At 64.6% G+C, this 56,714-nt stretch carries 50 protein-coding genes and 3 pseudogenes (1 of these 53 running past the window's edge); 26 read left to right on the forward strand and 27 right to left on the reverse strand.

All coding sequences use genetic code 11. The features are described 5' to 3' along the window. The coding region (locus RKE40_RS17990) for a D-alanyl-D-alanine carboxypeptidase family protein (protein WP_316019610.1) at positions 1–941 on the reverse strand (941 nt) is incomplete at its 3' end. A 327-nt stretch (positions 942–1,268) separates the two neighbouring features. Between RKE40_RS17990 and RKE40_RS17995 the strand changes: the two genes are divergently transcribed. From RKE40_RS17995 to rpiB, 8 genes are all read left to right on the forward strand, one after another. Beyond that, entirely contained in the window at positions 1,269–1,613 is a 345-nt protein-coding gene (locus RKE40_RS17995) for a phasin family protein (RefSeq protein ID WP_066470002.1), read from the forward strand. 201 nt (positions 1,614–1,814) lie between these two features. Beyond that, positions 1,815–2,900 (forward strand): aromatic ring-hydroxylating dioxygenase subunit alpha, encoded by a 1,086-nt coding sequence (locus RKE40_RS18000; protein ID WP_316019611.1) that lies wholly within the window; start codon positions 1,815–1,817, stop codon positions 2,898–2,900. Between the two features lie 262 nt (positions 2,901–3,162). Continuing rightward, entirely contained in the window at positions 3,163–3,549 is a 387-nt protein-coding gene (gene clpS, locus RKE40_RS18005) for an ATP-dependent Clp protease adapter ClpS (protein WP_066470246.1), read from the forward strand. Positions 3,550–3,595: 46 nt separating this feature from the next. Further along, a complete protein-coding gene (clpA, locus tag RKE40_RS18010; RefSeq protein WP_316019612.1) occupies positions 3,596–6,121 on the forward strand; it encodes an ATP-dependent Clp protease ATP-binding subunit ClpA in 2,526 nt (841 codons plus the stop codon). Between the two features lie 4 nt (positions 6,122–6,125). Continuing rightward, on the forward strand, positions 6,126–6,404 hold the full coding sequence (locus RKE40_RS18015; protein ID WP_316019613.1) for a hypothetical protein: 279 nt from the start codon (positions 6,126–6,128) through the stop codon (positions 6,402–6,404). A gap of 208 nt (positions 6,405–6,612) precedes the next feature. Next, positions 6,613–7,347 (forward strand): AzlC family ABC transporter permease, encoded by a 735-nt coding sequence (locus RKE40_RS18020; RefSeq protein WP_316019614.1) that lies wholly within the window; start codon positions 6,613–6,615, stop codon positions 7,345–7,347. Next, a complete protein-coding gene (locus RKE40_RS18025; RefSeq protein ID WP_316019615.1) occupies positions 7,344–7,700 on the forward strand; it encodes an AzlD domain-containing protein in 357 nt (118 codons plus the stop codon). The genes RKE40_RS18020 and RKE40_RS18025 overlap by 4 nt, the downstream gene beginning before the upstream one ends. 112 nt (positions 7,701–7,812) lie before the next feature. Continuing rightward, positions 7,813–8,262 (forward strand): ribose 5-phosphate isomerase B, encoded by a 450-nt coding sequence (gene rpiB / locus RKE40_RS18030; protein ID WP_316019616.1) that lies wholly within the window; start codon positions 7,813–7,815, stop codon positions 8,260–8,262. A 49-nt stretch (positions 8,263–8,311) separates the two neighbouring features. Here rpiB and RKE40_RS18035 read toward each other — a convergent pair whose 3' ends face one another. The 9 genes from RKE40_RS18035 to RKE40_RS18075 form a co-directional block, all read right to left on the reverse strand. Beyond that, the gene (locus RKE40_RS18035) at positions 8,312–9,202 is read right to left on the reverse strand and encodes a sigma-70 family RNA polymerase sigma factor (protein ID WP_316019617.1); all 891 of its coding nucleotides are present in this window, start codon (positions 9,200–9,202) and stop codon (positions 8,312–8,314) included. A gap of 14 nt (positions 9,203–9,216) precedes the next feature. Next, positions 9,217–9,687 (reverse strand): carboxymuconolactone decarboxylase family protein, encoded by a 471-nt coding sequence (locus RKE40_RS18040; RefSeq protein WP_316019618.1) that lies wholly within the window; start codon positions 9,685–9,687, stop codon positions 9,217–9,219. Between the two features lie 72 nt (positions 9,688–9,759). After that, complete coding sequence (locus RKE40_RS18045) at positions 9,760–10,227, reverse strand: carboxymuconolactone decarboxylase family protein (protein ID WP_316019619.1); 468 nt, start codon at positions 10,225–10,227, stop codon at positions 9,760–9,762. 81 nt (positions 10,228–10,308) lie between these two features. Further along, a complete protein-coding gene (locus tag RKE40_RS18050) occupies positions 10,309–10,737 on the reverse strand; it encodes an HIT family protein (RefSeq protein ID WP_316019620.1) in 429 nt (142 codons plus the stop codon). Between the two features lie 54 nt (positions 10,738–10,791). Further along, positions 10,792–11,547: a 2'-5' RNA ligase family protein gene (locus RKE40_RS18055; RefSeq protein ID WP_316019621.1), complete on the reverse strand. Its 756-nt coding sequence runs from the start codon at positions 11,545–11,547 to the stop codon at positions 10,792–10,794. Beyond that, entirely contained in the window at positions 11,537–12,778 is a 1,242-nt protein-coding gene (locus RKE40_RS18060; protein ID WP_316019622.1) for a GNAT family N-acetyltransferase, read from the reverse strand. Before RKE40_RS18060 ends, RKE40_RS18055 begins: the two co-directional genes overlap by 11 nt. Continuing rightward, on the reverse strand, positions 12,775–13,527 hold the full coding sequence (locus RKE40_RS18065) for a glycerophosphodiester phosphodiesterase family protein (protein WP_316019623.1): 753 nt from the start codon (positions 13,525–13,527) through the stop codon (positions 12,775–12,777). Before RKE40_RS18065 ends, RKE40_RS18060 begins: the two co-directional genes overlap by 4 nt. Further along, the gene (locus tag RKE40_RS18070) at positions 13,527–14,000 is read right to left on the reverse strand and encodes a RidA family protein (protein WP_316019624.1); all 474 of its coding nucleotides are present in this window, start codon (positions 13,998–14,000) and stop codon (positions 13,527–13,529) included. Before RKE40_RS18070 ends, RKE40_RS18065 begins: the two co-directional genes overlap by 1 nt. 108 nt (positions 14,001–14,108) lie before the next feature. Further along, the gene (locus tag RKE40_RS18075; protein ID WP_316019625.1) at positions 14,109–14,921 is read right to left on the reverse strand and encodes an SDR family NAD(P)-dependent oxidoreductase; all 813 of its coding nucleotides are present in this window, start codon (positions 14,919–14,921) and stop codon (positions 14,109–14,111) included. Positions 14,922–15,041: 120 nt separating this feature from the next. Between RKE40_RS18075 and RKE40_RS18080 the strand changes: the two genes are divergently transcribed. Then, on the forward strand, positions 15,042–15,623 hold the full coding sequence (locus RKE40_RS18080; RefSeq protein WP_316019626.1) for a TetR/AcrR family transcriptional regulator: 582 nt from the start codon (positions 15,042–15,044) through the stop codon (positions 15,621–15,623). Between the two features lie 105 nt (positions 15,624–15,728). After that, positions 15,729–16,550, forward strand: a complete 822-nt coding sequence (locus tag RKE40_RS18085) for a cell envelope integrity EipB family protein (protein ID WP_316019627.1) — start codon at positions 15,729–15,731, stop codon at positions 16,548–16,550. On the opposite strand, the gene RKE40_RS18090 is transcribed toward RKE40_RS18085, so the two are convergent. Next, positions 16,507–17,280 carry a DinB/UmuC family translesion DNA polymerase gene (locus RKE40_RS18090; protein WP_316019628.1) on the reverse strand — a complete coding sequence of 258 codons (774 nt, stop codon included), beginning with the start codon at positions 17,278–17,280 and terminating at the stop codon, positions 16,507–16,509. The genes RKE40_RS18085 and RKE40_RS18090 overlap by 44 nt on opposite strands. Before the next feature lie 930 nt (positions 17,281–18,210). Here RKE40_RS18090 and xth point away from each other — a divergent pair. Continuing rightward, the gene (gene xth / locus RKE40_RS18095; protein WP_316019662.1) at positions 18,211–18,978 is read left to right on the forward strand and encodes an exodeoxyribonuclease III; all 768 of its coding nucleotides are present in this window, start codon (positions 18,211–18,213) and stop codon (positions 18,976–18,978) included. A 103-nt stretch (positions 18,979–19,081) separates the two neighbouring features. Here the strand turns inward: xth and RKE40_RS18100 are convergent, their stop codons facing one another. The 3 genes from RKE40_RS18100 to RKE40_RS18110 are packed head-to-tail and all read right to left on the reverse strand — an operon-like array spanning position 19,082 to position 20,929. Continuing rightward, the gene (locus RKE40_RS18100) at positions 19,082–19,975 is read right to left on the reverse strand and encodes a hypothetical protein (RefSeq protein WP_316019629.1); all 894 of its coding nucleotides are present in this window, start codon (positions 19,973–19,975) and stop codon (positions 19,082–19,084) included. Between the two features lie 52 nt (positions 19,976–20,027). Next, positions 20,028–20,696 (reverse strand): dienelactone hydrolase family protein, encoded by a 669-nt coding sequence (locus RKE40_RS18105; RefSeq protein ID WP_316019630.1) that lies wholly within the window; start codon positions 20,694–20,696, stop codon positions 20,028–20,030. Beyond that, a complete protein-coding gene (locus RKE40_RS18110; RefSeq protein WP_316019631.1) occupies positions 20,693–20,929 on the reverse strand; it encodes a DUF2171 domain-containing protein in 237 nt (78 codons plus the stop codon). Before RKE40_RS18110 ends, RKE40_RS18105 begins: the two co-directional genes overlap by 4 nt. Positions 20,930–21,101: 172 nt before the next feature. Here RKE40_RS18110 and ligD point away from each other — a divergent pair, with 172 nt between their 5' ends. Continuing rightward, entirely contained in the window at positions 21,102–23,729 is a 2,628-nt protein-coding gene (gene ligD / locus RKE40_RS18115) for a DNA ligase D (RefSeq protein ID WP_316019632.1), read from the forward strand. 54 nt (positions 23,730–23,783) lie between these two features. After that, entirely contained in the window at positions 23,784–24,572 is a 789-nt protein-coding gene (gene ku, locus RKE40_RS18120) for a non-homologous end joining protein Ku (protein WP_316019633.1), read from the forward strand. Here the strand turns inward: ku (RKE40_RS18120) and ku (RKE40_RS18125) are convergent, their stop codons facing one another. Beyond that, positions 24,573–25,448, reverse strand: a complete 876-nt coding sequence (gene ku / locus RKE40_RS18125) for a non-homologous end joining protein Ku (RefSeq protein WP_316019634.1) — start codon at positions 25,446–25,448, stop codon at positions 24,573–24,575. A 33-nt stretch (positions 25,449–25,481) separates the two neighbouring features. Here ku (RKE40_RS18125) and RKE40_RS18130 point away from each other — a divergent pair, with 33 nt between their 5' ends. From RKE40_RS18130 to RKE40_RS18140, 3 genes are all read left to right on the forward strand, one after another. Next, positions 25,482–25,817: a hypothetical protein gene (locus RKE40_RS18130; protein WP_316019635.1), complete on the forward strand. Its 336-nt coding sequence runs from the start codon at positions 25,482–25,484 to the stop codon at positions 25,815–25,817. Between the two features lie 725 nt (positions 25,818–26,542). Then, positions 26,543–27,715, forward strand: a complete 1,173-nt coding sequence (locus RKE40_RS18135) for a zinc-dependent alcohol dehydrogenase (RefSeq protein WP_316019663.1) — start codon at positions 26,543–26,545, stop codon at positions 27,713–27,715. 14 nt (positions 27,716–27,729) lie between these two features. Beyond that, the gene (locus RKE40_RS18140) at positions 27,730–28,527 is read left to right on the forward strand and encodes an SDR family NAD(P)-dependent oxidoreductase (RefSeq protein ID WP_316019636.1); all 798 of its coding nucleotides are present in this window, start codon (positions 27,730–27,732) and stop codon (positions 28,525–28,527) included. Positions 28,528–28,576: 49 nt separating this feature from the next. On the opposite strand, the gene RKE40_RS18145 is transcribed toward RKE40_RS18140, so the two are convergent. Beyond that, the gene (locus tag RKE40_RS18145; RefSeq protein WP_066478213.1) at positions 28,577–28,954 is read right to left on the reverse strand and encodes a hypothetical protein; all 378 of its coding nucleotides are present in this window, start codon (positions 28,952–28,954) and stop codon (positions 28,577–28,579) included. A 452-nt stretch (positions 28,955–29,406) separates the two neighbouring features. Further along, a pseudogene (locus RKE40_RS18150) lies at positions 29,407–29,604 on the reverse strand (manganese catalase family protein); the annotation flags it as partial. A gap of 141 nt (positions 29,605–29,745) precedes the next feature. Between RKE40_RS18150 and RKE40_RS18155 the strand changes: the two are divergent. Beyond that, on the forward strand, positions 29,746–30,012 hold the full coding sequence (locus tag RKE40_RS18155) for a DksA/TraR family C4-type zinc finger protein (protein ID WP_316019637.1): 267 nt from the start codon (positions 29,746–29,748) through the stop codon (positions 30,010–30,012). Positions 30,013–30,118: 106 nt separating this feature from the next. Here RKE40_RS18155 and RKE40_RS18160 read toward each other — a convergent pair whose 3' ends face one another. Next, the gene (locus tag RKE40_RS18160; protein WP_316019638.1) at positions 30,119–31,033 is read right to left on the reverse strand and encodes a LysR family transcriptional regulator; all 915 of its coding nucleotides are present in this window, start codon (positions 31,031–31,033) and stop codon (positions 30,119–30,121) included. 157 nt (positions 31,034–31,190) lie between these two features. On the opposite strand from RKE40_RS18160, the gene RKE40_RS18165 reads away from it, so the two are divergent. Together RKE40_RS18165 and RKE40_RS18170 are read left to right on the forward strand one after the other, a co-directional pair. Further along, positions 31,191–31,520: a nuclear transport factor 2 family protein gene (locus RKE40_RS18165; protein WP_316019639.1), complete on the forward strand. Its 330-nt coding sequence runs from the start codon at positions 31,191–31,193 to the stop codon at positions 31,518–31,520. Then, the gene (locus tag RKE40_RS18170; protein WP_316019640.1) at positions 31,517–32,296 is read left to right on the forward strand and encodes an SDR family oxidoreductase; all 780 of its coding nucleotides are present in this window, start codon (positions 31,517–31,519) and stop codon (positions 32,294–32,296) included. Before RKE40_RS18165 ends, RKE40_RS18170 begins: the two co-directional genes overlap by 4 nt. A 19-nt stretch (positions 32,297–32,315) precedes the next feature. Here the strand turns inward: RKE40_RS18170 and RKE40_RS18175 are convergent, their stop codons facing one another. After that, positions 32,316–32,813, reverse strand: coding sequence for a MarR family winged helix-turn-helix transcriptional regulator (locus RKE40_RS18175; RefSeq protein WP_316019641.1), 498 nt, complete (start codon positions 32,811–32,813; stop codon positions 32,316–32,318). Positions 32,814–32,958: 145 nt separating this feature from the next. On the opposite strand from RKE40_RS18175, the gene RKE40_RS18180 reads away from it, so the two are divergent. Both RKE40_RS18180 and RKE40_RS18185 read left to right on the forward strand, forming a co-directional pair. Then, the gene (locus tag RKE40_RS18180; RefSeq protein ID WP_316019642.1) at positions 32,959–33,744 is read left to right on the forward strand and encodes an alpha/beta fold hydrolase; all 786 of its coding nucleotides are present in this window, start codon (positions 32,959–32,961) and stop codon (positions 33,742–33,744) included. A 60-nt stretch (positions 33,745–33,804) separates the two neighbouring features. Then, complete coding sequence (locus RKE40_RS18185; RefSeq protein WP_316019643.1) at positions 33,805–35,421, forward strand: GMC family oxidoreductase; 1,617 nt, start codon at positions 33,805–33,807, stop codon at positions 35,419–35,421. 384 nt (positions 35,422–35,805) lie between these two features. Here RKE40_RS18185 and RKE40_RS18190 read toward each other — a convergent pair whose 3' ends face one another. Beyond that, a complete protein-coding gene (locus tag RKE40_RS18190; RefSeq protein ID WP_316019644.1) occupies positions 35,806–36,978 on the reverse strand; it encodes an acyl-CoA dehydrogenase family protein in 1,173 nt (390 codons plus the stop codon). Between the two features lie 174 nt (positions 36,979–37,152). On the opposite strand from RKE40_RS18190, the gene RKE40_RS18195 reads away from it, so the two are divergent. Both RKE40_RS18195 and RKE40_RS18200 read left to right on the forward strand, forming a co-directional pair. Further along, positions 37,153–37,803, forward strand: coding sequence for a winged helix-turn-helix transcriptional regulator (locus RKE40_RS18195; RefSeq protein ID WP_316019645.1), 651 nt, complete (start codon positions 37,153–37,155; stop codon positions 37,801–37,803). A gap of 318 nt (positions 37,804–38,121) precedes the next feature. Beyond that, positions 38,122–39,234, forward strand: coding sequence for a sensor histidine kinase (locus RKE40_RS18200; RefSeq protein WP_316019646.1), 1,113 nt, complete (start codon positions 38,122–38,124; stop codon positions 39,232–39,234). 236 nt (positions 39,235–39,470) lie between these two features. Here the strand turns inward: RKE40_RS18200 and RKE40_RS18205 are convergent. The 4 genes and pseudogenes from RKE40_RS18205 to RKE40_RS18220 form a co-directional block, all read right to left on the reverse strand. Further along, positions 39,471–39,844 (reverse strand): annotated as a pseudogene (locus RKE40_RS18205) (VOC family protein). 168 nt (positions 39,845–40,012) lie between these two features. Beyond that, positions 40,013–44,500, reverse strand: coding sequence for an autotransporter domain-containing protein (locus tag RKE40_RS18210; protein ID WP_316019647.1), 4,488 nt, complete (start codon positions 44,498–44,500; stop codon positions 40,013–40,015). Between the two features lie 346 nt (positions 44,501–44,846). Continuing rightward, complete coding sequence (locus RKE40_RS18215) at positions 44,847–45,731, reverse strand: AraC family transcriptional regulator (protein ID WP_316019648.1); 885 nt, start codon at positions 45,729–45,731, stop codon at positions 44,847–44,849. A 262-nt stretch (positions 45,732–45,993) separates the two neighbouring features. Then, positions 45,994–46,890 carry a MarR family transcriptional regulator gene (locus RKE40_RS18220; protein WP_316019649.1) on the reverse strand — a complete coding sequence of 299 codons (897 nt, stop codon included), beginning with the start codon at positions 46,888–46,890 and terminating at the stop codon, positions 45,994–45,996. Between the two features lie 156 nt (positions 46,891–47,046). Between RKE40_RS18220 and RKE40_RS18225 the strand changes: the two genes are divergently transcribed. After that, positions 47,047–47,760, forward strand: coding sequence for a carbonic anhydrase (locus RKE40_RS18225; protein ID WP_316019650.1), 714 nt, complete (start codon positions 47,047–47,049; stop codon positions 47,758–47,760). A gap of 505 nt (positions 47,761–48,265) precedes the next feature. On the opposite strand, the gene RKE40_RS18230 is transcribed toward RKE40_RS18225, so the two are convergent. Further along, positions 48,266–49,489, reverse strand: a complete 1,224-nt coding sequence (locus RKE40_RS18230) for a benzoate/H(+) symporter BenE family transporter (protein ID WP_316019651.1) — start codon at positions 49,487–49,489, stop codon at positions 48,266–48,268. A 173-nt stretch (positions 49,490–49,662) separates the two neighbouring features. On the opposite strand from RKE40_RS18230, the pseudogene pdxR reads away from it, so the two are divergent. Both pdxR and RKE40_RS18240 read left to right on the forward strand, forming a co-directional pair. Beyond that, positions 49,663–51,159, forward strand: a pseudogene (pdxR, locus tag RKE40_RS18235) (MocR-like pyridoxine biosynthesis transcription factor PdxR). 370 nt (positions 51,160–51,529) lie between these two features. After that, positions 51,530–53,773, forward strand: a complete 2,244-nt coding sequence (locus RKE40_RS18240) for an AAA family ATPase (protein ID WP_316019652.1) — start codon at positions 51,530–51,532, stop codon at positions 53,771–53,773. A gap of 160 nt (positions 53,774–53,933) precedes the next feature. Here RKE40_RS18240 and RKE40_RS18245 read toward each other — a convergent pair whose 3' ends face one another. Next, a complete protein-coding gene (locus RKE40_RS18245) occupies positions 53,934–55,115 on the reverse strand; it encodes a hypothetical protein (RefSeq protein ID WP_316019653.1) in 1,182 nt (393 codons plus the stop codon). 927 nt (positions 55,116–56,042) lie between these two features. Further along, a protein-coding gene (locus tag RKE40_RS18250; protein WP_316019654.1) for an NAD(P)/FAD-dependent oxidoreductase crosses the window boundary here: on the reverse strand, positions 56,043–56,714 show its 3' portion. 240 nt of this gene lie beyond the right edge of the window; the window shows 672 of its 912 coding nt (coding positions 241–912); its start codon lies off the right edge, out of view; it ends in the stop codon at positions 56,043–56,045.

Here is a 56,714-nt window from a genome sequence, read left to right on the forward strand (position 1 = left end):
ATGCGGGCGCGCTCCGGCTGCGGCTCGGGAGCCTCGGCGACCATCGGGGCGCTGCGGCCGCCGCTGGTGGCGCGGGGCAGGGCGGCGACCACGAGGTCGGCCATGACCTTGTCGCGGGAAGCGCCGGAACGACCGCCGAGCACGACGGAGACGACGTGACGGCCATCGGCCTTGGCCGAGGTCATCAGGTTGAAGCCGGAGGCGCGGGTATAGCCGGTCTTGATGCCGTCGACGCCCTCGATGCGGCCGAGCAGCTTGTTGTGGTTGCGATAGGCGCCGCCGGCATAGTTGAACACGCGCGTGCCGAACATCGGATAGTAGCGCGGGAAGCGATCCTGGATGGCGCGGGCGAGAATGGTCAGGTCGCGCGCCGTCGTCAGGTTCGGCGGATCATGCGGCAGGCCATGGGCGTTGTAGAAGGTGGTGCGGCTCATGCCGAGCGAGCGCGCTCTGGCGGTCATCATCCGCGCGAACTCGTCCTCGGAGCCACCGACGTTCTCGGCGACGGTGGTCGCGACGTCATTGGCCGATTTGGTGATCAGGGCGAGGATCGCGTCCCGGACGGCGATCGTCTCGCCCGGCTCGAAGCCGATCTTCGACGGCGCCTCGCGGGCGGCGTTGGCCGACACCCGGAGCGGAGAGTCCATGCCCAGCCGGCCGCGCTCGAGCTGCTCGAACAGCAGATAAAGCGTCATCACCTTGGTGATCGAGGCGGGGATGCGCGGCGCATCCTCGTTGACCGCGTGCAGCGTGCGGCCGCTCTTGGCGTCGACGACCATCGCGGCATAGGGCGGGGCATAGCCGCCACTGACTTGGCGCCGCTTCTTGCGGGCCGCCTCAGCGGGGGAGGCCGTCGCGACCAGGGTCACGGCAGCGACACTCACCAGCCCGATGAACGCGAACCAGCGTCCGCGCCCGGTACCAACGCAACCAGAAGCCATGCAACTCGCCTCAACTCGACACTTGCCGCCCAACCTGCGCCCGATCTTCGGCGTGGCTGGAAGGACACACTGAGAGAGGTTAGAGCGATGCGGTTACGGAGGTGTTAAGCCTGACGATAACCGCTCTGTATCGCTGCGAACCATTCCCTCGACAGGCCGGACGGCTTTGCATTTGATGCATTGCAACGTGTCCTTGACTTTTATGTTGCGCTGCACAATATAGAGGCGGTCCCCGGTGATGAGCGTTTCATCCGACCTTGGGGCGAGGAACCTGGGCCGCAAGGCTCGCCAGCAAGAGGCGGCGCCCCCCGAGGCGCTGTGGGAAAAATGATCCAGCAGTTCGAGACCATCCAGAAGGCCTCCAAAGAGAACGTCGACGCTGCCCTGAAGTCGTTCGGCGCCACCTCGAAGGGCGTCCAGACGCTCGCCGTCGAGGCCACCGACTATGCCAAGAAGTCGTTCGAGGCCGGCACGGCCACGATCGAGAAGCTTGCCGGCGTCAAGACGCTCGACAAGGCCATCGAGATCCAGAGCGACTACGTCAAGACCGCTTTCGAGGGCTATGTCGCCCAGGTCACCAAGATGGGCGAGCTCTTCTCGGCCATCGCCAAGGACGCCTACAAGCCGTTCGAAGGCATCGTCGCCAAGTCGGTCCCGACCCCGGCCAAGTGATTTAGCAAGCGGTCGGTGCTGGCACTGACCGCAGCCTGATCCGACGAATTTGAGAAGCCCGGCCTCCTGGCCGGGCTTCTTTGCGTTCTGGCTGCCCCATGCGGGCCGGAAGCCGTTGTTCTGCAATGTTCCTGCAACTGGCGAGCGGCTGGTTGCGGTCCGCGCGGCGCTCAGCAAGCCGCGGCCGGAGCTTGAGCCGCAATGACCAGTTCGACGACGATAGCCGGCACGGCCAGTGCGGCGGAAGCGCCCGCCGCCAGCGAGTTCCGCGAGCCGCCGCGCGAGGCCTGGTACTGCGTCAAGAGCACCGGCAGCCTCGCGCCGGGCGCGATGACGAGCATCACCGTCCTCGGCGAGCAGATCGTGCTCGGCCGCATGAAGACGGGCCGCCTCTTCGCGCTGCGCGACCGTTGCCCGCATCGCGGTGCGCCGCTCTCGGAAGGCGGGTTCGACGGAGACGCCATCACCTGTCCCTTCCATGGCTGGCGCTTCGGTGGCGATGGCCGCTGCCAGGCGATGCCGACCCTGGTCGACGGCGATGTCGCGGACCCTGGCCAGGTCAAGGTCGGAGCGTTTCCGGTCCGCGAGAGCGACGGCATCATCTGGCTCTACATGGGCGCGGAGGTGGCCGCTGCGCCGCCCGTGCCGGCCCTGACCCTGGCGGGGGCGACGCGCTGCCGGGCAGCGGTCTCCGTCCTGGTCGAAGCCTCCTACGATCTGTGCGTGCTCAGCCTGATCGACCCCGGTCATGTCGGCTATGTCCATAACTCATGGTGGTGGCGGCCGACCGCGACGGCGCGGGAGAAGGTCAAGGATTTCGAGCCGCTGCCCTTCGGCTTCCGCATGACGGCGCATCAGGCCTCGACGAACTCGCGCGGCTATCGCCTGCTCGGCCGGCCGCAGACCGAGGTCGATTTCCTGCTGCCCGGCCAGCGGATCGAGCGCATCCGCATCGGCGAGCGTTCGATCATCAACGCCACCTTCGCGACGCCGATCGATGCGCGCCGGACGCTGTTCACCAATGTGCTGCTGTCGGACCTGCCGCAGCTCATGCCGCTTTCGCCGTTGATCAGATGGGTGGGGCGGGCCTTCCTGCGGCAGGACCAGCGGATTCTGGAGCTCGCCCAGCAGGGGCTCGAGCGGAAGCCAACCATGTTGCTGCTCGGGCAGGCCGACCGGCTGGCGCAATGGTATTTCCGCCTGAAGCGGGACTATGCCGCCGCCCGCCACGAGGGAAAGGCCTTCAGCAACACGCTGGTTCCCGAAAGGCTGCGCTGGCGAACCTGAGTGGTCGCCGCCAGCGCGCGCCTCCGGCATCCGGGCGATGTCTTCAAACCCGACCGGCTCGTTGCGGCGAGCCTGGCCGGGCTTTTCATGTTCCCTGCCTTGGAAACGGCACTTCGTTGTGGCCCGTGGCGGGAACGGGCTGGCGAAGCCGGCGCGACGCCTGTAAATTCACGGACGACGCACTATCTTGGGGTCTAGCGCCGGAAGAGAACCCTTGAGCCAAACAGCCACCATGCCGATCGAAACCGATATCCTGGCCGGTATGATGCCGGCGGAACGCCTCGGCCGGTCTGCGACTCGGCTGGCCAGCAGGCCGCGCCCGCCTTCGGCGCCGGTCGATGGCGGTCGGGACGGCAGCGGCACCGGCGCCGCGGTGCTGACCCGGACCCGGACCCGCAAGCCCAATCTCTACCGCGTCCTCATTCTCAACGACGACTACACGCCCATGGAGTTCGTGGTGCATGTGCTCGAGCGGTTCTTCAACAAGGACCGGGAGGAGGCGACGCGGATCATGATGCATGTCCATCAGAACGGTGTCGGCGAATGCGGCGTCTTCACCTACGAGGTCGCCGAGACCAAGGTGACGCTGGTGATGGACCTCGCCCGCAAGCACATGCATCCGCTGCAATGCGTGATGGAGAAGAAGTAATCTTGAACGCCACCATGTCCCGAGAACTGGATCAGGAGCGCTGACCGTGCCGAGCTTCTCGCGCAGCCTCGAACAGGCGCTTCACCGGGCCCTCGCGCTCGCCAATGAACGCCATCACGAATACGCCACCCTGGAGCATCTGCTCCTGGCGCTGGTCGACGACCAGGACGCCGCTGCGGTGATGCGGGCGTGCAGCGTCGACCTCGACACGCTGCGCCGCAATCTCGTCGATTACATCGACGCGGAGCTGACCAATCTCGTCACCGACGGACGCGACGATTCCAAGCCGACCGCCGGCTTCCAGCGCGTGATCCAGCGCGCGGTGATCCATGTCCAGTCCTCGGGCCGCGAGGAGGTCACCGGCGCCAATGTGCTCGTCGCGATGTTCGCCGAGCGCGAGAGCCACGCCGCCTATTTCCTGCAGGAGCAGGACATGACCCGTTACGACGCGGTCAACTACATCAGCCATGGCATCGCCAAGCGCCCAGGCGCCAGCGAGACGCGCGCCGTGCGCGGCACCGACGAGGAGCCGGAGCAGCAGCGCGAGCAGCGCTCCGATTCCGGCAATGACGGCGACAAGGACAAGAAGAAGAAGGAAAGCGCGCTCGAGGCCTATTGCGTCAACCTCAACCGCAAGGCGCGCGACGGGCGCATCGACCCGCTGATCGGCCGCGAGGCCGAGGTCCAGCGCACCATCCAGATCCTCTGCCGCCGGCAGAAGAACAACCCGCTGCTGGTCGGCGAGCCCGGCGTCGGCAAGACCGCGATCGCCGAGGGTCTGGCGCTGAAGATCATCCGCGGCGAGGTGCCCGAGGTGCTCGAGGACGCGACCGTGTTCTCGCTCGACATGGGCACGCTGCTCGCCGGCACGCGCTATCGCGGCGATTTCGAAGAACGCCTCAAGCAGGTGATGAAGGAGATCGAGCAGCACCCGAAGGCGATCATGTTCATCGACGAGATCCATACGGTGATCGGCGCCGGTGCGACTTCGGGCGGGGCGATGGACGCCTCGAACCTGCTGAAGCCGGCGCTCGCCTCGGGCTCGCTGCGCTGCATCGGCTCGACCACCTACAAGGAATACCGCCAGTATTTCGAGAAGGACCGGGCGCTCGTCCGGCGCTTCCAGAAGATCGACGTCAACGAGCCGTCGATCCCGGATACGATCGAGATCCTGAAGGGGCTGAAGCCCTATTTCGAGGAGTTCCACAAGCTGCGCTACACCAACGACGCCATCAAGGCGGCGGTGGAGCTCTCGGCGCGCTACATCCACGACCGCAAGCTGCCGGACAAGGCGATCGACGTGATCGACGAGACCGGCGCCTCGCAGATGCTGGTGACCGAGGCCAAGCGCAAGAAGACGATCGGCGTCAAGGAGATCGAGGCGGCGGTCGCGACGATGGCGCGCATCCCGGCCAAGACCGTCTCCAAGGACGATGCCGAGGTGCTGCGCAACCTCGAGACCACGCTGAAGCGCACCGTCTACGGCCAGGAGAAGGCGATCGAGGCGCTGTCTTCCTCGATCAAGCTCGCCCGCGCGGGCCTGCGCGACGGCGAGAAGCCGATCGGCTGCTATCTCTTCGCGGGCCCGACCGGCGTCGGCAAGACCGAGGTCGCGCGCCAGCTCGCCTCCTCGCTCGGCGTCGAGCTCGTGCGCTTCGACATGTCGGAATACATGGAGCGGCACACCGTCTCGCGGCTGATCGGCGCGCCGCCGGGCTATGTCGGCTTCGACCAGGGCGGGCTCCTGACCGACCAGATCGACCAGCACCCGCATTGCGTGCTGCTGCTCGACGAGATCGAGAAGGCCCATCCGGACCTGTTCAACATCCTCCTGCAGGTGATGGACCACGGCAAGCTGACCGACAATAACGGCAAGCAGGTCGATTTCAGGAACGTCATCCTGATCATGACGACCAATGCCGGCGCGGCCGACCTCGCCAAGAGCGCCTATGGCTTCACCCGCTCGAAGCGCGAGGGCGACGACCAGGAGGCGATCAACAAGCTGTTCGCGCCGGAATTCCGCAACCGGCTCGACGCGACGATCTCCTTCGGCCATCTGCCGAAGACGGTGGTGGCGCGGGTCGTCGACAAGTTCGTGCTGCAGCTCGAGGCGCAGCTCGCCGACCGCAACGTCACGATCGAGCTCTCGGACGAGGCGCGCGACTGGCTGGTCGAGAACGGCTATGACGAGGCGATGGGTGCCCGCCCGATGGCGCGGCTGATCCAGCAGACGATCAAGACGCCGCTCGCCGACGAGGTGCTGTTCGGCCGTCTGAAGAATGGCGGCGCGGTCAAGGTCGTGGTCGTCCAGTCCGAGACCGGCATCAAGGTGCTCGGCCTCGAATTCCCCGACGGGCCGGCCAAGCCCAAGCCGGAGAAGGACGTCGCCGCAGCAGCCGAGAAGCGCACGCGCAAGCCGCGCGCCAAGGGGGCCGGAAAGAGCACGGGCAAGGCCAAGGCCGGTCCTGCCGGCAGCCTGAAGCGCGGCCCGAAGCCGGATGCGCCGGTCTCGCCGCCGAAAGCGACGGGCAGCGTCCGCACCGTCCCGAAAGTTCCGTTGACGAAGGCCTGAGACCGTGTGGTTCCGACGCAAATCCGAGAGCGCCTGGGCGCAGGACAGTGAAGCCACGGCGGCGGCCGCGGCAGCGCCCGCGGCCAAGGAGAAGCTCGGCTGGTTCGAGAAGCGCGCCCGCCGGCGCCGGCGCCGCATCGTCTTCGAGGAGGTGCTGGGCTGGATCCTGGTGCCGGCCTTCCTCTATCTGATGTGGCTCGCCTACCAGGCCGTAGGCGGCGTGCCGAAGGAGATCGTCGACTTCGGGAACGAGCTGCTCGGCCTGGCGCTGAAGAGCTTCTGACGACGCCTCGTTTGCGCCGGGCGCAGGTCTGAAGCGCGGCGAGGGCTCTGCCCCGCGGCGATGGGAATGCGCATTAAGCGTTGTCGGCTAACCCGCCCGGCCTGCGCATTCGCGATCCCAGAGCGTTCATGAGTCAGCTTCCCTCCGAGCCGTCGCTCCCGACACGCCTTCCGTGTCGCGGCCGGTTCGACGCCGGCCTGGTGCCGGCGTGAGTTCGGCTGGCCGCTGGCAGCGGCTGCGCCCGGCGCTGATCGGCTTTCGCGATGCGCTGATGCTGCCGGCCTGGGTCGTCGGCCTCGGCCTGGTCGGTGTCGGCTCGCTGGCGCGGGATATCGGCTACCCCGTCGAGGTCGCGGTGCTGTCGACGGTGCTGGTCTGGGCCGGGCCGTCGCAGGTGCTGTTCTTCGCCTCGATCGCGGCCGGCGCCGCCTGGAGTGCGATTGCGCTCGCGATCGGCTTCGCCTCCCTGCGCTTCCTGCCGATGACGATCGCGCTCCTGCCGCTGCTGCGCCGGCCCGGGCAGGGCGTCGGCATCCAGATCCTGATGTCGCACTATGTCGCCGTCACGGCCTGGACCGAGGCGCTGCGCCGCCTGCCGGCACTGCCGCCGGAGCAGCGGCCGACCTATTTCCTCGGTTTCGCCAATGCGCTGATCCTGGTCTCGGCGCTCTGCACCTATGCCGGCTACTATCTCGCCGGGGCGGTGCCGGTACCGGTCGCGGCCGGGCTTCTCGCCCTGTCGCCGATCTTCTTCATGACCTCGCTGACGGTCGGGGCGCGCGGCTTCGGCGACGGGCTCGCCATCTTTCTCGGCCTCGCGCTTTCGCCGGTCGCGAGCTGGGCGATCGGCGGCGGCTTCGATCTGCTCGCAGGCGGACTCGTCGGCGGGACGATCGCCTTCGTGGCGCAGCGCTGGCGCCGTCGCGCAAGGGCGGGCGCATGACCGCGCCGATCGCGTTTCTCGACGGTCCCTGGTGGCCTTATCTCGCCCTGCTGCTCTTCGCGGTGATCCCGACCGAGATGTGGCGATGGCTCGCCGTCGCCTTCGCCCGTCGCCTCGACGACGGCTCGCCCTGGCTCGAATGGGTGCGGCTGGTCGCGACGGCGCTGCTCGCGGGCGTCGTCGCCAAGCTGATGCTGACGCCGCCCGGCGTGCTGGCCGAGGTGCCGCTCTTCGTCCGCCTCGCTGCAATCGCGGTTCCGGTCGCGACCGTGCTCCTGACAAACCGCCGGGTGATGCTGGCGGTGGTCGCGGCCGAGGCGGTGCTGATCGGCGGGGCCTGGTGGCTGATATAGTGCGGCTTCGCCACCGGCTGCTTCGGACGCGGACCGGCGATCCGTCGTCGTGCAGGATCACCGGTTTCATCGACGAAGCCGCATTGCCCTCGGGAAACGGGACATACTCTCCATGACGGCCAGCAACCGCATCGTGCTTTCAAGCGACCATGCCGCCATCCAGCTCCGGCAGGCCATTGCCGCCCATGTCGCGGCGCAGGGCTGGGTGGTGGTCGACATCGGACCGGCGACACCGGAAAGCACGCCCTATCCCAAGCATGGCGAGGCGGCGGCGCGGCTCGTCGCTTCCGGCGATTGCCGGTTCGGCATCATCTTCTGCGGCACCGGCCAGGGCATCATGATGGCGGCGAACAAGGTGAAGGGCATCCGCTGCGGCGTCTGCGCCGACACCTTCTCGGCCCGGATGATCCGCCAGCATAACGACGCCAACATGCTGTCACTCGGCGCCCGCGTGGTCGGCGAGGGGCTGGCGCTCGACATCGTCGACGCCTTCCTGACCGCCGAGTTCGAGGGCGGCCGGCATGCCACGCGGGTCGAGATGATCGAGGCACTGGAAGGCTAGCGCTCTCGTCGTGCCGGAACCGTCGGCTTTGCCGCGGTTCCGGGCGACCTCATGCGTCCGACAGGCTCAGATGCCTGAGTTTGTCGGGGTTGCGCACGATGTAGATCGCGTGGACGCGCCCGTCGCGGATGTCGAGCGCGGTCGCCTGCAGGGTCTCGCCGCGTTCGAGGCTGAGATAGCCGGGGAGGCCGTTGATCATCACCGGCCGGAAGAGCGTGGTCAGCTTGTCGCGGTGGGCGAGCTTGGCGTTGATGCCGGCGAAGAAGCGCGAGACGCGGTCGATGCCGTAGAGCGGGTTGATCACCGCCAGGACCTTGCCGCCGCCATCGCTGTGGAAGGCGACATCCTGCGCCAGCAAGGCCTGGAGATCGCTCGGGTCGGCCTTGTGGGCCGCCTTGAAGAAGGCATCGACGAAGCGCTTCGCCTCAGCCGGGTCGACCTTGTTGCGCGGCGGCATGTCGATGCGGACATGCTCGCGCGCCCGCTTCCCGAGCTGGCGGCAGGCGCTTTCGCTGCGATCGATGGTGCGGGCGATCTCGGCGAAATCCATCTCGAAGACGTCGTGCAGCAGGAAGGCGGCGCGCTCCAGGGGCGAAAGCCGCTCCAGCGCCAGCATCAGCGCGATCGGCGCATCGAGCCCGGCATCGGCCGGCGCCTCGCCGCCGAGCGCTTCGACCAGCGGCTCCGGCAGCCAGGAGCCGACATAGAACTCGCGGCGGCTGCGGGCCGATTTCATCTGGTCGAGGCAGAGCCGCGTCACGATGCGCGCCAGGAAGGCGCGCGGCTGCGCGATCTCCGCCTGATCGGTCTCGCGCCAGCGCAGCCAGGCTTCCTGGACGACGTCCTCGGCATCGCTGACCGAGCCGAGCATGCGATAGGCGAGGCGGGTCAGGAAGCGGCGATGGCTGTCGAACGGGTCAGCGGCAGGCGCTGAGGTCATCGCGAGCCCCGTCCTCAGGCGGCCGGCGCGGCCACGGCCGGCCGGTCGTTCGGATGGGCCGAGCGGAAGCCGATGGCGATGCGGTTCCAGGTGTTGATCGTGCCGATCAGGAGCGTGAGCTTCACCGTTTCCTCCGGGCTGAAATGGCGCACCACCTCCGCATAGGCCTCGTCCGGCGCATGGGTCTGCGCGACCAGCGTCAGCGCGTCGGTCCAGGCGAGGGCGGCGCGCTCGCGCGGGCTATAGAGCGCCGACTCGTGCCAGGCGTCGAGCAGGAAGAGTCGCGCCGGGCTCTCGCCCTCCTTGATCGCGTCGGCGGAGTGCATGTGCAGGCAATAAGCGCAGCCATTGATCTGCGAGGCCCGCATCTTCACCAGATGGATCAGGCTGTGTTCGAGCCCGCTCTCCTTGAGCGTGGCTTCGAGCGCGATCAGCGGCTTCATGGTGTCCGGCGCGGCGACGTAAGGGTTCAGGCGCTTGGTCATGGCGAAAACTCCGCAAGAGGAGGACGCCGGGCCGGAACGAGTCCGCGCCCGGCCAGCTGAGCAAGGAATCGATCAGGCCGCCGCGGTCTCGCGCCGGCGATCCTGCGGGTGGCGGGTGCGGAAGCCGGCATTGACCCGGTTCCAGACATTGATCATGCCGATGGCGACGGAGAGGTCGACGATCTCCTTCTCGCTGAAATGCTCGCGCAATTCGACGAAGGCCTCGTCGCTCGGGCTGCGCTCGGTGAGCCGGGTCAGCTCCTCGGTCCAGCGCAGGGCGGCGCGCTCGCGCGGGGTATAGAGTTCCGACTCTTCCCAGGCGCTGAGCAGCGCCATGCGGGCCTCGCTCTCGCCGGCCTTGCGGGCATCAGCCATGTGCATGTGCAGGCAATAGGCGCAGCGGTTGAGCTGCGAGGCGCGGATCTTCACCAGCTCCTGCAGGCTGTGTTCCAGCGTCGACTGGTTCACGTATTCCTGCAGGCCGCGCATGGCCGCGTAGGCGTCGGAGGCGGTCTGGAAGGCGTTGAGGCGTTGGGTCATCCCGGTCTCCATCATTGGCTGATGCAGACCAGGACGAGGCAGCGTGCGGGCGCGTGACATGCGCCGCGAAATTTTTTCGGGTCAGGCGTCCTTGAGTGCGGCGCGGAGCTTCTCGGCGGCCTCGGTCAGCTCTTCGGGCTTTGCCATCACACTCGCCGGCGGCTTCATCGCGATGCCGTCATGGCGCGGGATGACGTGGACGTGGAGATGGAAGACGACCTGGCCGCCGGCGCTCTCGTTGAACTGCTGCACCGTGATCCCGTCCGCCGCGAACGCCTTCATCCCGGCCCGGGCGATGCGCTGCGAGACCTGGGCGACATGGGCGAGATCGGCCGGCGCGACATCGAGCAGGTTGCGGGCCGGGTTCTTCGGGATGATCAGGGTGTGGCCCGGCGCACGCGGCATGATGTCGAGGAAGGCCAGCGCGTTGTCGTCCTCGTAGACGCGGTGGGCCGGGAGTTCGCCGCGCAGGATCTTGGCGAAGATGTTGTTCTGGTCGTAGGCGGTCATGGCGGTGTTCCTGTCTTGGGCTGGCGGAAGCTGGAGGCCGCCGCGGGAGAAAGGTCAAGCCGGGGATCCGCCGCCAAGCGGCAGCGTCTCGACGATCCGGCTGTCGAGCACGAGGTCGTCGCTCGCGCCCATCAGCCAGAGCGCATCGACTCGCAGGCGCAGCAGGGGCTTTTCCCACCAGCGCGCCAGCAGCGCGGCCAGCGCCTGCGTCTCGCTGGCGTCGAGATCGTCGACGAGATTGTAGTAGCCGACGAGGTAGAGGTCGCCGGGCGCGCGGCCGAAGACCTGCTGGATCTGCTGGAACGGGTTGAGGCCCGGCGCCTGCTGCGGATAGGCGCGCAGATAGAGCCGGCCGAGATTGACGTTGCCGGAGAAAAGGCCGCGCAGCTCGACCTCGAAGGGCGCGATGGCGGCCAGCCGGGCGCGGATCTCCGGAGCGATCGCGGGACGCTCGCCGCGGCCGAGCGAGCCGACGATGGTGGCGTGCAGCCGCTCGGCGCGCCTCGGCAGCAGGTCCCAGGCGATCTTGCCGGCGAAGGGGGCGGCGCGCAGCTCGGCCTCCAGCGCGCGCCAGGCTGGCGAAGCGTCCGGAGCGTCCCGCGACAGCGGCATCACCAGCGAGAATATCTCGGCATGACGGCCCATGTCGTAGCCGCGCCCGTCGAGCCGCGGGATCGCCCGCGGATGCTCGGGCGCCAGCAAAGGCAGATGGGCGAGGCGATAGCTCTCGTCGAGTGCCAGCGGCGTGGAGAAATCAGTCAGGCTGCGGCGGTAGCCGAGCGTGTCGTCGCTGCAGAACTCAGTCGGCAAGGTCGGCTCCGGATCTGAAGGGCAGTTCGGCTTCGAGCGCGAGCTTAGCGGCGGCGATCTCGCGGCGCTCGCCAGGCAGATAGGCGGCGACGGCGTGCGCCAGGCCAGGATCGGCGAGGAAATGGGCGGAGCGGGTAATCACCGGCCGGTAGCCGCGCGCCAGCTTGTGCTCGCCTTGTGCCCCGGCCTCGACCCGGGCGAGCCCGTGGGCGATCGCGTAGTCGATGGCCTGGTGGTAGCAGAGCTCGAAATGCAGGAAGGGGTGGTCCTCGATGCAGCCCCAGTTGCGGCCGTAGAGGGTGTTGCCGCCGCGGAAATTGATGGCGCCGGCGATGTTGCGCCCGGCCCGGCGCGCCAGCACCAGCACGACGCGCTCGCCCATAAGCTGGCCGATTTCGGAGAAGAAGCGGCGATTGAGATAGGGCCGGCCCCATTTGCGCGAGCCGGTATCCTCGTAGAAGGCGTGGAAATCGTCCCAGACGCTTTCGGTCAGGTCGGAGCCGGAGAGTACGGAAACCTCGATCCCCGCCGACAGCGCCTCGCGTCGCTCCCGTTTCAGGGCCTTGCGCTTGCGCGAGGCGAGGAGGCCGAGGAAGTCGTCATAGCTGGCAAAGCCGCGGTTCTGCCAATGGAACTGGATGTCGTGGCGTTCGAGATAGCCGGCCTCCAGCAGAGCCGCCATGTCCCGTTCCTGCGCGAAGGTGACATGCACGGAGGAGCCGTGGACCTGCTCCCGCAGAGCTTCGAGGCCGGCGATCAGGGCGTCGCGCGCCTCGTTCACCTGTGCGCCGGGCGCGATGAGCAGGCGCGGCCCGGTCGCCGGGGTGAAGGGGGCGGCGACCTGGATCTTCGGATAGTAGCGCCCGCCGGCGCGCATATAGGCCTCGGCCCAGCTATGGTCGAAGACGTATTCGCCCTGGCTGTGGCCCTTCACGAAAGAGGGCGCGGCGGCGATCAGCCGGCCCGCCTCGTCCTCGATCAGCAGATAGGCGGGCGACCAGCCGGTCCTGCCGCCGACGCAGCCGCTCTCTTCCAGGGCGCGCAGAAAAGCGTAGGAAATGAAAGGGTTGTCAGGGTCTTCCTGAGAAAATGAATCCGCTGCCTGAGACGTCGATTCAAGCGTTGCGGCTGCGCCTGGATTGGCGCAGCCATCCCAGTCCGCAGCCGGGACGCCTTTCAGCGAGGTCGTGACGCGGACTGTGAGGCCCCCGTGCGGACCGGTTTCGCTCAAGGGCGGAAGCCCTCGAAGACCATCTGGTCGGCATGCTCGGCGGCGCGGGCCCGGTCCTCTTGCGTACGCACGGTCCAGGTCATCAGCGGCAGGCCGAGCGCCTTGCGGCAGAGGAAGGGCGCGGCGGTCGGCAGATCTGCGACCTTCCAGGAGACGAAGTCCGGCTGGCTCTCCCCGAAATGCAGGAGGTTGGCGAGGGCGTGCTTCTGGGCCGCCGAGAGCGGGTCATAGTCGCGATAGGCGTCATAGGCGCTCATCGCGACGATGCCGCGGGCAAAGCCGGGAGCGAGCTCGCGCAGGGCCGCGACGACGACCGGATCGAAGGATTTCAGCACGATCGGCCGGTCCTTGTAGCCGGCGACGATCTCGGCGGTGCGTTTCGCCAGGCGCAGGTCGCCGTCGAAGCGGCTCTTGATCTCGATCACCAGCGGCGTCCTGCCGCCGATCGCAGCGAGGAAGCTGGTGAGCGTCGGGATCTTGTCGCCCGAGCCAGTCAGCCCGATGCCGGAAAGCTCGGCGGCTTTCCGGGCATCGACGCGGCCGGTTTCGCCGGTCAGGCGCTCCAGGGTGAAGTCGTGGAAGACCAGCGCCTCCTCGTCGGCGCTGAGCTGGACGTCGCATTCGATGGCGAAGCCGCCCGCGATGGCGGCCTGCGCCGCCGAGATCGAGTTCTCGATCACGCCGCCCGCCAGATCGTGCAGCCCGCGATGGGCAATCGGGCGGGCGGTCAGCCAGGGCTCGGCGCGCATCAGGCGATCTCGAACATGGCTTCGACCTCGACGGCAGCGTCGGCCGGCAGGTTGGCGACGCCGACGGTCGAGCGGGCATGGCGGCCGGCATCGCCGAGCACCTCGACCATCAGGTCGGAGGCGCCGTTCATGATGGCGGGCAGGGCGGCGAAGTGCGGGGCGGCATTGATGAAGCCGCCGAGGCGGACGCAGCGCCGGATCCGGCCGAGATCGCCGCCGAGCGCCGCCTTGGCCTGGGCCAGCACGTTGATGGCGCAGAGCCTGGCGGCCTCGAGCCCGGCCTCGTTGAAGATCTCGGCGCCGAGCTTGCCCTTGTGCGCGTCGGAGAGCTTGCCATCGAGCCCGAAGCAGAGCTGGCCGGAGATCACCAGCAGATTGCCGGTGACGACATAGGGCACGTAGTTGGCGACCGGGGCGGCCGGCGCCGGCAAGGTGATGCCGAGGGCGGCGAGCTTGGTGTCGATGGCGTTCATGATGAGAGGCTCCCGGCCTGCGCTGGACAGGAGCCTTTCATCGCCGATGGCAGGCAAGGTCGCAAGCGCGGCGCGGCTTGGCCGATGCGCCTGCCGGGCAGGGCCGGCTCAGGCGGCGTCGGGGCGCTGCGCCAGATAGCGTTCGGCCGGCGCGTTGCGCGAGAGATTGGGCCCGAGCGCGAGCCGGGCCGCCGTATAGCGCTCGAAGTCCGCGGGATCGGGCAGCGAGGGAATGCTGACGAGTTCGCCCTGATCGAAGCCGGCGAGTGCCGCATCGACCATGACGTCGACCTCCATCACCATCTCCGGCGGGAAGCCGTCGACGTCGACACCGGCGCGGGCCCAGATCTCGGTGCGGGTGGCGCCCGGCAGTACCGCCTGGACGCGGATGCCGGTTGCCTCGAGCTCCTTCTGCAGGGAGAGGCTGAGATTCAGCACATAGGCCTTGGTGCCGCTGTAGCTGCCATTGAACAGTTCCGGCGCGAGGGCCAGCACCGAGGCAATGTTGATGATGGCGCCGCGCTTGCGGGTCACGAAGTTGCGAGCCGCGGCGGCTGCGAGGCGGGTCGGAGCGATGACGTTGAGCTCGATCATGGCCTGGAAGCGGTCGATATCGCCTTCGACCAGCGTGCCGGAGACCGACATGCCGGCATTGTTGACCAGCACGGTCAGGCTTTCGTCCTCGCGCAGGCGCTGTTCGACCAAGGCGAGATCGGCCTTCGCCGTCAGGTCGGCCTTGAGCCATTCGACCTTCCTGCCGGTTTCACGGCGGAGGCGCTCGGCGAGGGCGCCGAGGCGTGCCGCGTCGCGGGCGACGAGGACGAGGTCATGGCCGCGACGGGCCAGGCGGTCGGCGTAGACGGCGCCGATTCCGGTCGAGGCGCCGGTGACGAGAGCGGTGCCGAGCTGCTGCGTAGCCATGTCCAACTCCTGGTCGGGTTCCGGGTTATTTACATGATGATCATCATGATTGAATTTAGATGACGGTCGTCATATAAATAGTCAAGGGGCTGATATGCCGATTTCCTTGGGAGCAGGCCGATGCGCGTGAGCCGCGAGCAGATGGCGGAGAACCGCGAGCGCATTCTCGAGACCGCCGCGACACTGTTTCGCGAGCGCGGCTTCGACGGGGTCGGCGTCGCCGATGTGATGAAGGCCGTCGGCCTGACCCATGGCGGCTTCTATGGGCACTTCTCCTCGAAGGACGATCTTGCCGCCCAGGCGCTCGGGCGCGCCTTCGGCAATGCCAACCAATGGCTGGAGGACGCCAAGGCCGCCGAGCCGGCGGCGCCGTTGCAGGGCATCGCCGACCGCTATCTCTCGCCGCTGCACCGCGACGACCCCGGCCATGGTTGCCCGGTGGCGGCGCTCGGCTCCGATATCGCGCGTCAGGGCGAGGCCTCGCGTCAGGCTGCGACGGAGGGCGCGCGCGCGGCCATCGCGAGCCTCTCAGCCATCATGCCCGGGGAGAGCGAGGAGGAGCGGCGGGCGGCCGCCCTTGCGAGCTACGCCACGCTGATCGGCGCGCTCGTCCTCTCCCGCATGGTCGAGGACAAGGCGCTCTCGGAGGAAATCCTCGCAGCGGCGAGGGCCGCGCTGGGAGCGAAGCCTGCTGAAACGTAGATGCGCGGCCGCAGGGCCCGCCTTGTTTGCGCCATTGCCGCAATGCACCTAGATTCGAAGGGGCCCGGGTTCGACCCGGCCAAGAGCACGAATCGAGGATCGGGCATGAAGACGTATCGCGGCGGGATCGCAGGCCTGGCGGTGATGGCGGCCACGGGGGCCTGGGCGCAGGCTCCGGCCGAGCGCGTCGTGCTGGTACCACACCGCGCGATCTACGATCTTGCCCTCGACAGCACCAAGCCTTCCCGCGACATCAGCACGGCGCGCGGCCGCATCGCCTTCGACTTCTCGGGGGACGCCTGCGACGGCTACGCGCTTTCCTTCCGGCAGGTCACCGAGCTGACCAGCGAGGTCGGCCCGCGCATCATCGATGCGCGGACCACCAGCTTCGAGGAGGGCGACGCCAAGAGCTATCGCTTCAAGACGGAAAGCTCGACGGCCGGCGCTCCGCCCGACGTGGTCGACGGCACCGCGAAGAAAGGCGATGCCGGCTATGAGGTGAGCCTGCGGGCGCCCAAGGCTGAGACGCATCGCGAAGCCGCGATGGCGATGTTCCCGAACGAGCAGATGAAGGCGGTGATCAAGGCGGCCCGGGCCGGCCAGACCACCTTCAATGTCCGCCTCTATGACGGCGCCAACAGCGGCAAGGACGTCTACGACACGCTGTCGGTGATCGGCCGCGAGATCGAGGCCAAGCCCGGCGAGGCGCCGCTGCAGCGCCCGGAATTCGAGAAGCTGGCGCGCTGGCCGGTGACGATCTCCTATTTCAAGGTCGGCTCGGGCGAGACGACGCCGGCCTATACCGTCGCCTTCGAGCTCTACGAGAACGGCGTCACCGGTGCGATCCGGCTCGACTATGGCGCCTTCGCGCTGCGCGGCACGCTCACGCGTCTGGATCTTCTGCCGGCGAGCGATTGCTCGAAGTAGTCTCGCTGGAAGCAGGTCTGCGCCGGTCGCGCAGCGACAGGCCCTTGCCGATCGCGGCATCGCCGAAGCGGGCGCGGACGGCGTCGAGCGCGCCTTCGACGGCTTTCAGGCGCGGCGTCTGCGTGTCGGCGAGGTCGCCGCGGTCGGCATCCGCCGGGTCGGAGAAGTCGCTCGCGCCGATGCCGATCAGCCGGTAGCGCAGGCCGGTGCATTCACGCTTCAAGAGGTCGCGGCCGGCTGCGAACAGCCGGGCGGCGAGCTGTGTCGGCTCGGGCAGCCGCGTGGCGCGCGTGACGATGTGGAAGTCGTGGGTCTTCAGCTTGAGCGTGATCGTGCGCCCCGCCAGTTCCTGCGCCTTCAGCCGCTTCGAAGTCTTCTCGCAGAGCCGCCAGAGAATCGGTTCCAGCTCTTCGAAGGCGGCGAGGTCGACGTCGAGCGTCGTCTCGGTCGAGACCGTCTTGGCCTCGTGCTCGACCGTGACCTGGCGCGGGTCGATGCCGCGGGCGAGATTGCGCAGGCGCGGCCCGTCCTTGCCGATGGTGCGGTAGAGCGTCTCGACCTCGGCGGCGGCAAGGTCGCCGATGCTGCGGAAGCCGGCCTGCGCCAGCCGCGCTACGCCCGCCTGACCGATGCCGGGGATCATCCCGACAGGCTTTGGCGCCAGGAAGGCGACGGCCTCCGCCCGGCCGATGATCGAAAAGCCGCGCGGCTTGTCGAGGTCGGAAGCCACCTTGGCGAGGAACTTTACAGCCCAATAGAGCTATGTAAATATAGCAGTCAAGATCCTGATGTCAAAGCATTTTTGGAAATCGGTGATATTTTTTCTGGAAACTATTTCGGGTTCGCCCCGATCTCCGCATTGGTAGGGGCTCGACGGTCAGGGCTGTGCATAGTCAGGCCCGGCGCGCCCCCAAATCGCGCTGTAGCCGGGCCTGACTGTGTGCAGGCCGGATTCAGGATTCTTCGATGCGATTTTCAACGAGATTTTGCGAGCACACCGGGATCAGGCGAACGCTGGATTCGAATTTTCCGCAATCGAGAGACAGCAATACGGTTACAAGGTGGTACCGACCGCGACGGCCCCCGGCGATCGACCGGGTCCAGCGGGAGAGCCCGGGAGCTGCTGCGCTCCGAGTAGCTGATCTCAGGTCAGAGCGGGACGGCGATCCTCTGTTTCCGGCGCTTTACCGATCCCGACGATCCCGCGAAACTCGTCGCTCGACAACCATGGCCTGGCCAACAACTCGTCGGTCGCCTTCCGCAGGGCCCCCTCTGCGCATCGACGATCGAGCAGGACCTGACCATCCGAAAGTACGGTCCGATCGCACGCGCCGCGTCCTTCGGTCCGCTCGACCTGCTCGCGCAACGACTGAAGGGCGGGCTCGGGCCGCAACGATGATACCTATCCGATAGCGCGTTGACGTTCGTTTTATGTTGCTATTCGGGCTTGTGAGGCGAGCAGGGCGGTGGGCGTCGCTCCACCCCTGGGCCGCCGAGCATCGATCCGACCGCGATTTCGCGCGTTGGATCCGTTGGGGATGAAAAGTGATGTGGATGTCGAACGTCGGGCGCTATCTATCGCAGGACGTCCCGAAGCATGCTTAGACCGATTCGAAACCCAGGCATGGCGACCGCGGCGACCGCAAGCGCTGAGCCTCGGTTGCGGATCGCGACCTTCAACGTCAACGGCGTCAACGGCCGACTCCCGGTGCTCCTGCGCTGGCTCGCCGAGACCGAGCCCGACGTAGTCTGCCTTCAGGAACTGAAGGCGCCACAGGGCGGCTTTCCGGAAGCCGCGATCAAAGCAGCCGGCTACGCCGCCGTCTGGCACGGCCAGAGGAGCTGGAACGGGGTCGCTATCCTTGCCCGCGGTGCAGAGCCGATCGAAACGCGACGCGGTCTTCCGGGAGACGATGACGACATCCAAAGCCGCTACATCGAAGCCGCCGTGAAGGGCATCCTGATCGGTTGCCTCTATCTGCCGAACGGCAATCCGGCGCCGGGGGCGAAGTTCGACTACAAGTTGCGCTGGTTTCAGCGCCTCGTTCGCCATGCCGACGCACTCCTGGCGCACGGGGTCCCGGTCGCACTGGTGGGCGATTTCAACGTCATCCCGACCGAGCTCGACGTCTACAAGCCCGAACGATGGTTGGGCGATGCCCTGTTCCGTCCCGAGGTACGGGATGCCTTCACCCGGCTCGTAAATCGAGGCTGGACTGATGCGGTGCGCGAACTGCATCCCGACGAGCGGATCTACACCTTCTGGGATTATCTCCGGAATGCCTGGGGGCGCAACGCCGGCCTTCGCCTTGACCACCTGCTGCTCAGCCCGAAGCTGGCCGGGCGGCTTAAATCCGCCGGCGTCGACGCCCATGTCCGCGGCTGGGAGAAGGCGAGCGACCACGCACCGGTCTGGATCGAGTTTTGAATCAGGCACGGCAGGAAAGGCACTGTTCCTCAGTGGTTTGACGAGAATTCGGGAACTCATGCGCTATGCGTGTTGTCGCTGCGGTCAAAGGCATTGGTATAGATCATGGCAAACGCGCGGCCCGCGTAGCGGACGCTCGTTCCAGCGACTTGGCTTTCCGACGGGCCGCGCGCAAATCCTCAAGTGTTGGCTGCCACCATCCCCTCGCTCGTTCCGTCGCCCCGGGCTCGCGTCGCGCCGGCCATGTCCGGATGAGTTCCTCGAGGGTCGGCGAGCGCCAGAAGACCCAGACCTTAACCTCCCCCATCTCAGCCTGAGCACCGGCCTCGACTGCGTCACCGATATCGACGACTTCCCCGTCACTGCCTGTGACCACGACGATGCCCCGAGCGGTCATCACCGGTCGTCCGGGGGGCGGGAGTTGCGAAGCCGGAACAGGCAACCGCTTGCGCCTTCTTTCCGCCTCACGTCGCCTGACCTGGGCGAACTCCGGGGACTGCTTCAGCTCCTCGCGGCGCCGTCTCCGTTCGCTCGGCTCCGCCCGCCGTGCTGCGATCTCGACAGACAGCCAGCACGATCTTAACGCCTCGAGCGACCGAAAAGGTATGCGCCACACCTTCCCCTCTCGATCCCAAGCCGCCCAAGGCACGCCACGAAGGTGATCGATGACGGTGCGGGAAAAGGGTGTCCTGACAAGGAGGTCACCGTTCGCTTCGAGATAGTCGCTCTTGATCGGATCAAAGGCAAAAGCATCCCGCCCACGCTCGTCAGCAAAAGCGAGAGGCTCGGTCAGCTCGCGTTGAAGCCAGACTGCGACCCGGCGCTCCGCGGTCGTCCCGGGAACGAACCAGGCGCCCGTCTCGTCGCTCCATCGCGCTGCCGGAAACCGGGCGCGGAAGCGTTCCACGAGCGTGGCATCATAGGGGAAGGCAACGATCGCTCCCGCCTCGTCATCGGCTGTTCGGATTTCAATCCGATCGGGCGGCTGAGCTGGCATTGTCGGATTCTTCCGGCTCCATCAGTCGAGACGAAATAGGGCATCGGAGCGGTTACAGATGTTGCCGAAGGAAACCCTGCGCTCGTCCGATGGCATCCGGCAAGGAGGCGAGCGACAACCCGTGTCCCTCGCCGGCATATATACGGCTCTCGACGGTCCCGCCCTGCGATTTGATCACACGCTCGATTGCCCTTGCATTGGCCACCGGGACGACGCGATCGGCGTCGCCATGCAGGATCAGGGTCGGGGGGAGCCTGCGGCCCGCGGCGAGGCCCTCGGGCTCAAAGCCAAAGAAATCGACGACCGCCCGAATCCGTGGAGAGCGCGAGGCGAGGGACAGCGCAAGAGCGCCACCCAAAGAGAAGCCAACGACGGCAACGCGGTCCGGCTCGGTGCCGCGAGGAGGCTCGGCAAGGATGGCCTCAAGCGTCCGCAGCCAGATCACGTATTTGGACCGGATGTCGCCATAGCGGGCTCGACTGTCGCCGGTCGCTTCGAAGTAGCGCGGCAGCAGCACCGAATAACCCGCGTTGGCGATCATCTGCGCCGCGAATTGATAGCGCCCCGCATTGCTTAGCCCATCCGACCCGTGCAGGAGGTAGACGGTCGATCCCGTCGAACCGAACCTGTCGACGCCTATCCGCGTTTCAGCGCTTGAACGCTTGGCCGTTCCAATTACGCAGGCTCCGCCCACGAGGGTTCGACGATCGATCCCTCTCATTCGGCGGCCTCGGACCAGCGCTCCTTCGCTTCGGCAGCCGGAACAGTCGGCTTGATGGTATCGCCCTCGACGGCCACGACGAGGGCGATGTCGAGATAACGCTGCGCGCCCCCGGATTCAGGATCGTTCTTTAGCTTGAGAAGCTGCCCGCTTAGGCCATCGATCGTGCCGACAGGGCCGCCGTCGGCGCTGATGACGCTTTGGCCTTCCTTGATCTGCTCGACGAACATCATGGCGGGTTCCCTTTGCAAGATGCTTCGCTGCGGCAACGGAAGCCGGGCGACTATGTTCCGCGTTACGGCGCGTCTGCGAATGGCCGGACCGAGGTCAGCGGAACGGTTCTCGGCTCGGCTAACGGAACCACCACAACACAGCGCGGTTGCCGCTTCATCGGGAGTGTCGTCGATGTCGAGCAAGCTTCAAGGATACCGGGCCAAACGAAATTTCGAGAAAACCAAGGAGCCGAGCGGCGAAGCCGCGGTCGCGCCTTCGAACCGGCTGCGCTTCGTGATCCAGAAGCACGACGCCACTCGTCTGCATTACGATCTGCGCCTCGAACTGGACGGCGTCTTCAAGTCCTGGGCGGTGACGAAAGGCCCGTCGCTCGACCCGCAGGACAAGCGACTGGCCGTCGAGGTCGAGGACCACCCGCTTGCCTATGGCGACTTCGAAGGCACGATCCCAAAGGGCCAGTATGGCGGCGGCACGGTCCTGCTGTGGGACCGTGGCTATTGGGAGCCGGAGGGCAGGCTCAGCCCGGAGCAGCAGCTCGAAAAGGGCGAGCTGAAATTCACGGTTCACGGCGAGCGGCTGCGGGGCAGCTTCGTATTGGTCCGAATGCGACGCGACCGGGCTGGCGGCAAGCGAACCAACTGGCTTCTCATCAAGCATCGTGACGAGCATGCTTCCGACGGCGATGGCGAGAAGGTCCTGGCCAGCGACACGTCCGTTGCCTCGGGCCGCTCGATGGCTGCGATCGCCGCAGGGAAGGGCAGGTCTCCGAAGCCGTTCCTGCTCGCGACGGAGGTTGTGGAGGCGGATGCGGTCTGGGATTCCAGCGTCGGCCTCGCCGCTGCCGAACGCCGCGCGCCGGTCCGAGAGGCCAAGTCGCGAAGCAAGACCGCAGCGGCGGGAACGATGCCCGATTTCATGCCGCCCCAGCTCTGTACCTCGGTCCAGCGGCCCCCGGCCGGCGCGGAATGGGTCCACGAGATCAAGTTCGACGGATATCGAGTCCAGCTTCGTGTGGAGGGCGGAGAGGTGACCCTGAAGACGCGCAAGGGATTGGATTGGACGAAGAAGTTCCAGGCGATGGCTGATGCCGCGCGAGGCTGGCCGGACAGCATTGTCGACGGCGAGGTGGTGGCGCTGGATGAAACCGGCGCGCCGGATTTCGCCGCGCTCCAGGCCGCGCTGTCGGAAGACAAGACCAAGGACTTAGTCTACTTCGCCTTCGACTTGCCGTGGATCGAGGACGAGGACCTGCGGCGCGAGCCGCTCCTGACCCGAAAGGCTCGGCTGAAGGAACTGGTCGAGCGCCATGGCGACGGCATCGTCCTGCGCTATGTCGAGCATTTCGAGAGCGGTGGCGAAGCCGTTCTGAAGTCGGCCTGCAAGCTCTCGCTGGAAGGGATCGTGTCGAAGTCCGGAGAGGCACCCTACGTCTCCGGTCGAAGCGTTACATGGACAAAGGCGAAGTGCCGCGCCGGGCACGAGGTGGTGATCGGCGGCTGGGCCACGACCGAGGGCAAGTTCCGTTCGCTGCTGGTCGGTGTGAATCGGGGGGCGCATTTTGTCTATATCGGCAGGGTCGGAACGGGGTACGGCGCCTCGAAGGTCGCAGCGTTGCTGCCGCGACTGAAGAAGAACGCGGCCAAGACGTCGCCGTTTACCGGTGCCAACGCGCCGCGACGCGCGCCGGGCGTGACATGGCTCGATCCCGTCCTCGTCGCCGAAATCGAGTTCGCGGGCTGGACCGGCGACGGCATGGTCAGGCAGGCCGCTTTCAAGGGACTTCGGGAAGACAAGCCCGCGGCGGAGGTCGAGACCGATCTGCCGGCATCACCGGAGGCGGTCGAACCGGCGAATCCGGTTGCCACCTCGCCACGCAAGGGCGGCAGGGTCGACGTGCTCGGGGTCAGCCTGTCGCATCCGGACAAGGCGCTCTGGCCGGATGCCGAAGATGGGAAGCCGATCTCCAAGCTCGATCTGGCGAACTACTTCGCCGCTGTGGGCGAGTGGATGATGCCACACCTCAAGGGCAGGCCCTGCTCGCTGCTCAGGACACCGGACGGCATCACCGGAGAGACGTTCTTCCAGCGCCATGCAGGCCTCGGCACCTCAAACCTGTTCGAACTCGTCCACGTCTTCGGCGACAAGAAGCCCTATCTCCAGATCGACCGCATCGAGGCCCTGGTCGCGGCGGCCCAGATCGGCGGCATCGAGCTGCACCCGTGGAACTGCCAGCCCGGCGATCCTGAGGTTCCCGGCCGTCTCGTCTTCGACCTCGATCCGGGGCCGGGGGTCGAATTCGACGATGTGGTCACTGCGGCGAACGCGATGCGCGAGAGGCTCGACGCGCTAAAGCTGACCAGTTTCTGCAAGACGACGGGTGGCAAGGGTCTGCACGTCGTCACCCCGCTCAAGGCTGCCAAACGCGGGAAACTTGACTGGCCGACGGCCAAGGATTTCGCTCGGCAGGTCTGTGCCGAGATGGCGGCGGACGAGCCGTCTCGCTACGTCGTCAATATGGCCAAGCGGCTGCGCAACGGCCGGATTTTCCTCGACTATCTGCGCAACGACAGGCTTTCGACGGCCGTCGCGCCGTTGTCGCCCCGCGCGCGGCCCGGCGCGCATGTTTCGATGCCGGTGCAGTGGACGCAGGTCAGGAAGGGACTCGATCCCGCACGTTACACCGTGCGCACGGTTCCCGCCCTGTTGGCGAAGAGCAAGGCGTGGGACGCCTATTGCGATGCGGAGGTGCCGCTGTCGGACGCTATCAAGCGGCTCGGGCGAAGCGGCAAGGCCGCGTGAGAGAACTGCGGAACGAACACTGACGGCAGTGGTTTACCGTCGGGGAGACAAACCATGGCACAGCGGACGTTCTGGAAGGGCTATCTCAAGTTGTCGCTGGTGACGTGTCCGGTGGCGATGATGCCGGCACGCTCCCAGAGCGAGAAGGTGCGTTTCCATACGCTGAACCGGAAGACCGGCAATCGTATCCAGAGCCGGTTCGTCGACGCTGTGACGGGCAAGCCCGTTGCCGACGAGGACGAGGTTCGGGGCTACCCTAAGGACGATGATGAGTACGTCATGCTGGAGGAGGACGAGCTCGACGGCGTCGCGCTCGAAAGCACGCGGACCATCGACATCGAGGTGTTCGCACCGCGCTCCTCGGTCGGATGGATCTGGTACGACGCTCCGCATTACCTCGTGCCGGACGGGAAAGTCGGCGAGGAGGCCTTCTCAGTTATCCGAGAGGCGATGAAGGCGACGAAGACTGTGGGGATTTCGCGGGTCGTTCTTTACCGCCGCGAGCGCGCCGTTCTGCTCGAGCCACGCGACAACGGCATCGTGCTGTGGACGCTGCGCTACGGCGACGAGGTCCGCGACGAGAAGCCCTATTTCGCCGGTATCAAGAAGGCTGAGCCCGAGGCGAACATGAAGCCGCTGATGGAGAAGTTGATCAAGTCTCGCACCAAAGACTGGTCGCCGGACTTGGCCGAGGATCCCGTGCAGGATGAGCTCCTGTCGATCATCAAGGCCAAGGAGAAGGGTCGGAAGGCGACGAAGGCGCGTCCGAAGCCGCAGAGCGAGGGCAACGTCGTCAGCATCATGGAGGCGCTGAAGAAGAGCCTGGAGCCGCGCCGCTCCTGATTAGCTCGCCTTTCGCCTTTCGCCTGTCTGGTCGGCATTTTTAGTCCCCTTCGCTGCGGCCTTGCGATTTGGGGCCTTCGACGCAGGTGAGGACGCCTTACCGCCGCCCTTGGCGCTGAGACGCAGCGCCTCCATCAGGTCCACAACCTTGGCGGCCGGCGGCAGCTTCTTCGGCTTGAGCTTGCGTCCCTCGATCTTCGCCTTCACGAGGTCGGCCAGTGCGGCCTCGTAGCGATCGTCAAACGATTTTGGATTAAACTCCCCCGCTTTCGTCTCGATGATGTGCTTGGCCAAATCGAGCATCTCGTCCTGGATCTTCATCTTTGGCAGGTCGCTGAACGCGTCCTCTGCCGAGCGCACCTCGTAATCGAAGTTCAACGTCGTCCCGATCAACCCGGTGGCGTAAGGCCGGATCAGGATGGAGCGCATCCTGCGAAAGATGACGGTGCGGGCCAACGCCGCGCATTGTTGCTCGACCATGGCCTCCCGAATCAGCTCGAAGGCCTCCGAGGCGATCGGGGTACTCGGTGCGATATAGTAGGGCCGATCCAGGAAGACGTCGTCGATCTCGTCGCACGGAAGAAAAGTGGCAACGTCGAGCGTCTTGTCGCTTTCCGGCACGGCGGCCGCGACCTCTTCCGGCTCCAGCACAATATAGTCGCCGTTGCCGCGATCATATCCCTTGACCTGATCGTCGTGCTCGACAGGCTTGCCCGTGACCTCGTCCACAAACTGGCGCTGGACCCGGTTACCGGTCTTCCGGTTCAGGGTGTGGAAGGAGATGCGCTCGGCGGTCGAGGCAGCCGTGTAGAGTGCGACGGGGCAGGTCAGTTCGGCGACCTTCAAGACGCCCTTCCAGATCGCCCGCGGTGCCATTCTGACCTCTCCCGTCTAACGAGAGGAGGAACCGTGGCGCAGCTCGTTGGTTCCGCTTCAAAAGCGAGGAAAATTAGCGTGGCACAGGATGACGCCATCATTGCCAACGGGCTCAATGCTGGGCTGAGAAGGCTCGTTGTCAGGGCACTCGTCCACTCGGCCGGAAAGCGCCGCGACCAAGTCCGAATGGACGAACTCTTGCAAGTTCTGTCAGCGGAGATCGGTCGTCTAACGTTCAAGGCGGAGTCCGGAGATGGCGCGGACGCCGATCTCACCGTTGCAGTGAGAAGCGCACTGAAGATTCTGCTTAATGCCGCGGCCCGCGATGCTCGCTCTGATCTCGCCCGCGCGGCCGAATCCATGCAGTGAGCTGTCGACCGTACGCTCTCGAAACTGAAACGTCAGTCGGCCATCCCGACTGTCGACAGCACTTCATCCAGCATCCCGGGTAGACACGCTTAGCGCCTATTCGCTGACATGCGCCTGGCTATCGAGCTCCCGCCTTCAATCCCTAGGCCCATAAGGTAACTCGAACGCTGGAGATGGCGCGTGGCGGTCGCCGGAGCACTGTTACAGCGAAGCTACCGATGCGGAGAAACTCGGGCTGGTCGAGGGCGTCATCTCGCCGATCCCGACAGAGGTGCGATCTGTCTCACGCCCGCGCTCACTCGCAGAGCTGCTGAGAGAAGACGGGCTGGGACGACAGCTTCACTGCCAAGGCACCAGCGGATGTAAACGACCGATCGACTCATCTCTTTGGCGAGCAACGCCTCCATGGCATCCGGAGGGAGAAGGCTGGTCAATATCCGCTGCATCTGTTGGCCGGTGGGTGGGCGGTCGCGCCAGCGACCGATGATGATGGAGGGATCGAGCGGTGGTTGAAACATTCTAGGCCTCGCGGTCTCTCCGAAGCCACCAACGTCCATTGAACCGTAATGTTCAATGCCGGTTGCGAACAGTTACCAAACTCCGCCCGTAGTGATGGAGCGGCGGTTCCATCGGGTGCTGCCCACGCGCCAAATAACGTCAGATTTTTGCGGAACGGTCACGGGGAGACCGCGTTGGCCGCATGGGGGGCACGAAGGACCCGCGACATGAAAGCACTCTGCTGGCACGGCAAAAGCGATATTCGTTGTGAAACGGTGCCCGATCCGCAAATTCAGGATGCCGGCGATGTCGTGATCAAGGTCACCGCTTGCGCGATCTGCGGCTCCGACCTGCACGTGTATGATGGCTATACGCCGACGATGGAGGCGGGTGACGTCCTCGGCCACGAAACGATGGGCGAGGTCGTCGAGGTCGGAAGCAGCGTCCGCAATCTCAGGATCGGCGACCGGGTCGTCGTGCCCTTCAACATCGCCTGCGGTGACTGCTTCTTTTGCCGAAAGCAGATGTACTCCCTTTGCGATCGTTCCAATCCCAACGCCGATCAGGCGAAGAAGGCCATGGGGCAGTCACCTTCCGGTCTGTTCGGCTACTCGCATATGCTCGGCGGCTTTTCCGGCGGGCAGGCGGAATACCTGCGGGTGCCCTATGCCGATGTCGGCCCGATCAAGGTCCCGGCCGGCATCCCCGACGAGCAGGTGCTCTTCCTATCCGATATTTTTCCTACCGGTTACATGGCGGCGGAGAATGCAGAGATCGAGGAGGGCGACACGGTCGCGATCTGGGGCTGCGGTCCCGTCGGACAATTTACGATCCAGTCGGCCTGGATGTTCGGTGCGGGGCGCGTCATCGCCATCGACAACGTTCCCGAACGCCTCGCGATGGCAGCCGGCATCGGACGGGCGGAGACGATCAATTTCGATGATGTCGGCGTCTACGACCGCCTCATGGAGCTGACCAAAGGCCGCGGCCCCGATCGCTGCATCGACGCAGTCGGCGCCGAGGCCCATGGCAGCGGCTCGTTCGATGCAGTCATCGACAAGATCAAGGCCGCGACCTACCTCGCGACTGATCGCCCGCATGCGCTCCGTGAGGCAATCATGTGCTGCCGGAAGGGCGGCACGATCTCGATGCCCGGCGTCTATTTCGGCTATCTCGACAAAATCCCGATGGGCGCCTTCATGAACAAGGGCCTGACGCTCAAGACCGGTCAGACGCACACGCACCGCTATCTCGCGCCGCTGCTCGAAAAGATTACCTCAGGCGAGATCGATCCTTCGTTCGTGATCACGCATCGAGCCGGGCTCGAAGAGGGGCCGGGCCTCTACCAAAAATTCCGAGACAAGGAGGACGGCTGCATCAAGGTCGTCCTCACCCCGTGACGAAGGAGCATCACATGGGACAGGAAATCGGAAAGCTCGCGCTGGTCACCGGCGCATCGAGCGGAATTGGGCTTGAACTCGCACGGCTCGCCGCGAAGGACGGTTACGATCTACTCATCGCAGCGGACGAGACCGATATTCATGATGCCGCGGAGAAGCTGCGGTCCGAGGGCGCCAAAGTCGTATCGGTCGTCGTCGACCTCAGTGACGAGGAAGGCGTCGATGAACTCTTCGTAGAGGTTGGCAAATCCGGGCGGGAGGTCGACCTGCTCTTCGCCAATGCCGGGCGTGGTCTCGGCCACGGCTTTCTCGACCAGGACGACGCCGAGTGGCTGCGGGTGATCGACACCAATATCGTCGGAACACTGCTGCTGCTGAAGAAGGTCGGCCAGCAGATGCGCGATCGTGGCGAAGGCCGTATCCTCATCACTGGCTCGATCGCGGGCTTCATGCCGGGCGCCTTCCAGGCCGTCTACAACGGCACCAAGGCCTTCATCGACTCCTTCTCCTTCGCCTTGCGCGAGGAGCTGAGGGACACCGGCGTGACAGTCACCTGCCTGATGCCGGGAGCAACGGATACACGCTTTTTCGAGCGCGCCGGACTTCTGGACACCAAGATCGGCCAGGACGAAAAAGACGATCCTCGGGACGTCGCCGAGGCAGGCTACCAGGCGCTCATGGCAGGCGACGGCGCCGTGGTTAGTGGCTGGAAAAACAAGATCAAGTCCTCGCTCGCCAACGTCACGCCGGCCGAGACGCTTGCCAAGCAGCACCGAAAGATGGCGGAGCCTGGATCGGGGCAGCAACAATAAGCAAAACGTTCGGGATGACCTTAGGAGTGTCGGGCGTCGCCCCCTAGGGTCACTTCGCGTCGCGACCCTCTTTCCGCGCTTTAGGCCGCAGCAAGCTATTCAGCCGAGCAATGTTCCTCTTGACCCACTGGGTCTTTCTCGCCAGCAGCCGACCCCCCGACGCACGCTCGACGATGTAGCGCCTCTCGACGGTCAGCGTCGCTGGAGACATGGTTTCGTTTGCGTCGGTGATGGCCGCTTCGAACGATCGATGCGCGTCGTCCAGGTTGCGGAAATTCCCGATGAGCGTGGAGTTTGGCAACCGCTCGGAGCGGTCACCGACGCGGAGTGTATCGGTCCATCCTCGCGCGACCGCCGCCTCGAGAAACGTGTTGTGGGGATCTCCGGGCGCCGCTTCGATGTCGTATGTCGCGATGAAGGACTTCACCTCTGGGGAGCCTCGATACGCGCGGGCGCCACCACGTCGTGCTGCCCGCGCTGGAGACCACTTACCTGACCGGCCGTTGTGTGTGACGGGGCGGCCCACGCGTCCAGGAGCGAAATGCTGTTCGGGATCGGTAGCAGCAAGATCGGGTCTGCACTGAGCGGCGTCCCGGAGTTCACGAGAGCGACCGATATGGCGTTCTTATAGTCCTGCCAGGTGCTCAGCTCGCTTCCGCAGCCAGCGCATCGGACGATGGCGGCTACGGTCAGATTATTTGGCAGTGACACGGCGGGCGAGCCGCAGCACCGGCACTCGAAAATCGCATCGACACGCATGATCGCCTCCTGCGGTCTATACGTCTTCAACTGCGTCGGGTTCCTTCGTGATCTTCGCGCCACTTTGGTCGTCGTCTTCGTCGCCAACGACCACCGCGGGCGACGAGGACGTTGGCGCGGCTAGCGGCTCTTCTTGTAGAGCTTGGAAGCAATCTCGAAGATCTCCTCCGGCGCGTAATCGGGAGCGAAGGCTCCATAGTTGCCGTCGAGCTCCGGGATTTTGCCGCCGTCGGGCGGGCCTTCGACGATTTCGAGATTGCCAGGTGGATCCCCCGATAGGGCGACCTCGTCGTTCGACCAGACCCCGGCAGCCTCGCGGAGCCACTATGTCCTGCGCTCTCGCGGAAGACGTCGATTTCGGTGACGCCGGCGAGGCGCAGCGGCTCCCGGTTAGCGGGCTATGTGATTGAAGATGCCTTAGCCCAGCACCATCTCGGGATATTAGTGAGGGAGTCTGCTATGGCGAATGGATGGGCCCCAGACGGGGCGGTTCAAGATCAGATTCACGACTCGATCAATGATGCGGTCAGGCTGGCCCGCGCCAAACTGCCCACGGGCACCGGAGAACTCTACTGCCAGGCCTGCGGGGAGGAGATTCCGGAAGCGCGCCGCTTGGCGATGCCCGGTGCGCGGACCTGCGTCGCGTGCCAGACGGGCTTCGATCGGCGATCGATCGTTAGTGGGGGTATCAATCGACGCGGAAGCAAAGACAGCCAGCTCAAGTAGCTAGCAGTGGGGACAGCGATTGTGCTCTGAGCTCAATGCGCCATTAGCCGACTCTCGGCACTTGCCCACAAGCGGACTTTCATCGCGACGCGATCCGGCAGGTGCGTCACCTCCGATCGGCATTCAAAGCCGAGGTGAATTCGCGTGCGAGGTTGATGAATTCCTTGAACGCGGCCGACGGATTCTTGCGCCCGGGGTAATAGAGGCACAAGGGCGCCACGGGCTTCATCCAGTCTTCGAGGACGCGGATCAGGCGGCAGGCTGTGATGTCTTCACGGACGTCCGACTCCATAAAGAGACCCAGGCCGATCCCGCACAGGACGGCGGTCCGCGACAGGCTGGCCTCGTCGAGGGTGATGGGGCCTTGCACGTCGATCTGGACAGGCTCGCCGTCTTTCTCGAAGTGCCATTTGTAGATGCCGCCATTGGGCAGCCGGATGCGGATGCAGGTGTGATTGAGCAGATCGAGCGGCACCTGTGGTCTGCCGTGCGCTTCGAGATACGTCGGTGAAGCCACAACGACGTAGGATCGTGCCTGGCCAATCGGAACAGCGATCATGTCGCTGGGCACGAAATCCGCGCTTCTGACGCCGAGATCAAAGCCGTCGGCCACCACATCGAGCAAGCGCCCCTCGGTCACGAGGTCGATGTGCACCTGCGGATATCGGCGCAGATACTCAAAGACCAGCGGCTCCAGAATCTCCCGCGCAGCGGTCGGGAACGCGTTGATCCTGATCGTCCCGGACGGCACCTCCTGTTGCGACATGGCACTGTCCATGGCGCTGTGAATCTCAACGAGAGCAGGGCCGATCTGTTCGACGAAGTTCCGCCCGGCATCAGTGAGTGAGACACTCCGTGTCGTCCGATTGAACAGACGGACACCGAGCTGCTTTTCGAACTTCGCGATGAGATTGCTCAGCGCCGTCGTGGAGATCTGCAGTTCCACGGCCGCTGCCCGGAACGATTTCCGACGCGCGACCGCCATGACGGCATCCAGCTCGATGAGATTATGGCCGATCATTGTGCCGGATTTCGCAACGTTTCATCCCAATTTATCCCGATTATCAGTCCCACTGTCCATCGCTAAGTTGATGTCCGTGGAAGCAACCGCCGAGGCAAGATCTCAACAGGTCAGCCGGAGGCCAGGTCTGCAGAATTCAACGCTGAGGATGGCAACAATGTCTCTTGAACTGCCTTCGCCAATCGCGCGGTACTTCACCGCCGATCTCGACCCCAATCCTCAAACGATGGCCGACTGCTTTTCGGACATCGCTACTGTTCGGGATGAGAACCACGTCCACACTGGCAGGGACGAGATCCGTCAGTGGAAAGTGGAGTATTCGAAGAAATTCACGGCGACTTCGACGCCGATTACGATCGAACGCGAGCGCGGTCGCACCGTCGTGACCTGCCACGTCGAGGGAAATTTCCCGGGCAGCCCGATCGACCTGCGTTATTTCTTCCGCCTGGAGGGTGACAAGATCGGCGAGTTGGAGATTACCCCATGAACCCGTTCATCAGCCTCGAAGGCAAGCCGGCGCTCGTGACGTCCGGCACGCGTGGCGCAGGCGCCGCAACGGTCAAGCTCTTCCGGGAGTTGGGAGCTCAGGTTCTGACCAGCGCCAGGTCGAAGCCAGAGGACCTGCCGGCCGGGATGTTCGTCGGTGTAGATCTCACGACGCCAGAGGGCTGCGCAAAGCTGGCGCAGGCCGTTCGCGAGCGCTTGGGCGGAGTCGACATCATCGTGCACATGCTGGGCGGTTCCTCCGCCCCGGCGGGCGGATATGAAGCTCTCACGGACAAGGAATGGCGCAAGGAGCTCGACCTCAACCTGATGCCGGCCATTCGCCTCGATCGTGAATTGGTGCCGGCGATGACTGCACATGGCAGCGGTGTCGTCATTCATGTCACCTCCATCCAGCGAGTCATGCCGCTGCCGGAAGCGACGATCGGCTACGCCGCAGCGAAGGCCGCGCTCTCTTCCTACAGCAAGAGCCTCTCGAAGCTGGTCTCGCCAAAAGGCGTGCGGGTCGTCCGTGTTTCGCCGGGATGGATTGCCACCGAGGGCTCCGTTCACTTCGCCGAGCGCCTCGCCGAGCAACAGGGCGTCAGTGTCGAGACGAGCACGAAGATGATCATGGATTCCCTCGGCGGAATTCCGATCGGTCGCCCGGCGAGTACCGACGAAGTTGCAAGCCTGATTGCTTTCGTCGCCTCGGACCGAGCGGGGAGCATCACCGGAACCGAATACGTCATCGATGGCGGGACCGTGCCGACGGTCTAGGCCGCCTCGGCTCTCGCCGTTACCCCTTGGGGTCGGGGTCCATTCTCGACCCTCCTACGCCTAGGGCACCCGTATGGGCGTAGATCGCGTCGCGAAGTTGCCGGATCAGCTGGTTGAGCTTCCCAAGTTCGCTGACCGTCTGGCCGGACGCTTCGAGCAGATTTGCGTTCAGGCAGCCGGCACGAAAGCGAAGTGCGTCACCTTCCGGCGTGAGCGCGATGATAACCTGGCGCTCGTTCTCGGGATTGCGGGTGCGACGCAGTAGGCCCGCGGCTTCCATCCTCTTGAGCAGCGGCGTCAGCGTGCTGGACTCCAAGGCAAGCTGCTGAGCGATGCCGCCGACCGTTTGGGCGTCTTCGCGCCAGAGGACGTTGAGAACGAGGTACTGCGGATAGGTAAGTCCTAGGCCATCGAGCAACGGCTTATAGGCCCGCTGGATCGCAATCTCGGCAGAGTAGATCGAGAAACAGAGCTGGTCCTCCAGTGGCACTGGTGGGGCGGTGGTCGCATCGGTCATCGGCAGGCCTTTCACTGCGGCTCACGGAACCGTGATCTCGAAAACATATATCGCGACAAATGTCCGATTGACAAGGATGGTGGTAATCGGCATATCTGTTATCGCAATAACAATTGCTGCAATACTAAAATGAAGGAGCGCCGTCATGAGCAAGTCCATCCGCAACACCCTTCTCGCCGCAGCCGCAATCGGCAGCATGTCGCAGGCCGCTCTCGCTCAGACTGCGAGCACGGCGCAGCCTGCCAAGAATGTCGTTCTGGTTCACGGCGCTTTTGCCGACGGATCGGGATGGCGGGGCGTCTATGACTTGCTGACGGCTCGCGGCTATCGCGTGACGATCGTTCAGAATCCGCTGACCTCGCTCGAAGACGACGTCGCGGCCACCAAGCGGGCGCTCGACCGGCAAGACGGCCCCACGATCCTCGTCGGCCATTCCTGGGGTGGCACCGTCATCACCGAAGCGGGCGTCGATCCGAAGGTCACTGGCCTCGTCTATGTCTCGGCCCTGTCTCCGGATGCCGGCGAGACCACGGCCCAGCAATATGAGGGCTTCGCCCCGGCGACCGAGTTCGTCCTAGACAAGGCGCAGGATGGTTTCGCCTTCGTCGACCGCGCCAAGTTCAAGGCTGGCTTCGCACACGATGTCTCCGATGCGGATGTCGCCTTCATGCGGGAATCGCAGGTGCCGATCAACCTGTCGGCCTTCGGCACCAAGCTGAAGAACGCCGCCTGGCGCACCAAGCCGAGCTGGGCCGTCATCGCCAGTGAGGACAAGGCCTTCGATCAGGCGATGCTCGATCACATGGCCAAGCGCATCGGCGCCAAGGTCACGAAGGTCTCGGCCAGCCATGCCCTCTTCATGACCCAGCCCAAGGTCGTCGCCGATGTGATCGACCAGGCCGCTCGCCAGGCAGCGTCCGCCGCAAAGTAACGGCCAGCCGCTTATCGCGGTCCCCGAAACGGCCCAGCGCCGAACTGGAAAGATCGAACGATGACTGACACCTCAGCCCCCGGCGATGCCGGGGGCTTCGAAAGACGCGCACGCCAAAACCAGGCGGAGCGCAGAGCCAACCTCGAGACCACCTACGACTTCATCATATGCGGCGCCGGTTCGTCGGGATCGGTGATCGCGCGCCGCCTGGCCGAAAACCCGGCCTGTACCGTCCTTCTGATCGAGGCCGGGCCCGACGACGAAGCGGAGTCCGTGCTGGATCCCGCTCTATGGCCGACCAATCTCGGCACCGATCGCGACTGGGGATTCCAGGCCGAACCCAACCCGCATCTGGACGGCCGGGCTCTCTCGATGTCGATGGGCAAGGGCCTCGGCGGCGGCTCCAGCGTGAACGTCATGGTCTGGGCGCGCGGCCACCGCAGCGACTGGGACCACTTCGCGGTGGAAACGGGCGATCCCGGTTGGAACTACAACTCGGTTCTCGACATCTATCGTCGGATCGAGAACTGGCAGGGGCGGCCGGATCCCAAATATCGCGGCACGAGCGGGCCGGTATGGGTTCAGGCGGCGAAAGATCCGAGCCCCATCGCCGGCGCTCTGCTGGATGCAGCGGAAGGCCTCGGCATCCCTCGTTTCGATCATCCCAATGGTGAGATGATGGAAGGCGTCGGCGGGGTTGCCTATGCCGACATGCTGGTTCGCGAGGGACGACGACAATCCCTATACCGGGCCTATGTCCGGCCGATCGCCGATCGCCCCAACATCACGATCCTGACCGAGACGGTCGTTCGGCGTGTGCTGTTCGACAGGCGCCGCGCTATCGGTGTGGAGATCGAAAGAGCAGGCTCGATCTCGTCGATCAAGGCAAGCACCGAGATCGTGATCTCGACCGGTGCGATCAATACGCCCAAGCTGCTCATGCTGTCCGGCGTCGGCGATCGTGACGAACTGGCACGGCTCGGCATACCCGTCGTCCAGCACCTTCCCGGCGTCGGCCGCAATCTGCAGGATCACGTCTCGTTCGGATGTACGTGGGAGTACCGTGAGCCGCTTGCGCCGCGCAACAGCGGCAGCGAGGCGACGCTTTACTGGAAGAGCCGGCCCGACCTCACCGCGCCGGATCTGCTCTTCTGCCAGGTGGAGTTCCCGGTTCCGAGTGAGCGGACGGCACTTCTAGGGGTGCCTAACCATGGCTGGACGATGTTTGCGGGGCTCGCCCAGCCCCATAGTCGCGGTCGGATATGCCTGACGTCGGCAGATCCAACTGACAAGCCTGTTGTTGACGCCAACATGCTGTCGGATCCGCGCGACCTGGAAGCGGCTCGGGCTTGTGTGAAGCTTTGCCGCGAGATCGGCAGCAGCGACGCATTCAGGCCGTTCGTCAGCGCCGAACGTATCCCTGGAACCGGTCGTCAGATCGACGATGCCTTCATCCGAGATGCTGCGGTGACCTACTGGCATCAGTGCGGCACCGCAAAAATGGGCTCGGATGACATGTCGGTGGTCGATGCCAAACTTGCGGTGCACGGGATCGCCGGCCTGCGGATCGCCGATGGCTCGGTGCTGCCGCGTGTCACGACCGGCAACACCCAGGCTCCTTGCGCCATCGTTGGCGAGCGAGCTGCCGATCTCATACGATGGCAGTACCGGCTGTAAGCCAAGCCTTCTAACCAATACATGCTGAAGCGCGCTGACCGCGCTTCAGCAATCACTGCATGGCTGTGAGGCGCATATCCATTCCCTGGCCGTTCCGTTCGATGCACCCGCTGCGCTGCGCACGGAAGCGCCGAACAGAGGTCCGGGCGAGACGCGCCAGAAGCGGAACTTGGATCATTGGCCGCAAGCTGACATTGGGCGGAATGCTCCGGCTCCAATCGAGTTTCCATTGTCTCCGGCTGGTTGGAAATGAAGCTCTCAATCTCGGCGATGCGCGGCGGCCGGTTTCGGAAGGCCGCCAAATGCCTAACGCGGGTGCTCGAAGCATGAGCAGTGGCGAAGGAGGATCGATATGGTGCGTCCCCCTCCGGCGGTATCGGCTCTTTAGAAGATCGAGCCTGTCGGCAGGCCCAGCGCCATTGCACCGGCATACCGTGCCTGAGGAGTGGCCTGGAGCGGGTGGAAACGTGCACCTTGGATGTCACGGAAGCGCCGCTCCAATCCCGTCGCCCGGTAGAACGACGCGCCGCCGGCCAGCTCCATCGCCAGATCGACGGCGGCGATCGCGTGGCGGGCAACTAACGTGCGCCCGATCATGACCTCGTTGACCGTCTCGGCGGATGGCGCGTTGCGCGCCACGGCATCCAGCATCCAACGGTGCGCGAGCTGCGCGGCCCGCAATTCGGTATCCATGCGTCCGGCCAGCGACGGATCGGATGCCTGCTTCTTCCTCGCGACCTCGATGGCGATGTCGCGGGCGCTCTCGGCGACCCCTAGGTAGACGGCGTAGATCAGCGGGAAAGCGATCGTCGCGATCGTCTCGAAAACAGGGTGCCACTCGCCGGCCTTGCGCGAGAACGCGACATTCGCGGCGGGGATGAAGAGATCCTCGATCACGACGTCGTTCGACGCGGTGCCACGCATGCCGAGCGTGCGCCAGGTCTCCTCGATGCGCACCGCTGAGGACTTCATCGGGGCGCCGAAGTGGATGACCGAGCGGCTCCCGTCCTCGCCCTCGTGGATTGCTCCGGTCATCAGGATATCGCCGGCTTCGGCGCCGGAGGTGAACACCTTCCGCGCCGTGATGCGATAGCCGTCGCCGTCCTTTTCGGCTTTTCCCGATCCGCCGATCCAGTCCGAGCCACCGGACGACAACAAGATGATCCTCTCCACAGCGACCCGCTTCAGGAGCGGCTCCACGGCGGCGACCTTCTGGTGCCGCCAGCGCCAGGCGGCGATGGCGACCTGATGGGTGTGCATGGAAAAGGCCAGCGCGGTTGAACCGCACGCCCTGGCAAGCACCCGCAGCATCTCGGCGAGCTCGGCTATCTCGGCGCCGCCGCCGCCGAGTTCCCGCGGGACGCCTGCCTCGACGAGGCCCGCCTCCTTCAACAAGGTATAGTTCGCACTGACGAAACGGTCATTCTGGTCGATCTCGGCGGCACGTGCGGCGACTTTCGGCGCGAGGCGGTGCGCCGTTTCCACGATGCCGGCGGGAGAGGCGGTGGCTCCGACGAACGACGGAGCCGAGATTTTCGAAGCAGCGATCGTCGACATGGTGTCCTCCATTGCTGTGAGGCAGAAGGATCACCGCTGCGGTTCCGAGCTTCCAGTTCAGCAACTGAACTGCCGGCGTTTTCCGTGTGCCCCCGATCTGGTACCATTCGCCAAAAGAAAACGGGGTTCGCCATGAACAATCGCGGCGGCTATGGCCAGTTCTGCCCGGTGTAGATGGCCTCGGAGATATTGTGCAGCCGATGGACGACACTGGTCGTGCGGGAGCTGCTCTGCGGCAGCACCCGGTTCAATGACCTGCGGCGCGGCCTGCCGAAGATGTCGCCCGCTTTGCTCTCGAAACGCCTCAAGGAGTTGCAGCAGGCCGGGGTCCTTATCGTCTCGCGCAGGACGAAGGGCTCGGTCGAATATCACCTTTCCGAGGCCGGCGAGGAGCTGAGACCGTTGATCATGGGCCTCGGCAACTGGGCGCAACGCTGGATGGAATCGCGGCTTTCGCTCAAGAATCTCGACCCTTCGCTGCTGATGTGGGACATGCACCGAAGCCTCAACGTCAAGCTGCTGCCGCCGCATCGCTGCACGATACAGTTCCTGTACCCCGAACTTTCGGGGTCGCAGAAGAGGTGGTGGCTGGTGGTGGCCGACGGAGCCGTCGACCTGTGCAATTTTGACCCCGGCCATCAGCTCGACCTGCTGGTCAAGAGTTCCCTGCGCACTATGACGGCGATCTGGATGGGGCTGACGACGATCAAGAAGGAGTCGGACACCGGCCAGTTGGAAATCGACGGCGATCAGGCCCTTGCTTGCTCCATGCAGCAATGGCTGGGGCTCAGCGCCTTCGCCTTCGAACCGCGCCGGGTGCAGTGATAGGCGCGACTATAGTGCGCCGATAGCTGAGATGGTCATGGAATCGGAAGGCGAAAAATTCAATCACTGCTCCTGTGATGCGCTTAGTCTCAGCCAAGCCTATGCCCAAACCGCCCGCAGAACGCACGTTACATAGCTCCAGCGTCCGGATCGACACTCCGTTTTGATGGGCTTTCGCCGCGCTCGCCTCATTTACATCGCCGGAGTGTCACGAGACACGAACCTGCGCGGTGCCGGCAGAGAGGCGGGTCGAGTAGCCTGTCGGAATGCTTGTTGCTATCGTCCTTGAGACAATGACACCTGCTTCGGAGCGATTGGGTGACCAAGCTCGGTGAGGAAGGTTTGAGGGCACCATCCCCCGGACTACCGATTTCTCCGGCTGTACGAAGCCGACGTGTCGCTCCGTTGGAGTACAGCCCCCTAGGTGCCGAAAGCGCCGACGAGCCAGATCTGCGCGACTGGCTGGTTGCGATCATCAACGGATCGGACGATGCGATCATCAGCAAAGACCTGAATGGAACCATCCGCACATGGAACGCCGGCGCGACGCGCTTGTTCGGCTATTCGGCCGAGGAAGCTGTCGGGAAGCCGATTACGATTCTGATCCCGGAGGACAGGCTCGATGAAGAGCCGACGATCTTGGCCGCGATCAAGCGTGGTGATCGCGTCGAGCATTTTGAAACCGTCCGCCGCCGCAAGGACGGAAGCTTTGTTGATCTGTCACTCACGATTTCACCCGTGCGCAATGCGCGCGGAGCCATCGTAGGCGCCTCGAAGATTGCACGAGACATCACCGAGCGCCGTCTCGCGCAGGAGAAGCAGAGACTTCTCTATGGCGAGATGCAGCACCGGGTGAAAAACCTTTTTGCGCTGGCCGCAGGCATTGTTTCGTTGAGCGCACGGTCAGGCGCTGACATTCGCACAGCAACTGAAAATGCTCGCAGTCGCCTTGCAGCGCTCTCGCGTGCGCATGAGCTGACAATGCCGGATTGGCAGGGTGATGGCCTCATTGGCCAAACCACCACGTTGCTAACCTTGGTGCGCGCCATCCTGCAGCCCTATGCCGGGCATCAGAAGATTGACGTTTCCGGCGATGATCCTGAGGTGGGACCGAGGGCTCTCCCGCACGTCGCTCTTCTCCTCCATGAGTTGGCGACCAACGCAGCCAAATATGGCTGTCTATCTGAGATCGAAGGCAGCCTTGCCGTCCGCGTCGTTGAAGAAAATGGCACGGTCGCGTTGAAATGGACTGAGCATTCCCCGACGCAAGTCCTGCCTCCATCAAGCCATGGCTTCGGCAGCCACCTTGAGAAAAGCGTTCAGATGTCGCTTGCAGCCACGATTCAGAGAGAATGGCAGAGCAGCGGGCTCGCCGTGAGGATCGCAATTCCGGTCGATCAGCTTACCAACTTAGCCAACGGGCTTCGATAGCTCTACCGCCAGAGATTCGGGGTGGGGTGTCACTGCAGCGCCACAAGCGGACTCTGGCTCTTTGTCGGAAAGCGGACTTGGGAGCGCGGCGGCGGCACGACCGGAAGCGACCCTTCTGGGACTGCGGGGAGGTCCGCTTCGTGGCGGGCCGATTAACCCGAAAGGACTGGCCGAGATTGGACCGTCCGCTTGCCGGCGGAGCGGGATGATCTTCGGAGCTGCTGTTGCCGATTGTGTTACTTCGTCGGCTGAGAGCGCGCGGTGAGCTTGTTTCCGTCCGGATCACGAAGGTAGGCGACGAAGGCTCCGTTCGGGCGCTCGCTAGGTGGGCTCTCGATCGCCGTCCCACCATGCGTGGTGCCGGCCTTATGCACGCGAGAACATGGTCACGGCTCGCAGCGGCGATACCGATGGTCCCACCGTTGGCGGCGGTCGCTGGATTGCCGTCGATCGGCTTCGTGATCATTAGCCGACCGCCCCTGTGGGCATAGAGCAACCTGCCTCTGGCATCTATCTCGCCAAGCTCGCCTCCTAACGCGGCGAATGTGGCGTCGTAGAAATCTCTAGCCCGCTCCAGGTCGTTGCTGCCGATCATGACGTGAGTGAACATCCTTTTATCTCCAAAAACGGCCTGTGCCAGATAATCGAGCGCGGAGACGAGCGGATGCCGCGAATATCCGAACGAGCACGCGCGCGATCAAAACTGGATGCAAACGGAGCCGCAAGTCGGGCCGTGAGCATTCGGCTCTTGTTGTTTCTGCTGGTTGCAAACATTCCTTCAAAACCGAACCTCGAAGCGGCCCCTGAGGGCGTGGTCGCGGATGCGTTCTCCGATCGTGGCGGAGTAGGCGAGGCCCAGCGTCGTGTCATAACCGACGCGCCAGTCGAGCCCGGCCTCGGCGACGAGCGCATTTCGGTCGATCTCCGCCGCATGGACGCGCGCCGGGACACTGCCCGCGGCGAACGCGGCCATCGCTTGTGGGGCCAGTTCGCCGAAGCCGTAGCGCCAGCCGAGCAGGCCGCGGGCAAAGAGCGGCATGGCACCAAGCTGCGCCTCGGCGCGCAGGCCGAGCGTCGCAAAGCCGAGGCTCTGCTCGCCGGAGAAGACCCGCAGCGCCGCTGCCCCGCCCTGCTCGAGATCCGAGCCACTCGAGATCCGCAGCAAGGCGAGCTGAGCGAAGGGCTCGAATGCGAACCGCTCGAACCGGAAGGCATGGCCGAGCTCGGCAAAGCCCTGCAGCAGCTCGCTGCCGCGTTGCGAGCGTAGCGTATCGCCGAAGCTACTGACCCGGATCTGCCGGGTCAGGCTGGTCTCTCCGAAGGAGTAGCCCAGGCCGCCATCGAGGCGCCAGGCGCCGAAGCGCGCCCCGGCATAGAGCAACGCGTGGCCGCTCTCGAGCCGCCCCGAGGAGAGCCGGCCATCGATGTCGAAGGTCGACCAAGTGTAGCCGCCCGCGACGCCGATGCGAAGGGAGCTCGCAACGCTGTCGTGGAGCTTGAGATCGGCGCCGAGAACAGCGCCGCCGGTGCGGTGCGACAGCCCTGCCGCGTTGCCGTCGGCATTAGTACTCGCCTGCGCTCCGACCGCCTCGCCCCAGAAGGTGAAGCGCTCGTCGAGGCGCGGCGCCGGCATGTCGGCCACGCCCTGGCGGCCCCGAAGATCAGTGAAGGCGCCGGCTACCGGCGTGCCGGGCAGCGGCAGCAGGGCTCCGCGCAGACGCCCCAACACCGCCTCGCGCATCAGGCGACTTTCACCGATCGCGACCGCAACGCCTTGGGCATGAGCCTCTCCCGAGAGCAGGTCGAAGCCGGCGCGCGCCTCGTCGGCCTCGCTCAGCAGCGCGACAGCGTTCCAGACCGGATTGGTCTGGGGCAGGCCACCGACAGCGGCTCCGGCGGCCTGTTGGTTGCGGGTCCGCGCGACACCGGCAAAGTCGAGATTGTTGCGGCGGAATGTGAGCGTGACGTCATTGCCGTCACCGCCGGCATAGTCGAGCACGTGGTCGAGGAACAACAATCTGTCGAGATCGGTGACCTTGCCGAAGGTGCCGGTGACGGCTCCCGCGCCTCGCTGTTCGATGATGGTGAAGGGTCCGTTGGTGATCGACCAGCCCGCGGCATTGTTGGGCGACAGCAAAAGGTCGAGCCTGGCATCGGTGATGTCGACGGACCCGGCGACCACGACCCCGCTGGTGCCCGAAGGCCCGCCGATAATGGTCAGGGTGCCGTGATTGACATAGTCGCCTGCAACCACCTGCTGGCCGGAAGCGGTGCCGTCGCCGGGCTTATGATTCCCCCCGGCATTGATGGTTATCTGCGATCCGGCCGAGCCAATGGTGCCCAGCCCGCTGAGCGTGGCACCGTTCAGCACGGTGATCGCGCCGCCGATCCGGCCGCCCGAGACATCGCCGACCAATAACTCGCCACCCGACACTGTCGTGGTGCCGGCGAAACCGGAACTATCGCGCGTCACGCGAACCGTTGCGACGCCGGATTTGGCAAACTCCCCGCGGCCCGAGATCGACCCGGCATAGCTGCCATCGACCGCCTGGTCGAAGGTAAGAGAAGCGCCGGCATCGATCTTGGCGTCGCCGCGGAAGCGATCCGTCGCCGAGACGATCCCACCCGCTTCGATCGCCCAGTCCAGCGAGGAGGTGCCGGCCAGGGTGAGGCTGCCGGCGCCGCGCTTGATCATCGCGCCATCGGTTCCGCCCAGGCCGGCGATATCGCCACCAAAGCTGGCATTGCCGGCTTGGTCGAACACGACCGTGCCGGCATTGCCGATCGAGCCCGAGATCGAGCCGGCATGGCCCACAAGAGTGCCGGCCCGGACCAGCGTGTTGCCATAAGCATTGCTGCCCGTGAGCGCGAGCGTGCCGCCGCCCTGCTTATGCAGATCGCCAAGGCCGGTGATGTCGCCGGCGGCCGTGAAGCGGTTGGCCGCATCGTCGATGTCGAAGCCCCCGCCACCCGTTCCGAGCACGATGGCCCTGTCGGTTGCAGTGTAGCCAGTCCCCGTCACCCGCAGGGTGCCGCCATCGAAGGTCAGGCCACCGGCTGCCGCGCCGAGATTAGCGTCGGAGCCAACCGATACCACGCCGCCGGCAAGCGTCGTACCGCCGGTATAGGAGTTGGTCCCGGTCAACACCAACGTGCCGCCGCCGACTTTGGCGAGAGCGTTGGCGCCGCCGTCGGCGATGACCGAGCCGATCGCTGTCGAGACACCGCGGTCGACATTGAGCGTACCGGCATTGCCCGCCGCCGGCGTCAGCTGAAGGACGCCGCCACCCATTACATAACCGTCAGTGGAGAATTGCAAGGTGTCGAAGCGCTGGGCTCCATCGACGGTGACGGTTCCGGCCGTGCCTGCGAACGCACCGACCGAGCCTGCCCAGCCGGCATTGCCGCTGCCTGAGACATTCGTCCAGTTCGTGCCGAATCCCCGCCAGACTCCGGTGCCGCCGTCGACCGTGCCGTTGGACGTGGTGCTGGCGCCGTCCCAGAACTGCATGGTCTGGCCCGCGCCGAGCACCGACAGATTCACCTGGCCGGGACGCGTGTACTGCAGCTCATGGCTGGCCACCGTGAAACCCGCGCGGGCGGAGGTGACGCTCTCGCTCACGAAGGCGCTGCCAGGGGCCAGCGTGATGTAGTCGAACAGCCGATAAAAGCCTGCCGCCGCGACCCGCGCATCGAGGCTCCCGCCCAGGGTCAGCGTGCCGTTGACCACGACCAGGTCATTGCCGCCAGCTCCGGTACCTGCCACCACGCCCGGCGTATTTAGCTCGAACATGGAGGTCGCGCCGGCGCCCAGCGTCAGATTGCTGTCGAAGGTCAGCGCGCCAGGGCTGTTCCCGGCCGACAGCGTGCCATCGATGCTAACCGCGCCGGTCAGCGTGCCGGAGCCGCCGAGGGTACCGCCCGCTGCGATAGTGACCGCGCCGCCCAATACACCGTTGCCGGCCGCATCGCCGACGAGAAGGGTGCCGCCCGAAACCGTCGTTCTGCCGCTAAACCCGGAGCTGTCGCCGGTCAGCACGGTCGTGCCGGAGTGGACCTCGACTGCGCCGGCACCGACAATCTGCGGGGCAAAGTCGTAATTGCTGTCGGTGTGATTTAAGACGAGCGTGCCGGTGCCAAGCGTGACGGCGGTTGCGTCGAGCACACCCGCAGCCGCTGCGCTCGCTCCCGCCGCCGCTCCGATATTCAGCGCGCCGACGCCTGACAATCCCACATAGAGATTGCCTGAATTCGTCCAGGTCGAACCTGCCCCTGTCAGCGTCACGGCGCCGATGGAATGTGTGCCGAAGCCGATATAGCCTGTTGCACTGCTGACCGTGGCGCCGTCCGAAATGGTCAGGCTGCCATGGCCATTCAATCCGACGGCGAGGTTGTTGGACATGGACCAGGTGGAGTCCTTGCCTGTCACCAGCGCCGTGCCGATGGAGCCCGAACTATCTCCGATCCAGCCCGCCACACTGCCGACCGCCCCGCCGTTCGAGACGGTCAGGTTGCCGCTGCCGTGATACCCGACGATGAGCTGGCCGGAACTGGTCCAGGTCGAGCCGGCACCGGTCACTGTGGCGGTACCGGTGGAATTGGCCTGATAGCCGATATAGCCGTCGAAATTGCTGACTGCGCCGCTGGCCGCGACGGTCAGCGTGCCCTTGCCGGAGACACCGACAGCGAAATCACGGCTGTTTGTCCAGGTCGAGCCGGCGCCCGTCACTGTCGCAGCAGCAGTGGAGCCCGCGCCGCCGGCGATATAGCCGGACGTAGTGCTGACCGCGCCGACGCTCTCGATGTTCAGCGCGCCGCTGCCGTCCTGGCCGACAGCGATGTAGCCGCTGTTCATCCAGGTCGAGCCGGCCCCCGTGACGGTCACCTTGCCGATAGAGCCGGAATTGAAGCCGATCATGCTCTCCGTGTTGGTGACCGTGCCGCCTTGCGCCACGGTAAGGGTGCCGGAGCCGGAATGGCCAACGGTGAGGTAGTTGCCGCTCGTCCAGGTCGAACCGACCCCGGTCACCGTCGCCGCGCCGGTAGAGCCCGCCTGATTGCCGATGATGCTGGACGTATCGATGTCGACGACGCCCCCATTCCCGATCGTCAGCGTGCCTGAGCCGAAATAGCCGACATATATGCTGCTATTGCTCGTCCAGCTCGAGCCTGCGCCCGTCACGCTCACCGTGCCGGTGGCGCCGGCATAGAGACCGATTTGGCCATAGGTGCTGATGACCGCACCGCCTCCTTCGACAGCCAGCATGCCCGGGCCGAATCGCCCGACATCCAGGACCCCACCAACATTCCAAACGGGTGAGGTCGCCGGAGAAGGATTGACGTCGCCGGAGGTCGCCACGCTCTGTGCCGAAGCGGAAACGCTGGCCAGCAAACCTCCAAGACAGCTCACGAGCGCCGTGGAGGCGAGGAGCCTCCAGGATCGGCCAGAGGGGCCGAGCAGAAAACGAGCGTTAGCCTTCGAATCTGGTGTCGCTCGCATGCCGCCCTCTGTCTCGAAGAGGGCACCAGAGCGAACGGCTCGCATTTCCCCCTTGCGCGGGGATCCTGCTACCAGCGTTCCGCGCGACCGTTTTGATCGCTATTGCGCGGACTCACTCAAAACCGATGAAGATCGAAGCATCGATGATGCCATCGTCGTTCCACGGCGCTTGCCGATGAAACTCGTAGGCAGGGCTTGCGGTCAGACGACGACGATGCAGGGGCATCCAGACGGCACAAATCGCAAACACTGCGTCAGCCACGGCGGAATAGGGACCTGCTACATCAAGGCTGGCATATTCGCCGCTGCGGACTGCGTCGCCCCGAAAGGGCCCAGCGAGGCGTTCCGACAAGCGCTCATGATCGAGAATGCAGCAATCATATCGGATGAGGTGTTCGGGGGTTACCCCTGGATCGTCATAGAAAATGCCCACCGCTTGCCTGCCGGCCAGATCCACCCCTGCTCGCCGCAACATCGTGGCGAAGGCTCGCCAATAACCAGGAACGTGGGCGTAGCCCCCTTGAAACCGCATGGCGAGAACGGGAAGCGCGTGGTGCCGATGCGGCTTCGTCGTATCCGCGAATGCCCGATGGCGGAGCACGGGTTGAGGGGCCTTCGACCTGGCGATCAAGCGCGCCTTGCGCGGCGGCAGGCCATACTGCCGGGCGAACGCATGATTGAAGGCTGCCTGGCTCCCGTATCCTGTTTGGAGAGCGATATCGAGAATGCTGTGGTCGCTGCGCGTGAGAAGCGCGGCTGCCAGACCCAGGCGCAGACGGCGCTGATAGTTGCCTAGCGTATCACCAACCGCACGTTTGAGCCGGCGGTTAAGCTGAAAAGGGCTCAGGCCTACCGAGCTTGCCAGGTCGGTGAGGCCCGCGCTCGACGAATTGATTGCCTCCATTCGCGCGAGAATATCGATGATGTCGAGATCATCTACCGCCTGCGGCGCGCGAAGATCATGTTCTGGATCTGAAACAGGAAGCAGTAATTCCATTCAACGCAACGGTCTATTGGCGTCCAAGATTCGACAATAAGAAGCTAACCCATGCAGCATGTCATCGCGAAAATTGCGTCGTCCGCCTCCAGCCAGGCCTCAATGTCCGCGAGGCGCCGCGCCGCGTCAAAACAGGCGCGGATGGGGGCGCCCGGCCGTTTGCGCCAACTCCGGACAGCCGACAACCGCCAATAAGCGGACGTTAAGTGAGGCGAGCCGGCTTTCCGAGCCGCGCCTTCTTCAGGTCTTGGAAACACAAGACCTACTCCTCGGCGAGCAGGCGATAATGCGCCATCTGGCCTGCCGCCCAGGTCTCGAATTCCCGCACGAAAGCGGGCGAGATGGAGATGTCCCGACCACCATGGCTAACCGTGAAACAGCCGTGCCGCTCAGCCTCGACGAAGATATTTCCGATATGCTGGCGCGAGACACGAAAGCGCTCAGCCAGCGCGCCATAGGACAGCCGGATTGATGGTGCCCTGCCGAGCAAAGCCGCATAATGAGCTGCGAAGGCCGCTGACAGCACCGGATAGCCGCAATCATGCTCCGTGAATCGGACGATGCTCGGGAAGGGGACGAAGAGGATATCTTCGGCATGAAACCGGTCGTGCGAGCGACCAAGCCAATCGGAGAGAGGGTCGGCCTCGGCACGCAAGCGATCGGCGAGCGGGCGCGACGGAGGCGCCAGTCGTTCCGACGCCTCGAGAAAGGCAAGCGGCGAACGGGCGATCTCCTGGAGCAGCAACATCGACGGGCGCAGATGCAGCGCCCGTCGATCGCCGCTACCCCGGGTGGCGATTACATAGCCGCCATGGCGCAACGCGCTGATGAAGCCAGCGATCTGCCTGGCACTCGCCGGCGCGGCGCGCTGCAGGGCCGCGAGCGTTGGCGGCTCCCCGCGGCCGCTGCGCGAACGCGCATCGTTGCCGATCAATACGAAAGCGACGAGGTAACGCAGCTTCTGTGCGAACACCTTATTTGTCGGCCAAGCCACTCCTGGCGGCTGGACCATGGCGCCGCAGTAGGATTCGAGCACATCGGCAAAATCTGGCGACCGCATCAAGGCTGCAGCATAGGTCCAGGTTTTCCGCTCGGCAAAGCCCTGAACGGAGGAGTGGAGGACTGTCGCAACCGGCTCGGGCTCAAGAACATCGCTCATGGGAATCCCTGCAAAGTTTGGACTTCGCAGCCTCCATCGCCTGTAGCAGTAATGCGGTGCCTGCTGTGAGGGTGAGTGCGGCGACAAGGTTGATGAAACGTCGCTTTGGCAGCTCGGATCGCTTGCAGCGCAGGCTGACCTGGGGAGGCTTAGGCTATGTGCGACCTGTGTGCTCGGCCCACATCCGGAATGTCCCGCCGCGGCCTTTTTGCCGGCATGGCAGCCTTCGGCGCTACTGCTGCGCTTTCCCCGCGGGCCTCCGCCCAGGCTGCACCACAGAATGCGATCACGCCGGACGAGGCATTGAAACGGCTGATGGATGGCAATGCGCGCTATGCGGCCAATACGTCGGCCAATCTGGATTACTCGGCCGGCCGGGCCGCGCGGGTCACGGTCCAGCACCCGATTGCTGCGATCCTCAGTTGCGCTGATTCACGCGTTGCACCGGAGCTAGCCTTCGATCAGGGACCCGGCGACCTGTTCGTGGTTCGCCTCGCTGGCAATTTCGTCAACAATGACGGGCTGGCGAGCCTCGAATATGCGGTGAAGTTCCTCAACACGCCGCTCGTCATTGTCCTCGGCCATTCACGCTGCGGCGCCATCGATGCCGCGATCAAGGTCGTGCGGGACGGGGCGGCCCTGCCGGGTCATCTCCAGGAAATGGTCCGCGAAATCAGGCCCGCCGTCAAAGCTGCCAAAGCCGACAAGCCGGACGATGTTCTCGCTGCGGCGATTGCAGAGAATATCCGCCGGGGCGTGCGGCGCCTCGAAACGGCCAAGCCGATCCTCGCGGATTTCGTGAGGAGCGGGAAGGTCAAGGTGGTGGGCGCCCATTACGAATTGGCAAACGGGAAAATCACTCTGCTCTGATGGCTCCGCGGGAAATTATCTCGCCAGCCGGCCGATCAGCCTTTACCCAGGCGTCTTGTCACGAGGCGGCTCAGCCTGTCGGTAAAGGTGCTCGCCGTCCAGGACGCCGTGCTGCAACCGTGTCCTGATCGCCCAGATGTGGCGCGGCTTCAGGGGCGGCTTCGGACCTATGATGCGGCCGGTATTCCAAGCTGGACTTTGATGGGTTCTGCCAAGCTTCGGCGCGTATGACGCATCCTCCATTGGGATGCCGCCTCCGCAGCCACTATAACTCGTCCGCGCTATCGCAGAGCGCCAAAGCACCTTCCTCCTTCCGGGCGAGATGCGCCAATTCCGGACCTCGACCGGCGGCTCTATCCGCCTACACAGGGGAGAGCAATCCGATCGGTGCGCACTCTCCCGAAGTTGCGCCGCAAGGCTCTCGATGGCTGAGACCTTGCGTGTCCCGCTCGAAATAGGGACATCACGGGCTCCGGCACGGCACGGGAAGCGCGCGGCTCTGCCCTCATTTCGCGGCCGCCCTGCTCCTGGCCAGGCCGCTGCGCGGCAGGCGACCATTCAGAACGACATGGGCGACGAGCCCGATGACCAGCCCCCAGAATGCTCCGCCGATCCCGAGCAGCTTGATGTTCGCCGCCGAGGCCAGGAAAGTGATGAGTGCGGCTTCGCGCGACGTCGGATCGGCCATCGCTCCCGCAAGGCTTCCGCCGATCGTGCCGAGCAGCGCCAGGCCGGCCAGCGTGGTGATGAAGGTCGCCGGAAAGGCCATGAAGACGGCTGCCAGCGTGACGCCGAATATCCCCACGAGCACATAGAAGCAGCCGGCCGCGATACCCGCGATCCAACGCTTCGACGGATCAATGTGAGCTTCCTTGCCCGTGGCGATCGCCGCGGTGATCGCTGCGATGTTGAAGGCATGGGATCCGAACGGGGCCATGATGAGCGAGCCGAGGCCCGTCACGGTGACGATCGGATTGGCGCTGGTCTTGAAGCCGTCATTTCGCAGCACGAGCATCCCCAGCATGTATTGGCCGCTCAACGTGATCAGGAAGAGCGGCAGTGCGACGGACAGGAGCGCATTCAGCGAGAAGGCCGGCATCGTGAAGACGGGCGTTGCGAAGGCCGGCTTCAGCCCAGACAGATCGACCCGGCCCTGCACGAGCAGGAAGCCCAGTCCGATGATGAGGATTCCGACCACGGCATAGCGCGCCGAAAACCGCTTCAGCACGACATAGGCGACGACCAGCAAGCCGACGAGCAGCGGGTCGATGCTCGCACCGCCGAATGCGCCGATGCCGAACTGCAGCAGGATACCGGCCAGCAGACCGGAGGCGATGCCCGGCGGGATCAATCGGATCACCTTCTCGAAGCAACCCGACAGCCCCAGCGCGACGAAGGCCACGGCCGAGACCATGTAGGCGCCGATGGCCTCGGCATAGGGCGTACTGCCGAGCGCGGCGACGAGAAACGCCGCTGCCGGAGTCGACCAGGCGGTGATGATCGGCTCGCGGTAATGCCAGCTCAAGGCGATTCCCGTCAGCCCCACGCCGATCGAGACCGACCAGACCCAGGAGGCCGTCAACTCGGGGCTCAGCCCCGCGATCCTCGCAGCCTGGAAGACCAGGATGAAGGTGCCGCCATAGTTGACGATCACGGAGATCAGGCCGGCGACGACGGGATACGGCAGGTCTTTCAAGCGAATGGGAGAAGATGCGGTGCGGGACGGCATGATCCTGAAAGGACCTCCTGGAGCTCGGCGCGGGACAGCAAACCGGATTGACACATAGCCAGTGAATGGCCCGGTATGCCCATCCAATCGGCTCGCAAGGTTCAGACCATTTGTTCAGGCATTCCCAGCTGGAAACCGTGAAGGCGTGGATCGCCCATCCCGCTCACGTGACCATGCCCCTTCATGCGCGGATCCAGCGCGCCATCCGGCAATTGATCGTCGATGGTGCGCTTGGCGCGGGAAAGCCCTTGCCGTCCTCCCGTGCCCTCGCCACGTCGCTCGGCGTGTCGCGGGATACCGTCGAAGCCTCCTATGGTCGGCTTCATGCCGAAGGCTTCATCGAGCGCCGCGTCGGCAGCGGCAGCTTCGTGGCGCAGATGCCGGAATTCACGACCGGCCATCGGTCCGTTCGACGGCAAGCCTTGCTGCGCCGCCAAGCTCCCAACCTCAGCGAGCGCGGCAACGCCATGTTCAGCAGCGGCGGGGTGCGCGAGATGCTGTCGCCGCGGCCCTTCGCCCCCGGGGTTCCGGAAACCCGCACCTTTCCGCTTCAGATCTGGGAGAGGCTGGAACGGCAGGTGCGCAGGGAAGTCGGCACCCAGGCCCTGGCACATGGCGACCCACAAGGATCCGAAGCGCTGCGCCGCGCCATCGCCGATTATGTGAACCTCGAACGCGGCGCGCGCGCCACCGCCGACCGGGTGCTGATCCTTACCAGTTCACAGCAAGCCATGATGCTATGCGCGAGTATGTTACTCGATCCCGGCGACCGGATCTTCATGGAAGACCCAGCCTATTATGGCGCACGCAAGGGGTTCGACGCAGCCGGGCTGGAGTGCGTCCCGATCCGGGTGGATCCGCAGGGGATCGTCGTCGAACAGATCCTGGCCGAACCACGCAAGGCGAAAGCCGTTTCGCTGACGCCCTCCCATTAGTTCCCGACCGGCGCGACGCTGGCGCTCGATCGGCGCCTGGCCCTGATCGAGTGGGCCGCGCGGCATCAGGCCTGGATCATCGAAGACGATTACGACAGCGAATTCCACTATGCCGGGAAGCCGATGGCCTGCGTGCAGGGACTCGATCAGCATGACCGGACGATCTATATCGGCACCTTCACCAAATCTCTCTTTCCGGGCTTGCGGATCGGCTATGCCGTGCTGCCGCCGCAGCTCGTGGAGCCGATGACGGTCGCGCGTACCCTCCTCGACGGGCATTCCGCCCCGATGGCCCAACTCACTCTGGCCCGGTTCATCGAAGGCGGACATTTCGGCGCCCATGTACGCACCATGCGCAGCATCTATGCGAAGCGACTCGATACGCTTGTCGGCCTTGTCGAAAGGCACCTGTCGGACTTTATCGAGCCGCGCATTCCCGTCGGTGGGCTGCAGATGCCCCTGCTTGCTGAGGGATGGGCTATCCGAACGCATCGCGATCGATGCGGCGCGGCGTTCCGGCGTCGAGCTCCTGGGATTGTCAGCGCTTCATGCCAGAAGCGATGCTGCAGCCGGTTTCCTGATGGGCTTTGCCGCTTATATTCCCATGGAGATCGAGATCGCGGTCAGGAAGTTGGCGCCTGCATTCCAGGCGGTCGCCAAGCTATAGCGCCGATTCGGGCGCAACAGTTTTCCGCCGGAGCGGCCCGAGCGCCGTCCCGTTTCGGTGTTGGATGACGCCGGTCATCCGGACAGTGGCCGAGAGCTGGAAAAACGCTTTCGAAAAGCTGCCTGAGCGCCGAGGATCAGCTCACGCCGGAACTGCCCATGGTTTTCGTGAGTGGCGTCTAGGCTGCGCCAGAATCGGACATAGAGACATTGTCCGGAAGCGGACATTCAGAGCTCCGGCTCGGAGTGACAGTTCGTGCCCCCTTTCCCTTAAGTGCTGCTCCGATCGCACCTTCTTCGCAGCGGGTTGACTCGGAGGAGTTCGTCAATCGCTGAAGTTGGCCCTCGTTCGCCTGTGGATTCCCTTGGGTGATCCTTGCCGCGACTTGAGATTAAGTAATCTCGACCGTAGCTTCATCCCAAAGGTGGAATAGGGCTGATGCTTCTCAGGATTAAGGCCGTCGAACAAATTGGCCGCTTCTCGAAGCTTACACAGAGGGCGGAGCCGTTGGCTAAGCTGTCTTTAGTGTTCGCACGGAACGGCCATGGTAAAAGCACGCTGTGCTCAATCCTTAGGTCAGCAGCCGACGGGAAGCCCGAACACATCACGGCGCGTCGGCGGCTCGGAGCTCTAGCTGACTCGCGGGTAGAGTCGCAGTGGGCAACTGGGACGTTCGCGTACAGCGCGGGAAAGTGGAACGGCTGTCCGGGTAAAATCCACATCTTTGACCAGGAGTTCATCGCGAAGAATCTTCACGTCGGTGACAGCGTCACCCGAGATAACAAGAGAAGCTTGCTGCCCGTCGTCCTCGGCGATCAGGGCGTGGCTCTGGCGAGCCAAGTCAATGCTTTGGACAGAGAGCAGCGGGATGTTGATGACAACAGGCGTGTTGCAGCTCGCATCATCCTGGCCGCTTGTAAGGGGATCTCGGATGCCGAGGTGCCTGCGTTTTGCAAGGCCGAGGTGCCTGCTGATTTAGGGGAGAAGATTCGAGGAGCTGCCCAGCGCGTCGAGTTGGCCAAGCAAGCGGCCGTTATCAAGCAGAAGCGTAACCCCGACCCGCTTCCGCTCGGCGACTTGGGTGATGTCGCCGAAACGCTCTCACAAACGCTGGATGGCGTGAACGAGAACGCAGCCGACCTCGTGGCTCGGCACCTGGCAACACATCATCTGGGTGAAAAGGCTCACGCCTGGCTGGAGTATGGGACGCGCCATTCGCAAGCAGCGCAGTGCCCATATTGCGCGCAAGGGACGGTTGGTTTGCAGTTAGTCTCTGCGTATCGAGCGTTTTTCAGCGAGACCTTCAAGGAGCTGAAGGAGCGGATCGACGAGATATCGAACACACTCGATCAGCTTGCGCCCCCGGTGCTCGAAGAGCGGATTCGGATCAATGATGCCGAGTACGCATATTGGGCCAGGGTTTGCGATCTGCCGTCACTACCCGGCCTCAGCGCAATGCAGCAGGAACTCATCGGTGCGGCGCTCTCTCGGTTGAAGGCGGTTGTCAACATCAAGCGCGGCAATCCTTTGGAAGCGTGCGGGTTTGGCGATGACAGCGAAAGTATCGAGCGGGCTCTCCGGTTGCTCGCCGCATACAATCAGCAGGTCAGCGATAGCCTTTCTGTCATCGAGGCTGCTCGCGCCGAAACGGATGAGGCCGATGTCCGCCGTGTCGAGAACGCGCACCTGAAATGGTTGGCAATGGAGGAGAAGGCGCGCGAGCCCGTTCAGTCAGCGGTAGCTGCCTACTCGGTCGCTGAAGCCCGACTTGAAGCCATCCAAGGAGAGAAATCTACCGCTCAGGCAGCATTGAAATCATACACCCAGACGACGATGGATACCCGCCAGGCTGCGGTAAACGATCTACTGAGCGATTTTGGAGCCAGCTTTCGGATCGTCGATGCGAAAACAAGTTTCGTCGGTCGTGAGCCAAGCACCGAATTTGCTTTGGAACTCGGCGCGCACAAGGTCAAGGCAGGGGACAAGTCAGCGACTGAGCCGAGCTTCAAGACAGTTCTCAGCAGCGGCGATAAGACGACGCTCGCATTGGCCTTCTTCATCGCGCAGATCGAAGCGGATCCCGATCTGAAGGACGCGGTGGTCATTTTCGACGACCCATTCAATAGCCAGGACATGGATCGGCAGTTCCAAACCACCAGCCACATCCGGTCGGTCTGCGAAAGGACATGTCAGACGCTGGTCCTTTCCCATGACCCGCGTTTCCTGCAACTGATTGAAAAGAACAGCTATCAGCTTCCGCTGCGGACATTCCAGTTACTGAGCAACGATGCCGGAGAGGGGATTCTCTCTACCTGGAGCAGCGCCGACGAGCTCAAGTCGCTCTATCTCCAGCAATCGCAGGCGATACGCGAGTATGCCTCGCACCAGAAGGTGTTGCCTGGACTAACGCTTAACGCCGTCCATCAATCCATCCGGCCCTTCCTGGAGGATTATCTGCGGCTTCGCTTTCCCGGCCGGTTCCCAGATCAGTGCTTTATTTCTGACATGGCTGTCGAAATTCAAAAGGCTGGGTCTAGTGACCCCATGGCGACTCACGTGAGCGACCTTTTTGCCCTGAATGAGTACACGCGATCGAATATGCATGGCGGCGGGACAACCCCGCAGCCGACAGAGCTACGAGCACATTGCAGGAAGGTCGTGGCGATCGTCGGAAGCTATTAGGTTTGCTTGCCAGACTTAACATGGGCACCGCATAGTTCCTCGCGACTGGCGCCTTGCCCCGCAAGGCCCTGTTTGACCAATGGCTACGCGACCGGTGTGATCTACGGAATCGGCCTCGCGGCGCCCCCGCTGGATGGGCGTATCCGCGGCGCCGGAGGGTTCAACTCTCGAACAGGCGACGCCGGATCGTCGGGTTGATTGGAGGGCGCAATTCCATCGTTGGATCCAGGCGTGCCGCCTCGAGCTCCGCCTCGGTCACTGCAAAGGGCAGAAAACTGCCGTCGAGCCGCCGCAGCGAGGTGAAGAAGCGCCCGTCGTCCGTCATGACGCTGGCGGGATCCTGCTGAGTATAGAAGCCCAGCATATGAGCCCGGCGCTGCGGATCGTCGTGCTTGGCGAGATAGGGGTCCCAGTGGCGCGGACTGCCGAGCCGGGCGACGACCGCACGCAGTGGCGTGTTCCAGAAATAGTCGACCCAGGCCGCGCTCGGATCGCAGACCGTCTGGTCGTAAAAGATCTGGCCGACAAGCTCGGAAAACTGCCGCGGGTGAAGAGCGTTTCCGTCGAGATAGGCGTAGCGCTGTGTCAGGAAGCGGCCGTGGATGCCGCCGTCGAACAGGCAAATCAGGCCGACGCTGCCGCTGCGCAAGGCAATGCCGGCAAGCATCGCGTTGTCGATCAGGTCGAAGGCGCCGATGCGCTGATCCCGCTCGTCGATCCTGAAGCGGTAGAGCGTGTAGGGCGCTTCATAGAAGAACTGCGGAACGGGCGGATCGTCCCGGTGGCAGGCGACCATGCCCTTGCCCGTCGCGAAGCAGCGCAGGGTCATCCCGCAAAGGCGCTGGCCCTCCAGCACCTCGGTCGGCAGGATCCGCCCCGGTGACGGATCGTCGCGCTGGCGATGATCATGTGCTGAATGGCTCTTGCGCGCCAGCAGCCAATGGATTTTGCCGAGCCAGAACGCCAGTACAGCGTCATCCACCCGGGCCAGCGCGGCATAGGGGTCGGGATGCGTGAAAGCCGGCGCGAGCCGGCTCTCGATCGCTCCGAAGCGCTGATTGTTGCAGCGGGCGCAAATACCGATCTTCACGCTGCGATAGCGCTTGTCGATGAAGTTGGGGATGGTCAGACGCTGGTTCAGCAGGTCGTGCTTCTGCTGCAGCCAGAGCGGGACAATGTGCTCCTCGGTATGGACGTATCGCTGCGTTGACCGGCCGCAAAGCGGGCAGTGCGTGGCAATGTCGCGCAGGCGCAGCACATCGCCGATCATGCGAAGCGACATGGCCGGATCGTCCCCGTTGAACCTCCACCCGGTTATGGGCCAAATCGGGCTGCGGGGCACACAACCAATTTGAGCTATACGAAACCAGACGCTCCCGAAATCTGCTAAGGGCTAGCTTTGGCCGTAGCATGGTCACTCCAGATTAAATGCCGGAAACCGGACGTTACCAGTGTCCGCTAGGGGCCAACTTCCGCCAGGACCCGGCACACGATCGAATGTCTGACTTGGGTTGGTTTTGCTCCTTCGACCTCGCCTCACCGTGGTGAGCTATCCGATGAAATGAGCTCGGCATAACCAGCAACCCGACGATGCCGACGATCAACGCGAGAACACCCAGTTCAAGCCGCTTCTCGGCCGTCGTCAGAGCGGTGTACGCATTCTGTAAGGGAGCCTGAAACTGAAAGCCCAACAGGATCCGGGCTCAGCGAGTTGCAAAGCCTGCTGATCGATGAGGTGAGGGCTCAACCCCTACGCGCGCTTGCCTGGGCTGCGGCCGCCGGGGTGGTCATCGGTTTCTGGGCGCGAGATTGGCTATGGGCGGCCTTGTCGCCCAACTCGTGTCATCGGCGACGGCAGCTCTCAAGCGTCGGGCAATCGTCTACGGCCTCTGGGTTGTCAGCGGCCTGTTCGTACTCTTCGCCGCGGGCTACGCGCTTGATGCGCTCCATGCCTGGCTTATGTTCTGTGGGGTTCGATAGCGGCCAGCCTGACTGTGGCGGGCGGTCTGCTGCTCTGCGCGATTGGCCTGATCATCACCGGCTATCTTCTCTCGCGCACAACAGCGCCCACGCTGTACCAGCGTCTGCAAGCGTCTCCGGAGATCTCAAGAACGGCGAAGCTCCTGACGCGCCCGAAGCGAACGATGGCGCCGGCCGCTGCCGGGGCGATTGCGGGTGCCGTTGCGGTCGGCACGTTGGCCTTCTTGAGGAGGCGCAGCCCCTCCGTCCAAGAGGCCGTTTCGCCGATGGGCTACCGGGACCGATTCGACTAGCGCAGGATCGGTTTGACGGCGGCCAGGTCGTTACGGATTGTGGTGGCGGCGACGCCGGCCTCACCCATCGCATGGCTGATTTGGTCCAACCCCACCACGACATCGCCCGCAGCGTACAATCCCGGGACATTCGTCCGCTGATGGGCATCGACCCGGATGCATCCCTCGTCGGTCAAGGTGGCACCGAGCGATGCGGCCAGTTCCGAATGGATCTCGGAGCCGAGGGACGGGTAGACGGCATCGAATGCCATCCGTCGGTGACCGACAGCGAAGTGGATCCGGTTTGGACCGAGGGCGAACTCGCTCGGCCGTCCTCGAGCCAACCTGATGCCGACCTTGTTGATCCGGTCGGCCTCCTGCTCGGTCAGTTCACCGTCTTGATCGAGGATCAGCGTGACCCGATCGGTGAAGGACCTCAGGAAGATGGCTTCGGTAACCGCGCGATCACCGCGGCCGATAACGGCTACGTTCTGGTCGGTCACTTCAAAGCCATCGCACACCGGGCAATAGCGCAGCCTGCCCGTGTGCAGTGCCTCGGCATGAAGGTCCTCGGCAATATCAGGTCGCCTGTTGGTCACTCCGGTTGCGAGAAGCACAGTTTTCGCAGGGCCTATCAACTCACGACCGCGAGACACGAACCCGAGGGGACCTGTCACCAACTCGTCGAC

This window comes from Allobosea rubneri, assembly GCF_032464875.1.
Classification (GTDB): Bacteria; Pseudomonadota; Alphaproteobacteria; order Rhizobiales; family Beijerinckiaceae; genus Allobosea; species Allobosea rubneri.

Coding starts and splice junctions, on each gene's coding strand:
- RKE40_RS17995 (WP_066470002.1), top strand. CDS start 1,269: ATGATCCAGCAGTTCGAGACCATCCAGAAGGCCTCCAAAGAGAACGTC.
- RKE40_RS18000 (WP_316019611.1), top strand. CDS start 1,815: ATGACCAGTTCGACGACGATAGCCGGCACGGCCAGTGCGGCGGAAGCG.
- clpS (WP_066470246.1), top strand. CDS start 3,163: ATGATGCCGGCGGAACGCCTCGGCCGGTCTGCGACTCGGCTGGCCAGC.
- RKE40_RS18025 (WP_316019615.1), top strand. CDS start 7,344: ATGACCGCGCCGATCGCGTTTCTCGACGGTCCCTGGTGGCCTTATCTC.
- rpiB (WP_316019616.1), top strand. CDS start 7,813: ATGACGGCCAGCAACCGCATCGTGCTTTCAAGCGACCATGCCGCCATC.
- RKE40_RS18035 (WP_316019617.1), bottom strand. CDS start 9,202: ATGACCTCAGCGCCTGCCGCTGACCCGTTCGACAGCCATCGCCGCTTC.
- RKE40_RS18040 (WP_316019618.1), bottom strand. CDS start 9,687: ATGACCAAGCGCCTGAACCCTTACGTCGCCGCGCCGGACACCATGAAG.
- RKE40_RS18045 (WP_316019619.1), bottom strand. CDS start 10,227: ATGACCCAACGCCTCAACGCCTTCCAGACCGCCTCCGACGCCTACGCG.
- RKE40_RS18050 (WP_316019620.1), bottom strand. CDS start 10,737: ATGACCGCCTACGACCAGAACAACATCTTCGCCAAGATCCTGCGCGGC.
- RKE40_RS18065 (WP_316019623.1), bottom strand. CDS start 13,527: ATGCGCGCCGAGCCCTGGCTGACCGCCCGCCCGATTGCCCATCGCGGG.
- RKE40_RS18070 (WP_316019624.1), bottom strand. CDS start 14,000: ATGAACGCCATCGACACCAAGCTCGCCGCCCTCGGCATCACCTTGCCG.
- RKE40_RS18075 (WP_316019625.1), bottom strand. CDS start 14,921: ATGGCTACGCAGCAGCTCGGCACCGCTCTCGTCACCGGCGCCTCGACC.
- RKE40_RS18080 (WP_316019626.1), top strand. CDS start 15,042: ATGCGCGTGAGCCGCGAGCAGATGGCGGAGAACCGCGAGCGCATTCTC.
- RKE40_RS18085 (WP_316019627.1), top strand. CDS start 15,729: ATGAAGACGTATCGCGGCGGGATCGCAGGCCTGGCGGTGATGGCGGCC.
- RKE40_RS18100 (WP_316019629.1), bottom strand. CDS start 19,975: ATGCCAGCTCAGCCGCCCGATCGGATTGAAATCCGAACAGCCGATGAC.
- RKE40_RS18105 (WP_316019630.1), bottom strand. CDS start 20,696: ATGAGAGGGATCGATCGTCGAACCCTCGTGGGCGGAGCCTGCGTAATT.
- RKE40_RS18110 (WP_316019631.1), bottom strand. CDS start 20,929: ATGATGTTCGTCGAGCAGATCAAGGAAGGCCAAAGCGTCATCAGCGCC.
- ligD (WP_316019632.1), top strand. CDS start 21,102: ATGTCGAGCAAGCTTCAAGGATACCGGGCCAAACGAAATTTCGAGAAA.
- ku (WP_316019633.1), top strand. CDS start 23,784: ATGGCACAGCGGACGTTCTGGAAGGGCTATCTCAAGTTGTCGCTGGTG.
- ku (WP_316019634.1), bottom strand. CDS start 25,448: ATGGCACCGCGGGCGATCTGGAAGGGCGTCTTGAAGGTCGCCGAACTG.
- RKE40_RS18135 (WP_316019663.1), top strand. CDS start 26,543: ATGAAAGCACTCTGCTGGCACGGCAAAAGCGATATTCGTTGTGAAACG.
- RKE40_RS18140 (WP_316019636.1), top strand. CDS start 27,730: ATGGGACAGGAAATCGGAAAGCTCGCGCTGGTCACCGGCGCATCGAGC.
- RKE40_RS18155 (WP_316019637.1), top strand. CDS start 29,746: ATGGCGAATGGATGGGCCCCAGACGGGGCGGTTCAAGATCAGATTCAC.
- RKE40_RS18160 (WP_316019638.1), bottom strand. CDS start 31,033: ATGATCGGCCATAATCTCATCGAGCTGGATGCCGTCATGGCGGTCGCG.
- RKE40_RS18165 (WP_316019639.1), top strand. CDS start 31,191: ATGTCTCTTGAACTGCCTTCGCCAATCGCGCGGTACTTCACCGCCGAT.
- RKE40_RS18170 (WP_316019640.1), top strand. CDS start 31,517: ATGAACCCGTTCATCAGCCTCGAAGGCAAGCCGGCGCTCGTGACGTCC.
- RKE40_RS18175 (WP_316019641.1), bottom strand. CDS start 32,813: ATGACCGATGCGACCACCGCCCCACCAGTGCCACTGGAGGACCAGCTC.
- RKE40_RS18180 (WP_316019642.1), top strand. CDS start 32,959: ATGAGCAAGTCCATCCGCAACACCCTTCTCGCCGCAGCCGCAATCGGC.
- RKE40_RS18185 (WP_316019643.1), top strand. CDS start 33,805: ATGACTGACACCTCAGCCCCCGGCGATGCCGGGGGCTTCGAAAGACGC.
- RKE40_RS18190 (WP_316019644.1), bottom strand. CDS start 36,978: ATGTCGACGATCGCTGCTTCGAAAATCTCGGCTCCGTCGTTCGTCGGA.
- RKE40_RS18195 (WP_316019645.1), top strand. CDS start 37,153: ATGGCCTCGGAGATATTGTGCAGCCGATGGACGACACTGGTCGTGCGG.
- RKE40_RS18210 (WP_316019647.1), bottom strand. CDS start 44,500: ATGCTGGCTGTCGAAGGAGGCGGTGCGGTCATCAGCACCTATGGCCAA.
- RKE40_RS18215 (WP_316019648.1), bottom strand. CDS start 45,731: ATGGAATTACTGCTTCCTGTTTCAGATCCAGAACATGATCTTCGCGCG.
- RKE40_RS18220 (WP_316019649.1), bottom strand. CDS start 46,890: ATGAGCGATGTTCTTGAGCCCGAGCCGGTTGCGACAGTCCTCCACTCC.
- RKE40_RS18225 (WP_316019650.1), top strand. CDS start 47,047: ATGTGCGACCTGTGTGCTCGGCCCACATCCGGAATGTCCCGCCGCGGC.
- RKE40_RS18230 (WP_316019651.1), bottom strand. CDS start 49,489: ATGCCGTCCCGCACCGCATCTTCTCCCATTCGCTTGAAAGACCTGCCG.
- RKE40_RS18240 (WP_316019652.1), top strand. CDS start 51,530: ATGCTTCTCAGGATTAAGGCCGTCGAACAAATTGGCCGCTTCTCGAAG.